The following is a 43,512-nucleotide window of genomic DNA, read 5'->3' as shown; positions in this document are numbered from 1 at the left end:
CTTCAGGCAGAGGAAGCCCAGCACCGACAGCGGCCGGGCGGCCTGCTGGTTGAGGGTGCGGCACATCAGGGCGGCCATCCGCTCGCGCCGGGCCTGCTCGACCACCAGGGCGAAGGCGGCCATCAGCCAGCCGGGCCGGGCGAGATAGTCGCAGACGACGCCCACCGGCTCCCCCTTCCAGGGATCGACCCGCAGGACGACATAGGCCAGCAGCGTCTCGCCCCGCATCACATAGAAGCGGCGATGGCGGCCGGCCTGCGGGCTGGAGTCGAAGCGCCAGCGCAGGAAGGCGAGATCGCGCCGGGCGATCACCCCGTGCTGGGCGGCCGAGTCCTGCCACAGGGCGTCGACCCGGTGGTCGAAGCGCTCCACCTCGACCAGCCGCGCGCCGAACAGCCGGGCGGTGGCGTGGGTGGCCAGCGATGCCGCGGTCATCGCCGGCTTGCCCACCGACGCGACGAGGCGGGCGAGCCCGCCGTCATAGGGGCTGACGCGCAGGCAGCGCGGCGGATCGAGCACGCGCAGGTAGGTCGGCACGCTGCCGAGATCGAGCCACCCCGCCCGCTTGTAGGATTTGTAGGCGGCGTCGGTCATCGACAGCGAGACGGTGACGTCGGCCGCACCGGCCTGCGTCTCCGAGAGGGCGGGGCCGACGCCGCGCAGGCGCCATTCCGGGGCGACCATCAGGTCGATCGCCCAGGAGCCGCGACAGGTCCGCTCCCCCACCTTCAGCGAGAAGGGAATGCCCCCCTGCTGGCCGACGACGGCGCCGTTGCGCTTGCACAGCCAGAGCTGCGGTCCGTCCACGTCCCGGCCCGGCGGTTCCTCGAACAGCCAGCGGAAGTGGTCCGGGCAGAGCTGGAGGGCGTCCGACCCGAAGCTCTCGCGCTGGAAGGCCTCCAGCGCGGGGCGGTCGCCCGGCTCGAACCGGGCGACGCCGCGTTGCTTCCAGTCGATCACGCTCATCCGTTGCACCCTTCGACCTCGACCGGCTGCACGAGATGGGCGTTGCGCAGGATGCGGGCAGAGGTCCGGCGCTTCGCCACGATGTCCTTGTAGACCCGCCGCACCTGGTCGGGCGTCAGGTCCAGCGCCCGCGCTGCATCGTCCTCCGTCACGCCCCGGCCGAAGGCGAACAGCGCCAGGTCCAGCTTGTCGTAGGGCAGCGCGTAGTAGAACTCCTCCTGCGACTGCGGCAGGGTGTAGGTGTCGGTGCTGGGCGACTGGTTCCGGATGTCGTCCGGCAGGCCGAGCCAGTCGGCCATCTGGTAGACCTGCGACTTGTAGAGATGGGCGATCGGCTTCAGGTCGGCCAGCCCGTCGCCGCCGCGCACGAAGAAGCCCAGCTCGTACTCCAGCCGGTTCGGGGTGCCGAGCACCGCGTAGTTCAGCCGGTCGGCATGGGTGTATTCGACGGTCTTGCGCACCCGCTGCTTCAGGTTGGTGGCGGCGACCACGTCGAGATAGACGTCGACCGGCATGCGGCTGGTCTGCCGCTCCCCTTCCGGCGATTCCACGGTCAGGGTGAAGTAGTTGACGCGGTCGGCGTCGAGCAGTCCGCCGGCGAGGCCGATCTTCTGCTTCCATCCCGGCCCGTATTCGGGGAACAGCCGGCGGATCGCCGCGTCGCGCCGGTCGTAGCAGCCGAGTGCTGTCAGCGGAGCGGTGATGGTCTCCAGGATCGGCTCGATCCCCAGATGCTCGCACAGCAGCCGGCCGCGCCGGGTGCTGTCGGGGGAGTTCTCCTTCTCCGGCATCAGGATGGCCAGCACCCGCTCCGGCCCGAGGGCGCGGACGGCCAGCGCCGCGCAGACGGAGCTGTCGATTCCGCCGGACACGCCGAGCACGATGCCCTGGCGCCGCAGGTCATGGGCGACGATGCGTTGGATGGACTGCTCGATCTCGCGCGCCGCGGCCGCGCAGTCCAGCTCGAGAGCCGTGGAATCGAACGGGTGGAGGGCGTTCATCATATGGTCGGGTACCCTGGTTCGCGGTTGAAGCATCGTCTGGCAGGCAAAAGGCCCGGTCCGTCACGCCGCGACGGAGCCGGCGGCCGGATCGGGCTGTTCGAGGACATGGATGTCCGCCCGGTCGAGGGCGGTGCGCAGGGCGGCGGCGCGCCGCGGCAACTCGTCGATCATCGCGCGGGCCAGCATCTGCAGGGTCAGCACGCCGACCAGCGCCATCTCCTCGCGCTCGCCGGCCATGCGGCCGTCCCGGGCGTGGGCCCTGGCGGCCAGCGCGGCCATGCCGGCGCCGTCGACGAGGCCGTACCGCTCCAGCGCCTCGGGCGACAGCAGGTCGCGCACATAGCCGGGGGCGCCGGCGCCGAACAGGGCGGTGGTCATCGGGGCGCGGTAGGGGCGCTTCGGCCGCCGGCCGATCTCGGCCGGCAGCAGGCGGGCGGCCAGCCGGCGCAGCACCAGCTTGTCGCGCAGCCCCAGCATCTTCAGCCGGTCGGGAAGGGCGGCGCAGAAGCGGTCGACCTCCGGATCGAGGAAGGGGTAGCGGACCTCGATGCTGTTGGCCATGGCGACGCGGTCGCCCTGGCTCGCCAGCAGATAGGGGCCGAGGAAGGTGGCGATCTCCACCCACTGCGCGCGGGCGAGCGGCGACCAGTTGGACCAGCCGTCCGGCAGATGGGCGGCGACCTGCGCCTCGAAGGCGGCGGCATCGGCGGCGGCGCGCAGGTCGGGCGCCAGCAGGCGCTGCGTCCAGGCGGTGTTCTGCCAGCGGATGCGGTGGGCGTAGAAGGGCTCCGCCGTCTCCATCATCCCGCGCTTGAAGAAGGCCTGCCACAGCGGGCTGTCCTTCTGGCCGTTCACCGCGGCGAAGGGGTGGATGCGGCCGAGCAGCCGGGGCCGTATCCGGGATTCCGGCCGGCGCGCCCAGAAGCGGCGGACCCGGTCCTCCTTGAAGATGTCGTAGCCCGACAGCCATTCGTCGGCCCCCTCGCCCGAGAGCACGACGCGGATGCCGCTGTCGCGCACCAGGCGGGAGAGCAGGAAGAGCGGCGCCGGAGCGGTGCGGATCTGCGGGGATTCCGCGTGCCAGACCACGTCGGGCAAGGCCGCCTGGATGTCCTGCGGCCCGCAGAGGATGTCGTGATGCTCCGTGCCGACATGGGCGGCGACCAGCCGCTGCTGCGGCGTCTCGTCGAAGCCGGCGTCGGTGAAGCGGACGCCGAAGCTGTGCATGCGGGTGGTGTCGAGCTTGCGGGCAAGCGCCGCGATCACCGAGCTGTCGAGCCCGCCGCTGATGTAGACGCCGACCGGTACGTCGGCGCGCAGCCGCAGCCGGATGGCGTCGAGCAGCTTGTCCTCCAGCCGGTCGGCCGCCTCGTCCAGCGACAGGGCGGCCAGATCCTCGGCCGGCGCCATGTCCGGCTGCCAATAGCGGTCGGCGTGCGGAACCAGGGCGGCGTCGAAGCGGATGGCGGTCGCCGCCGGCACGCTCTCCACCCTGGCGAAGACGCTGCCATGCGGCGCGGTGCTCCAGTGGGTGAAGACCTGCGACAGGCGGGCCGGGTCGAAGGCCGGGCGGATGCGTCCGCCGCCGAACAGGGCCTTGGCTTCGGAGGCGAAGGCGAGATGGTCGCCGCTGCGGGCATAGACCAGCGGCAGGATGCCCAGCCGGTCGCGGACCAGCCACAGGTCGCGCCTGCGGCCGTCCCACAGCGCGATGGCGAACTGGCCGTTCAGCCGCTCCCAGGTGGCCGGGCCGAACTCCTCGAAGGCATGGACGATCACCTCGGTGTCGGTCCGCGTGTAGAAGCGGTGGCCGAGCGCCTCCAGCTCCCGCCGCAGCTCGACGTGGTTGAAGATCTCGCCGTTGAAGCTGATCCACAGCGTCCGGTCCTCGTTGTGGATCGGCTGGAAGCCGCCTTCGAGGCCGACGATGCTGAGGCGGGCATGGGCCAGCCCGACGCGGCCGTCGCGGTAGAAGCCATAGCCGTCCGGGCCGCGGTGACCCAGCATGGCGATCATCCGCTTCAGCTCTTCGAGCCCGGGGGGCTCGGCGCGGGGTCCGGCGAACAGGCCGGCGATACCACACATGCGATCGCTCTCCTTGGCAACCGGGCCTTGGCACCGGGGTCGGGAAATCGGGGTCGGGAAATCGGCTTGGGGAGCCTGGGGCGTGACGGGGTCAGACGGGCTCGGCGAGCGCCGCGCGGCGGATCTTTCCGGAGTCCGTCTTGGGCAGCGCGTCGCAGAACTCGATGAATTTCGGCACGAGATGGCTTTCCAGCCGGCCGCGGCAGTGCTGGCGTACCATCGTCTCGCTCAGCGCACGGTCGTCGCGGGCGACGATGAAGGCCTTCACCGCCAGCCCGTCGGCCGGATCGGGCACCCCGACCACGCAGGCCTCGGCGACCGCGTCCAGCTCATAGAGGACGGTCTCGATCTCCTTGGGGCTGACCTTCTCGCCGCGGCACTTGAAGACGTCGTCCTTGCGGGAGACGAAATGCAGGTCGCCGTCGGCATCCATGGTGAAGAGGTCGCCGGTGAACAGCAGGGTCTCCCCCTGCGGCCCGCGGCGCAGGCGCTTCGCCGTCTCCTCCGGCCGGTTCCAGTAGCCGCGCATGACGTTGGCGCCGCGCACCACCAGCTCGCCGACCGTCCCGGGGGGCAGGGGCGAGCCGTCCTCGCCGGCGACATAGGCGGCGCAGTTGGGGATGGCGCGGCCGACCGAGCCGGTCTTCTCCCCCAGCCGCGCCGGGTCGAGCGTGGCGATGCGGGTGCAGCATTCGGTCATGCCGTACATGGAGTGGAAGGCGGCGTCCGGGAACAGCGCGCGCAGCCGGTCGATGTGGGCGATGGGCAGGGGCGCCGCCGCATTGGTCAGGTAGCGCAGCGAGGACAGGTCGGCCGTCTTCAGCGCCTCCAGCCCCAGCAGGGTGGAGAAGACGGTGGGCACGCCGGGCAGGCCGGTGATGCGGTGCTTCACCATGCGGGCCAGCGTCTCCTTCGGGAAGGCGAAGGACCGTTCCAGCACCACGGTGAAGCCGACCAGCGCGCCGGTCAGCACCTGCGACAGCCCATAGCCGAAGGTCAGCGGCAGCAGGCACATCACCACGTCGTCCGGCCGGTTGCCCAGGTAGCCGGCGATCGACCGGGTGGTGGCGACGTAGCTGGCGTGGGTCAGCATGACGCCTTTCGGCCGGCCGGTGGTGCCGGAGGTGTACATGATCGCCGCCAGATCCTGGTCGATCAGGCCGGGATCGGCCGGCGCGCGATGCGGTGCGGCCAGCAGATCGGCGTAGAAGAGACCATCTGTGGCAGGGCCGGCGGCGCCCTCGGGCAGCGGCGCGCCGACCCACAGGGGCGTGGCGGACGTCTCCTCCAGGGCCGGCAGCACCTGGCGGGCGAGCGCGGTCGGGGCGACCAGCAGCGTCGCCCCGCTGTCGGACAGCAGCCAGGCCAGCTTGTCGGCCTTGGTCGAGGGATTGACGGGAACGAAGACCCCGCCCGCCTTCAGGACGGCGAACAGGCTCGCGACATACTCGATGGAGTTTTCCAGCATGACCGCGACGCGGTCGCCGCGGCGGACGCCGGCCTGCTGCAGGGCGCAGGCTACGGCGTCGCTCTCGCGGTCCAGCCCGGCGAAGCTGCGGCGGGCCTCCCCGGCGATCAGGGCCGTGCGGTCCGGCATGCGGGACGCGGTTTCGCCAAGGAACTGATGCACCAGATACAGCATGGTCGTCCCCGTCATTCGACCCTGTCCGCCCGTCTGCGGGCCGCCGGCTGCCGGACCGCCGGTCAGGCGGCGGTCTTCAGGGTGACCTTGCGGTCGACGAAGCTGGCGATCCGGCTGACGGACTCCAGGTTGTCGGCGATCATGTCGTCGTCCTCGACCGAGATGCCGAAGCGCTCCTCCAGGAAGGCGACGACATGCATGATGCCGGTGGAGTCGATCACCCCGGATTCCAGCAGGGATTCGCCGTTGTCGAAGCCGGAGTCCTTCCCGAGCAGGAAATTCTCCACGATGAAGGCGCGGATCTCCGCCAGGGCAGGGGAGGTGAGGCTGAGGTCGGTGGTGGGGGCGGTCAGCATGGCGCCGGAAAACTCCAGTGGTTTCGGTCCGTCAGGTCCTCGTCCGGCTCCGGTCCCTGGCTCTTGCGCCTTCGCTACCGGTCCGGTTCGTCGATGGCCGGGGGGCGGACACCCGTCGTCCCGGCGCTCTTTTTCGCATCTGCGTACTATGGTCTTTTTATTGTTACACTTCCTCGCATTTTCGAGAGAGCAAAGGATGCTTCCAGGTCGAATGCAGTGGTTAGCCACTCCGGTACCTGAATTCTTCTTGACGTTTCAGCCCCCTATCCTTTGGTCCGACCGCCTCGGCCGGCCGGCCTATTCCTGCTTCCGCCTTCGGCCCATCACACCCTGACCCGGCCAGCCTTCGGTACGGCCCCGTCCCAGGCAGTGGTCCCGCCGTCGCGCCCGCCGCGGGACAGCAGCCCCTTCATCCTGCGCAGCAGCGCCGGGACGCCGGTGAGCTGCACGGCCAGCCATGCGACATCCACGTCGTCGGACACCGGAAAGGCCTTCAGCCGCAGCGGGTCGGTGCCGGCATGGTTCCATCCGGGATCGATGGTCCGCGCGGTGCGGTATCCGGCCCGGCGGATCTCCTCCACCTCGCGCCCGCCGTAATCGCCGTTGGGAAAGGCGAAATGCCGGCAGGGCGTGCCGGTCTGCTCCTCCAGCTCGCTGCGGCAGAGCGCGATCTCCTCGGCGCAGCTCCGGTCGTCGCACTGCAGCAGGATCGGATGGGTGCGGGTATGGGCGCCGTAGTCGGCGACGTCGGCCATCCGGCGCACCTCGTCCCAGCTCATCGCCTGCCGCTGGTCGGGAGCGGCGTCGCGGTCGGGATCGTCGCCGGCCTCCGCCAGCAGGCGCCGCCGCTCCGGGTCGGACACCCGCTTCAGCGGCTCCGGCCCGATGCGGTCCGCCGCCGCGGTCTTCCACCAGTAGGGGCGGGCGGTCCCGACGATGCGGCTGCACAGATAGATGGTCGGCCGGACGTCGAACTCGCGGAACAGGGGCGCCAGCCGGGTGTTGTCGCGGTGCCCGTCGTCCAGCGTCACCACCAGCGGATAGGGCGGCAGGTCGTCCCACCGGCCGCTCTCCATCGCCGCGGCCACGGCATCCAGCGTGGTGAAGCGGTAGTGCCGGGCGTACCAGGCGAGATGCCGGCGCAGCACCGCGGGATCGGGATCATGATAGACCACGATCGTGACGCCACGGCGCGCGCAGGCGAAGCGCAGCAGGGCGCCGAACCCGGTCCAGCGCACCAGACCGGCTATGGCTCTCTTCATGACGTCCCCCTTTCTTCTCGACGCGGCCGCGCGGCGGTCAGCCTGTCCGCTCGGCCGGACCGCCCGAACGGATCGCCGGCGCGCCGGCGCCCGCCAGCCACATCCGCGCATTGCGGCGGTAGATTTCAATGATGCGTTCCCGGTAGACGGCGATGTCGAACTGGCGTTCCCAGCGCGACCGCGCCCCGCCGCCCAGCGCCTGCCGCAGGTCCGGATCGTCGATGACCCGCGCCAGCGCCCCGGCCAGCGCCTGCACGTCGCCCGGCGGCACCAGCAGGCCGGACACGCCGTCGCTGATGGCGTCCGGCACGCTGCCGACCGGCGTCGCGACGATCGCCAGCCCCTCGGCCATCGCCTCCAGCACCGACATCGGCAGCCCCTCGAACATCGAGGGCTGGACCAGCACGTCGGCGCCCGCCAGCTCGCGCCGGCAGCCGTCCTGGTCGAGCCAGCCGGTGAAGCGGACGCGGTCGGCGATGCCCAGCGACACCGCCTGGGCACGGTAGGTCTCCAGGTCGCCGTCGCCGGCGATGGTCACCACCCACGGCTTGTCACGGCAGGCGGGGGAGGCCAGCGCGCTCAGCAGGACGTCGATGCCCTTCAGCTTGATCAGCCGCCCGAGGAACAGCAGCCGGACCGGCGCCGAGGCGTCGCGCTTCACCGGCCGGGCGGGGCCGGGCACCGCGTTGTGCAGCAGCGTGATGCGGCGCACGGCGCCGCCGAAGCTGTCGGCGACCCAGTGGCGCCAGAACTCGCCCAGCACCACCACCTCGCTGCTGGCGGCCATCACCTGGCGGATCGCCCAGCGCATGAGCGGGCCGGATTCCTCGTACTGCTTGGGCAGCCGGCCGCCATGCAGATGCAGGACGACCGGGACGCGGAACAGCCGGGCGAGCGCCACCAGCAGGCCCTTGCGCAGGACGCTGCCATATTCGGCCATGTGGATGTGGACGAGCTGCGCCTTGCCCGATGCGAAGCCACCGGCCAGGCGGACGGCGGCGCGGGCGAAGTAGAAGGGCATCAGGCGGAAGCTGCCGGGGCCGTAGCTGTCGACCACTTCGAAGGGAACCTCCGGGCAATGCTGCCGAAGGTCGCTGGTGAAGTTGTCGACCACCCGCCCCATCCCGCCTTTCTCGCGGGTGCCGCCGGGGGAGACGATGTAGATCATGTCCGCTCCTGGTCTTCTTGCCTGATCCACCGTCCTGAAGCTCTTCCCGCAAACTTCGTAATGAGGAAGCTGCCGGATCGCCCTGTACCTGCCGGTTCTATCGCGGGTTTCACCCTGGCCGCATTCCCCTAACTGCTTTGAAAAAATACAACTCACAATTTGAGGGAAGCAATTCCACGGTTGTACTATGCGGTATTGGGCGAGGCGTAGGGACGTGACCTTTGGAACGACTGTGGCATGAAATTCTATTCATGAGGGCTAAGCAGTTTGATCAATGACCACCCATTCGGGGTAGGCGTGCTTCCGATGCCGCGGGGGCGGATCCGGCCAGCGGCGCCAGCGGCGCGCGCTGCGGCGCTCCCTGCGGCGTTCCGGGGCGGTCCATCTCCTCGTAGAGCGACTGCAGCGCGCGGCCGTAGGCCCCGATGTCGAACAGCCGCAGGAACAGCTCCCGCCCGGCCTCCGCCAGCCGGGCATGGAGCGCCGGGTCGCCGGCCAGCCCGGCGATCGCCCGGGCCAGCGCCTCGGGATCGTTCACCGGGATGATCCGGGCCGTCTCGCCGTCGGTCAGCACCTCGGGGATCGAGCCGACCGGCGTGGTGATGACCGGCAGCCGGGCGGACAGCGCCTCCAGGATGACCATGGGCAGCCCCTCGTGGGTCGAGGGCAGCAGCAGCATGTCGTGGCTGCGGATGTAGCGGTGCGCGTCCTCCCGCGACACCCAGCCGAGGAAGCGGCAGCGGTCGCCCACCCCCAGCTCCTCCGCCATCCGGCGGTAGCCGTCGATGTCGCCGCCGCCGCCGATCAGGACCTGGAAGCGCACGCCGCGCTCCTTCAGCAGGCGGCTGGCGCGCAGGATGGTGCCGATGCCCTTGCGCTCGGACAGGTTGGCCAGCACCAGCAGCGACAGCTCGGCCCCCGGTCCGGGCGCGGCGCGCACCGGCAGGTCGGCGCCGATGTCGGGCACCGCGTTGTAGAGCACCCGGATCTTCTGCTGGTCGATGCCGACCTCGCCGACCAGGAAGTCGCGCCAGCTCTCGCCCAGCACCACCACGCGCGTGCTGTGCCTGAACAGCCAGCGGCTGATGGCACGGGCGAAGGGGCCGCCCTGGAAGAACTCGACGAAGGAGGCGCCGTGCAGGTGCACCACCGTCGGCCGGCCGAACAGGTCGGCGACGAGCTGCACCGCGGCCTTGCGCAGGAAGCTGCCCTTCTCCGACACGTTGATGTGGACGATCGACACGCGCCGCCGGGCCAGCAGGACGGCCAGCCGCACCAGCGTGCCGCCCAGGTAGAAGGGCGACAGCAGGACGCTGCCGTTCCCCCGGGTGTCGAGCACCACCGTCTGCGGTGCGCCGGGGGAACAGGCGAACTGGTCGACGATGTAGCCGGTCATCCGGCCGATGCCGCCGCCGTCGATCGCACCCGGCGTCGCGAAGGCGATGGAACGGGCATTGCTATGCCGCGGAATAGGCTGCGTCATGGTCTGCCGTCGTTTCGTTCGGGGGAGGGGGAGGCGCCCTTGCATTGCCGGCGGCCGGTCATGCGGCGTCCGAAGCCGAGAAGATCGCCTGCCGCAATCGTCGCCGCAGCCCCACCGGCATCAGCGAATGCATGGTGAAGGTGGCGAGCGCCATCGGCGTCGGCGCCCCGTCGCGCAGCGCCGTGTTGAGCAGCCGCCAGCGGACCCCCGCCGTGCGCGCCGCCTGCTCGCCGCCGGTCGCCTGCAGCAGCAGGCAGGCATAGGCGCGCGGCGACAGGTGCCGGCGCATCGCCGCCGCCCAGTTGATCGCCAGGTCGATGTTGCGGCAGGTCGACAGGGTGACGCGGTTGTTCTCGGTGTAGTGCACGGCCAGCACCTCCGGCACGGTGATCAGCGCGCAGCCCTCCACCCCGCCGCAGAGGATCAGCCACTCCCAGTCGTCGAAGGCGGACACCGGGATCGGCACCCGCTCCAGCAGGGCGCGCGGCGCCAGCAGCGTCGTGGTCGGGGCGAAGGTCTCGCCCTTGAACAGGCCGTGGCGCACGAACAGGTAGTCGCCCACCTCGTCCTGCGGCGTCGCCAGCCGGCGCGGCCAGGCGAAGGTCCCGCGGGCGGTGATCACCTGGCAGCGGCAGCTCATGATCGGGTAGCGGACGCCGGCCGGGCGGGCGGCCATCTGGACCTCGATCTTCTCGGGCATCCAGTGGTCGTCGTCGTCGAGGAAGGCGATCCAGGCGCCGCGGCCGTGCCGCACCCCGATGTTGCGCGCCTCCGCGGCGCCATGGTTCTGCTCGAGCTCCAGCACGGTCAGGCGCGGGTCGGACAGGGCGTGGAGCTGCGAGGCCGTTTCCGGGTCGGGGCCATCGATCACCACGACCACCTCCAGCGCGGGATAGCTCTGCGCCAGCGCGCTTCGCACCGCCCGCGTGACCAGGTCGGGCCGGTTGCGGGTGGGAATGACGACGGTCACCAGCTCGTTCGAAGACGTCATGTTCGTGCCTTCAGTCGCGAAGGAGGGTCACAGGGATCGGCCGTTGCCGGGATACGGCGTCCGATCGGTGGCGAAGGGGGCGGCGGGAGCCGCGCTGCGGGCAAGGGCCGGCCCGCGCGGCACGACGGGGTGGTAGCCGAGCCCGCCCTGCGGCACGCCGGGGTCGCCGGGCCGGGCCCGGGTCGGGTGGCCGTGGAAGGAGCCGTGGCGGGACCCGCGGCCGGCGGCGCGGGCGCGGTCCCAGCGCTGGCGCTGGATCAGCCGCACCACGCCGATGGTCAGCACGATCCAGTTGAGCGAATGACGCTCCAGGAACAGGCTTTCCGAGATGGAGATGGCGAGCATCGCGCAGCCGACGGCGAACATCCAGGCGGGCTCCGCCCGGTTGTCGCCGTAGCGGGCCTGGAAGAAGCCCTGGAACAGCAGCCGGCCGAGCAGCGTCACGACGATCAGCAGGCCCGGCAACCCGAGGTCCAGCATCGCCTCCAGCCAGCCGCTGTGGGCGGAGTTGATGCCCCAGCCCTCGACGAAGGCGGCGCCGGGGCCGTAGGCGCCGTACCAGTAGGCGGCGTAGCCGTAGCCGAGCAGCGGCCGTTCCTCGACCGAACGCAGGATATGGTCCCACAGCACGGTGCGGCCGGTCAGCGTCGGATCGCGCCCCATGGCGTAGAGGGCGTCGTGCCAGAAGAAGGCGCCGGCGGTCGCCGCGATGACCAGCAGGGCGATCAGCAGCGCCATGGTGGGCATGAAGCTGCGGATGCTGCCGCGCACCAGCGTGGTGGAGAGCAGCGCGCCCGTCACCAGGAAGGAGGTCAGCAGGCCGGTGCCCGAGCGCGACATGATGATCAGCAGCATGGCCAGCGCCAGCAGGCTGCGGGTCACCCAGCGCCTGGCCTCGCCCTGCCAGTCGAGCCAGACCAGGCACAGCACCAGCCAGACCATCATGCGGCCGGTCACGTTCTTCTGGAAGAACACGCCCTTCCACGCGCCGGGGTGCATCTCGTGGTCCAGCCCCACCGCCGGCATGGCGACGACGAAGATGAAGGACAGGACCATCAGCAGCGACAGGCCGGTCGCCAGCAGGCGCATGATCTCCGGGAAACGGTAGCGCAGCCCCAGATAGATGCCGAACACGGTCGTGAACAGGAAGGCCACCGACCGGCGCAGCGTGATGTCCGGGTAGAGCGACCACAGCGAGGACAGGAAGGCCAGCAGCAGCGCCGCCGACAGGGCCGGGCTCGCGAACGGCACGCGGAAGGCGAGGGCCGGCCGGCTGGCGATGAGGCCGAGGATCAGCACATAGGTGCCGGCGAAGAAGACCGCGGCGCCGGCCGACTCCTGGTCGGCCGCCACCGGGCCGCCGCCGGTCAGCAGCACCGGCAGCACCGTGCCGCTGAAGGCCATGATGCAGAAGACGGTGATGCTCTTTTCCAGGACCTCGGAAACTCTCATGGGCCGCCGTTCCGCTTGCTTGCCTGTCGTCCGCCGGGCCGCCGCTCCGGCCGCCGCACTGTGAAGATGATCAGCGGTGCCCCGGCCGCGTAGGCGGGCGGACGCGTTAGACCGAAGGAGGCCGGTGCCGGCCGGGTTACCCGGATCGGCGACGGCACCCCGGAATCGTAAAAACGGCAAACCCCCCTCCGCGCGCGGAAGGGGGCCTGTCCGCCCGGCTGCGGGCCGGTTACGAGCCATCTCCCTTCAGGACCATCACCGCCGTCTTGCACAGGATGTAGAAGTCGAACAGCAGGCCGCAGTTGCGCACGTAGAAGACGTCCATCGCCACCCGTTCCTGGAAGGTGGTGCGGTGGCGGCCGGACACCTGCCAATAGCCGGTCAGGCCGGGGCGGACCGTGCCGATCACCTCCGCCGACGCCCCGACCTCCGGCAGTTCCTTCGGCATGTAGGCGCGCGGTCCGATCAGGCTCATGTCGCCCATCAGGATGTTCCAGAGCTGCGGCAGCTCGTCCAGCGAGGTGCGGCGCAGGAAGCGGCCGAAGGGGGTGATGCGCGGGTCGACCGTCAGCTTGTGGTAGGTCATGTACTCTTCGCGCAGCTTCGGATCGCTCTCCAGCAGCCGCTGCAGGTGCTCCTCCGCGTTGATGTGCATGGAGCGGAACTTCAGCAGGTCGAAGGTCGCCGCGCCGCCGGCCCAGCGCTGCTGGCGGAACAGCACGGGACCCGGGCTGTCCAGCTTGATCAGCACGGCGATCAGCAGCATCAGCGGCGCCACCATCACCAGCAGAAGCAGCGACAGCAGCACGTCCAGCGCCCGGCGGATGCGCAGGTAGCCGGTGGGCGGCCGGACGCTGACCCGCAGAGCCAGCGAGCCGTGCAGATTGTGGAAGGTCGCGTCGACGGCGCTGACATTGCCCTCGCCGAGCACGCAGTAGACCTGCTTGAAGGGCAGCGCGCGCACCAGCTAGGTCAGTTCGACGCCCTGGCGGCCCGCCTGACGGCCGATGTCGGCGACGATGGCGGCCTGCGCCTGCTGGGCGAAGGCGGGCGACTTGGCGAGCAGCTCGACCGGGCCGAAGACGGGCAGGCCTTCGATCCTCGTCTGCCAGAGGTCCGCGTCGTCGTCGAAGAAGCCGACCGGACGCATGCCGAGCCAGGGCAGGCGCTGCAGCTTGGCGGCGATGGCGGCGCCCTGGGGCCCCGCCCCGACGATGACCACCGGCGTGCGCCACTGCAGCGCGCTGGCCATCAGCCCGTGCACCAGGATCAGGTCGGCGGCATAGGTGGCGGCGAAGCCGATCAGCGCCACCGACAGGGCTTCCATGAAGAAGGGCCGGAACCCGTCCAGCACGATGAAGGGGACCGCCAGCACGGCGCAGCACAGCATCGCCGCCTGGAACGTCCGCCGGGTCCTTTCCAAATAGTCGAAGCGGCCGAGTGAATAAATTCCAAAAACAGACTTAACGAGTGGTACCAGCATCAGGCCGGTCACCAGTGACCGTTGGCCCAGTTCGGCTTCGATGTCAGCCGGGTCCTGGACCAGGATGTGGCTGAGCACCCATCCGACCAGGGCAAGCACGAAACCGTCGGACAGCGCCAGCAGCAACCCCGGCGCCAGCGGCGGAATAGCCGCTTTCTTGGCCGGGGTCATATCGATGACCACCTCTGGGTCGAGTTTGCTCATCGCAGGTCCCATGCGTTCGAAGGGAATGCCAGCCATCCCATGATCATCACGAGGATGGTCGCTCATCAGCTATGCCTGTCGGGCCTGAACACTTCTGACCGCCTTTGTTCGCTGTAACAGCCTTCTATTATCGGCAGGGAAGCAAAGCCGCATGTTGTTGAAGTCGAATTAGGATTGCAGCAGCCGAACGGCAACAGATCTTAAGGGACCGGGAGGGACAGCAGCGATACCCCTGCGAAATCGAATGGTGCAGCACCTCGAATATTCCAGAGAAACCGGAAGGGGCGGGATCCCCGGAAGGGATCGCCGTTCGGGGATGGAAAGCGGCCCGACATCAGCCGTTGGCGGCAGGAATGCCTCGCGATTTCGGGCCGAAGGGGTAACGGACACTCCCCGTCCGGCCTCCCCGCCCGTGCTGCCCCGGCGGAGGTCCGCCGGGCCCGGTCCGACCTTAGGCGATCCGCGGATCCCCGAACGGAACCGGGGAGGAATTCCGTACGACCGCATGGCGCGAACGCGCCCTTGCGCCTTGCAGCCGGCGCGCGCAGGGTCACGACCTGCCGGAGTGCGTAGACGGAAGGGTGCAGAGCCTCGTCCGAAGAAGAGATGACCTTTAGGTCGAGTATTACGGAAGAGAATACCCTTCGCTGCAAGGTCGAATTGACAGGCTCCGCCCCGCTTCCAATCATCGGACCGGGCCGGCGTCCTGCGCTCCGGCGCCGCGCCCGCCGGGGCCGGTGGCCCGCGACCCGCGACCCGCGCCGCCGGCCGATCCATCCCGCGGGCGGCGCTGTTCCCTTTCCAGACTCCCAACGGGTGCCGGATGGCTTCGGAAGCTGAGCAAATCATCAAGCACGGGTGGCTCTTCATGGTCGCCAACGTGGTCAACCGGGCTGCCGGGCTCTTGCTGCTGCCGCTCTACACCAAGGTCCTGTCGCCGGCGCAGTTCGGCGTCTATTCGCTGATCAGCGTGGTCGGCGACATCCTGGCGGTGATGCTGATGATCGGAATGATCAACGCCTTCACCGTCGTCTATTTCGAACATCCGGACGAGGCCGGCCGCCGCCGCGTGGTCGGCACCACCATGATCGGGCTGTGGAGCGCGACGCTCGGGCTGCTGGCGCTGGCCTGGCCGGTCGGGCTGGGCATCAGCGAGGCGCTGTTCGGCAACGGCGGCGAAGCGGCGGTGGTGGCCGTCGCCTTCGCCAGCATCGCCTTCAGCACGGTGTTCGAGCTGGCGCTCGCCTATTACCGGGTCCACAGGCGGTCCGGCACCTGCCTGATGATCTCCATCGGCAAGGCCGGCGGGCTGCTGGTGCTGAACCTGCTGTTCGTCTGGTGGCTGGACTGGGGGGTGGCCGGCATCTTCCTGGCGAACGGCATCACCTTCGTGGCGCTGGGCGTTCTGCTGACCGTCGCGATCCTCGCCGCCAACGGGGTGTCCTTCTCCTTCGGCATCCTGAAGCGGGTGGGGATGCTGGGTCTGCCCTTCATGCCGCAGACGCTGCTGGACATCGGCAACCAGTTCGTCCTGCGCTATCTGCTGAACATCCTGATGGGCATCGCGGCGGTCGGCGTGCTGTCCTTCGGCATGCGGCTGGCGACGCTGCTCTACATGTTCCTCACCGCCTCCTTCCTGCAGATCTGGTCGGTCGCGCGGATCGAGGCGCAGCACCGCGCCGCCGACCGCGACCAGGCGGAATTCGTCTTCTACTTCTTCATCGTCCTGCTGACGGCGGCGGCGCTGGGCATGGCGCTGATCTCGCCGGAGATCCTGTGGCTGATCGCCTCGCCGGACTATGCGCCGGTGCTCGCCTGCATGCCGCTGCTGGTGCTGACCTACACGCTCCACGGCGTGCGGATGCATCCGGAGGTGGCGCTGGTCAAGACCAAGCGGGTCGGCGTGCTGCCGCTGATCTCGCTGGGCGGCATCGCCGTCGGCACCGCGCTGGCCGCCCTGCTGATCGGCCCGCTCGGCGTGCTGGGGGCGGCCATCGGCGTCGTCGGGCGGGAGCTGTTCATGCTGGTGGCGACGGAGCTGGTCTGCCGCCGCCTCTGCCCGCAGGAGCTGCCGCTGCATCCGGGGCAGGTCCTGGGCGTGCTGGTCCCGGCGGCGATCGCCTATGCCGTCAGCCTGGAGCTGTTCGGCCACGCCGTCGACCCCGCCTATGTCGCCGCCAAGGTCGGCCTGACCATGCTGGCCGCCATCGCCGCCGTCTTCGGGCCGGGCTTCAGCCGGACCGACCGGGCGATCCTGTTCCGCATGGTGGGGCGGGTGCTGCGCCGGCCGCAGCCGGCCGCCTGACGCCCGCTCCCGCTCCACCGCGCTTCGCCTGATCCATCCCGGAGGACCGGCCCATGCAGGACCATTCGACCCTCTCCTTCACCCGCAAGGTCGGCGCCGACTGCGTCCGTTATTGCGGGCGTTCCGGCCTCGGCCCGGTGGTGAGGCTGCTGGCCGGCAACCGGCTGTTCCGGCCGGTCTTCACGCTGCGGCTCTGCCAGGCGGCGGCGGCTCTGCCGGCGGTCCTGCGCGGTCCCGCCCTCATGGCCAGCCGCCTGCTTCACCGCTGGACGCAGCAGGCGGCGGGCATGGACCTGCCGTGGGAGACCTCCGTCGGGCCGGGGCTCCGCATCCTGCACGGATGGGGGCTGGTGGTGAACGGCAGCGCCCGCATCGGCGCCAACGTCACGCTGTTCCACGGGGTCACCATCGGCCAGAAGGACGACATCACCCCGGCCGGCCGGGTCACGCATTATCCGGTGCTCGGCGACGGGGTCTGGGTGGGGCCGAACGCGGTGATCATCGGCGCCGCGGAGATCGGCGACGAGAGCATCGTCGGTGCCCTGTCCGTCGTCACCCGGCCGGTGCCGCGGCGGTCGCTGGTCACCGGCAACCCCGGCAAGGTGGTGGGGGAGGTGGCGATCCCCGACATCCCGAACCCGGCGCCACTCGCCGGCAGCGGCCTGTCCGCCGTCCGGGGCGAGGAGCCCGGCCCGCCGGTTGCCGGCCTGTCCGCCGGGCCGGGCTGAGCCGTCGGCACTTTCGCCGTTTCCGGACAGAAGAAAAGGGCCGGCAGCGATGGCTGCCGGCCCAGTCTTCATGCCGAGGATGAAGGTCCTGCTGCCTGCCGGATCAGGCGGCGTGCAGCAGCGACGGGTCGTGGTAGACGTGGTCGGCGGTGGCCGCCGCATCGTTGGCGTGGGCATAGGCGCCCGCGTCCTGGGCGGCGCTGCCCGCCGAGGCCAGTTCCGCCGCCGTGGCGGTGGTGGCGGTGGTGGCGGCGTGCTGCTGGCTGGTGACGGCGTTCGTCCACTCGTTCAGCTCGGCGGTGTGGGCCAGCTCGGCGGTCGAGGCGCTCGACCCCTGCTGGATCGTGCCGGTGCCGCTGGCGTCCGAGATGCTGGCCGAGGTGGCGTTGGCCAGCTTCAGGCTGAAGGTCTCGGTGCCCTCGCTGATGCTGTCGCTCAGCACCTTCACGGCGACCGTCTTGACCGTCTCGCCGGCGGCGAAGGTCAGCTTGCCGCTGGTGGCGACATAGTCGGACCCGGCCTTGGCCGTGCCGTCGACGGTGTTGTACTCGACCGTCACCGGCTTGTCCGAGGCGCCCGACAGCTTCACGGTGAACACCGCGTTGGTGGTGGCCGTGCCGCCGCTGCCGGTGCCGTGGGTGACGCCGGCCATGCCGGTCTTGATCAGGTCGACCTTGGCCTGGTTGACGGTCTTGAAATCGCTGTTCAGCAGGCCGCCGACATCGTGCGATTCCGGCGTCCAGGCCCAGTAGGTCCAGCTCATCCCCTTGTCGCCGGCGGCGATGTCGGCCTTGCCGTCCAGGTTCCAGTCGCCGTTGGTGTACTTCATCAGCGCGTTGACCCAGGTGCGTTCGGCCGCGGTCTCGAACTTGCCGCCGAACTCGCCGATCAGGACCGGAGCGATGTTGTTCTTGTAGATGTAGCCCCACATCCCGTCATACTGCGCCGGCAGGTTCTTCGGATAGCTGGGATCCTGCAGCCACGGGAAGTTGTAGACGCTCTGGCCGTAGACGTGCGGGGAGTAGACCAGCTTGTTCGGGACGTTGAACTCGACCGGGTTGTTCTTCACGCCGGCCAGCGTGCTGCTCCACTCCGTGCCCTCGACGAACATCAGCCAGTCCTTGTTGACCGTCTGGATGGCGTTGCCGATGCGCTCGGCCGCCGCCGCCCAGTCGGTGGCGGGGTTGCCGCCCCAGGTGGCGGAGACGCTGGGCTCGTTGTGCAGGTCGGCGCCGATGACCGTGGTGTTGCCGGCATAGTGCTTCGCCAGCATCTTCCAGTTCTCGATCATCTTCGATTCCGGGTACTTCTGCGAGTACCACAGGCCGTGCTCGTTGGTGCCGGCGCCGCCGTCGTTGCGGTGGTGATCAAGGATCACCTTCATCCCGACCTTGCCGGCATAGTCGATGATCTTGTCATAGACCTGCAGGCGGGTCAGGCCCTGCAGATCGGGGTTCTTGGAATAATCGATGCCGTTGGTGACGGCGCTGCTCTCGAACATCTCATCGGCGTAGGTCAGGCGGATGACGTTGAAGCCGATGTCCTTCATCTTGTTGATGTGGCCCTGGTAGCTGTCGGCCCACAGACCGGTCGGCACGTAGTTGTAGCCCTCGCCGCCGAACCAGTTGACGCCGTTCAGGCGGACGTTGTTGCCGGCCGCGTCGACGATCTGGTTGCCCTCGGTGTGGAGGAAGCCGACGATGCCCGAGGCGCCGCCGCCGCCGGCCTTGGGCTCGGTGACCGTCACGTCGTTGACCGAGATCTTCGGGGTGGTGGCCGGCGGGTTGGTCGGCGTCGGGCTGGTGTCGTGCGAGAAGAAGGACTTGTCGGCGTTGACGACCAGCGTGCCGTTCCAGTTCATCGTGGCCTTGCCGGCGACGACGTCGCGGCCGTCCAGCGCGCCCTTGTCGTAGCTGACGATGCCGTCGGTCGGCAGCACCGAATGGCCGCCGATGGTGATCTTGTTGACCGTCAGGTTGCGGTCCTGGCCGTTGATCGTCGCGTCGTTGTCGAACTGGATCTGGACCTTGTGGGCCTGATCCTGGGCGACGTTGGCGTGGAAGGTGAAGTCCTTCGAGCTGGTGGCGGCCGTGGCCTCGCCGATCACCTTGCCGTCGACCAGAACCTTGAAGTGCGCGTTGCTGCCGCCGGCGACGGTGCCGCTGGCGTTCACCACGATGGCGGTGGACCCGGCGGGCGGGGTGGTCGGGACGGGGGTCGAGCCGGAGCCCGACGGAGCCGGGAAGTAGCTCTTCGTCAGGGCGAAGTCCAGGGACCCGCCCCAGGAGAGCTGCTCGCGGCCGGACAGGACGCCCTGGCCGTCCGCGTCGTAGCTGACGACGGAGCTGTTGGAAGCGATGGTCTTGCCGTTGACCTCGATCGACTTGACCAGCAGGTCGCGGTACATGCCCGCCTTGTCGGTCGACAGCCAGTCGTTGTCGTAAACGATTTGGATCTTATGAGCGGCGTCGGGGGCGACCTTCGTCTTGAAGGTGTAGCGACCGGCGTTGGTGGAATTGACCGTGGCCTGACCGACGACCGTGCCGTCGACAAGCAGTTTGAAATGCGGCCAGACTCCTCCGGCAGCCAGACCCGAGGCATTAACGACGAAAGTCGTGTCGACGGGGTTCGTTGCCATTGGAAGTAACCTCTTGTCCGTGGTTCGTTGGACCCGAGGTTGGCCGACAAAGGTTAACGAGATGTTTCGTATTTTAGCGAATTGAGGCTGAAAAGCCACGCTATGCTGTGAAAAGAATGGGACGGAAAAATCCGCTTTCATGGTGCCGGCCGGCAACATCGGCGGATCTGTCCATCCCTAATACGCTGAAACTACGTTGTTTTATTTCCGATGACCTGGCGTCAGCCTGGCTTGTGCGCGATCATGAACAGCTCGGGGCGGAACAGGTAAAGCTGGCCGAGCTTGGAAAGCTTGCGACGCATGGTTAACGGAAGCGATCCCAAAAATGTCTCCACCGCGGTTACGTAGGCGAGGTAGCCGCGGCCGGAGAAGCGGATCGGCAGATAGCGCCGCAGGGCCATCGGGGCGACGTAGGCCGCCTCCAGACCGGTGAAGCCGGCCGCCTTCAGCATGGCGGAGATCTCGCGGTAGTCGTACTCGCGCAGGTGCATGCACACCGGCTCCTCCAGCCCGAAGACCTCCGACAGGTCGGCCGGCCCGGCGAGCTTGTGCGGCATGGCGAAGACGTAGCGGCCGCCCGGCTTCAGGATGGCGTAAACGTTCTCCAGGTGGGTCGGCACGTCGTCGGGATGGAAATGCTCGATGACGTGGGTGGAGACCACCGCGCCGTAATGGTCGCGCGGCTCGAACCGGGCGAGGTTGACGCCGTCGCAGCAGCGCCAGGTGATGTTGGTGCGCTCGTCGGTCCAGCGCTCGCCGCGCTCCCGCGTCACCTCGGTGGCGACGCATTTGTAGCCGTGGCGGGCGAGGTAGGTCAGCAGCCGCGCCTTGCCCGAGCCGACCTCGTAGACCTCCTTCGGTCCGCCCAGCAGGTCGAGGAAGTGGCGGAAATCCAGGTCCTCGTTGCGCTCGGACGCGTCCTGCTCGGCCTCGTTCAGCCAGGGGCAGGCGCTGTAGAGGGCGGTGTAGCAGCGCTCGAACACGTCCCAGCGCTCCTCCTTGCGGGAGTCGAGAAGCTCGCGCGCCAGCCGGCGCTCCAACTCCCAGTGCTGCTGCACCATGCTCTCGTTCAGCGGGTAGCCGGGCGCCAGATGGAACTTCCGGCGGTAGCGTGCGACCAGTTCGTCGGCGGTAAGGCTTTTCACGATCGACCTCTCCAATCAGCATGGCCCAATCAGCGCGGCCTCGATCAGCATGGCGGCACGCTTCCAGACTCTAGGCATTCCCCGCGTCGCCGCACCGGTGCGGAAGGCTGGCCGGCCAGGGCGATCGGACGTGGTAGCGTCGTGGACGGGGTTACCCCGCCCGCGTCTTCGCCCGCAGGGCCTGCACCGCCGCCTCGTACATCGGCGTCGGGCGCGACCGCGCGTCGTAGGGCGACGGCTGCGGCTTCATCTGCGGGTGCATCTTCGAAATGAAGTTCAGGTCGGAGCGCAGGTGCCACCAGCAGATCTCGGCGACCCGGGCATGGCCCAGCAGGTCCTTCAGGTACTCGCCGACCATCAGCGCCAGCCGCCGGTCCTTCTCCTCCCGCGACCAGGAACGCGGCAGGCGCGTCTCGTCGGCGTCGAGCTCGGTGACGTGGATCGGCAGGCCCAGCCGGTCGACCGCCCGCAGGAAGCTGCGCATGCCGGCGCTGTCGTAAGGCCGGCCGCCGATCAGGTGGCTCTGCAGCCCCAGCCCGTCGATCGGCACGCCGCGCTGCACCGCCCCGGTCAGCCAGTCCAGCAGATAGGCGCGCTTGCGCTGCTCCCACCCCTCGTCCAGCTCGACGCCGAACTCGTTCAGCACCAGCCTGGCGCTGGGGAAGACCTTGCGGACATGGTGGAAGAAGGGGTCGAGCCATTCCGGCCCCTTGTCCCCGCCGGCCGCGACCCACCACATGCCCTTGCGGAAGCCGAAGCGGTCCTGCTCCTCGGGATGGCTCTCCACCGTTTCCCAGAAGAACATCTCGTTGGCGACGTCGATGCGGTAGAAGATGTCGCCGTAGCGCTCCTTCACCCGCGCCACCGCGTCGGTGAAGCGCTGCCAGTAGTTCTCCGGCCCGAGCGTGCCGTCCGGCGAGAAATAGGCGTCCTCGCCGATGCCCAGCTCCGCCTGCCGGGCCTTGGGCAGCTTCATGTAGTCGGGCGTGCCCATGTGCTGCCACAGGATGGTGTGCCAGTTGGGCTTCGCACCGATGTCGCGCGCCAGATTGACTGCCGCGTCGAACCGGCTCCAGTCGAACCGGCCCTCGCGGTTCTGGAAGAGGACCCATTTGCCGCCGTTCTCCGGGGTGACGACGTCGCATTCGCGCGCCATCAGCCGGTCCAGCATCGGATCCTCGGGATCGACGTAATGGTCGCGGGCGGCGCCGTGGAGGATGCCGGCCTTGCGGCACATCTCGCGCAGGGTCACCGCCGGCTCGGCCGGGCGGCTCGCGGCTTCGGCGGGGGCCGGTCCGCTCGCCGCCCGGCAGGTGCCGAGGACGGCGGCGCCCGCCGCCCCCAGCAGTGCCGCCCGCCTGGACAGGGGCACGCCCGTCACGAGGTCGCCCGCAGCGTACGGTTGCCGCCGTAGTATTTCCGGGTGGCGACATAGCTGCTGTAGGGCCCCTGGTAGCCGCGCGAGGCCGCCTTCTTCAGGTTCACGTCGGTCATCACGCACACGAACTTCTCGTGGTCGATCGGGCCGAGGTCGGCGACCGCCTGCAGGTCGCTCGCCGTGGTGTGGCCCCAGCGGGTGACGAACAGCACCCTGGAGGCGGCGGCGCAGACGATGCGGGCGTCCGACACGGCCAGCGCCGGGGCGGTGTCGAACACCACCAGGTCGTAGCGCGGCGACAGGCCGGCCATCAGATGGACGAGGCAGTCGACGTTGAAGCGGTCCAGCGTCTCCGACATCAGCCGGCCGGCCGGCACCACGTCGAACGGCACGTCGTCGGCGCTGTGGACGATCTCGTCCAGGGCCGCCTCGCCGGCGATCCAGTCCGACAGGCCGCGCTTGGCCGACAGGTTGAACAGCCCGTCGATCCGCGACCGGCGGAAGTCGGTGTCGACCACCACCACCCGGCGGCCCGCCTGGCTCGCCACCTGGGCGACGGCGAGGCTCAGCGAGGTCTTGCCGTCCTGCGGCCGGGCCGAGGTCACCGCGATCGAGCCGACCGGGCCGAGATCGGCCAGATGGTTGCGGAACAGGGCGCGCAGGGACTCGCTGAACAGCGAGAAGGGATGGCGCTGGAACAGCTCGTAGAGCCGGCCGTGGACGCCGCGGGTCGAATGGTGCGGCAGGATGTGCACGCCGGCGACGCCCAGGATGCGGCGCACGGCGTCCGGGGTGCGGATGCGGCGCTGCAGCAGCTCGACGCCGAACACCGTGAAGATCGCCACCGCGAAGGACGCCACGAAGCCGGCGAGCAGCAGCAGCGCGCGGAACGGGCCCGACGGGCTGCGCGGCACCTGCGGGGCGGAGACCAGCTTGACCGCCGTCGGGAAGGCGCGGTTGTCCTGCTGGGCCTGCACCTCCTCCAGACGGCCGAGCAGGCTGTCGAGGAGCTGGCGCTTGGCCTGGGCCTCGGCCTCCAGCGTGCGCAGCGGCACCGCCTCCTCGGTCATGGTCTGGTAGCTGCTCTCCAGCCGGGCGATCATCGCCTTCAGCGCGTTCTCCTGGGCGATGGCGACGTTGGCCGCCTCGCGCACGCCGTCGATCTCGCGCCGCGTCTCGCTGGCGAGTGCGGAGTTGGCCTCGTTCAGCCGGGCCTGCAGCTCGATGATGCGCGGGTGCTTGGGGCCGTACTGGCGGGAAAGCTGCGCCATCTCGGTGGAGATCGCCGCGACGGTGGCGCGGAGCTGGGCCACCACCGGCGAGGCGATGCTGCTGCCGCTGGACCGGGCGCCGCGCTCCAGCGCCTCGGCCTGGGCGACGGCGCGGGCGCGGTTGGCCGACGCCTCGGCCAGCCGCAGGCGGGCCTGCTCCAGCTCGCCGGTCGCCATCAGCCCGTTGTTGCCGCCCTTGACCAGCCCGGCGCGGAAGCGGGTCTCGTCGACCTTGCGGTCGGCCTCGGCGACCTCCCTGCGCAGGGCGTCGATGCGGTCCTTCAGCCATTCCACCGCGCTGGTCGACAGGTCGCGGTCCATCTGCTGGCGGGTTTCCATGTAGCGGCGGACGATGGTGTCGACCATGTCGCGCGCCATCTCCGGATCCTTGTCGGTGAAGCGCACCTGGATCACCCGCGACCGGCCGACGATGGCGACGTCCAGTTTGCGCCGGATGCGGTCGAGGATGCCGTCGATGCCGGTGGAGGCGTAGGCCTCGCGCTGGACGGCGTCGCGCGCCATGCCGTCGCCGTGGTCGAGCAGGGCGGCGACCGGGCCGGGCAGGTCCTCGCCCCAGATCTGCCGGGCATGGTCCCGCAGATAGGCGGTGGCGCGCGCCGCGAAGGGCTGGTTCGCCTCGGCCGGCGCCGGCTGGGCCGGCGGGTTGAAGTCGGGATTGCCGGTCAGCTTCAGGTCCTCCACCGCGCGGGACAGCACGGCGGTGGACTTCAGGATCTCGATCTCGCTGAGGATGGAGGAATCCTCGGCGGGGATGGAGCCCAGCATCTGGTCTTCCGGCCGCACCACCCGGACCTGCCGGTTGTCCACCAGCAGGAGCGCTTCGGAGCTGTACTGGTCCTTCAGCAGCGACACGCCGAACGCCGCCGTCGCCGTCAGCGCCACGACGATGACGGCGATCAGGAGCTTGTGCGCGGCGAGCACGCGCAGGATGAAACGGAAGTCAGGGCCCATCGCCGGGGCCTGCCCCTCGTAATCGGCGCGCGGCGTGGGACCGGGAACGGCCGGCCAGCCCGGAACCTGGGTCTGGGCGTGGGCCGGTGGACCGCCACGGTTGATCTGGGGAAGGTTTTCCACGTCTCAAAGCTCCTTATGCATGGGCGCTGGTGCGGCGGTACCGGAGGATCGGCGCACGGCGGAGCGGGCGGCCGGGCGGAGGGGGGCCGGCCGGGGCCGCCGGGCGGGCAGGGCAGGGGCCGCCAGGCGGAGGCGGCAGGCGGTGGCGGCGAAGCCGAAGCCGCCGACGACATAGCGGCCGAACAGCCGCTTGGGCTCCTGCAGCAGGCGGAACGCCCATTCGAAGCCGGCCCGCTGCAGGTTCTCCGGCGCGCGCCTGAAGCGGCCGGCCAGGAAATCGACGATCGCCCCGCCGTTGACGATCAGCACGGGGTGGTCGAGCGCCGCCCGCAGCTCCGCCGCCACCGCCTCCTGGCGCGGCATCCCCATCGCCAGCAGGATCAGGTCGGGCCGGCTGCGCCGCGCCTGTCGGACGTAATGCTCCACCGGGTGGAAGCCGTGCTGCAGGTCGGCGTAGACGTGCGGCGTCACGGTCTCCAGATGCGCGCGGGCGCGCTCCAGCCACGGCGTGGCGGTGCCGTAGACGGCGACCCGGCGCTTGGGCAGGCTTTTCAGCAGAAGCGGAATGAAATCGGTGCCGTTCATATTGAAGCCGGCCGGAAGACCCAGCCAGGGCATGATGATGCGAAGCCCGACGCCGTCGCGCAGCAGCAGATCCGACCGGTCGAACGCGCCGAGGGCCTCCTGCGACCTCATGCACAGGTTGACCGCATGCGCGTTGAGGAAGGACAGCACGGTCGGCCGCTCGACGGCGCCGAGCTCCGCGACCAGCGCGCGGCGTTCGGCCTCGCTTGAAATGCACCGCATCCGCTCGATCAGTGCGAAGACCTCACGAGGAGTCGGCATGCGCATCTCCCAAATGACTTCCCTGATGAATCCGGGTCGCGACACGGTCCGCGGCACCGTCCGCCGCATGGACCCGCTTGCGGGTCCGGCTAACCCGTCCGGGCAGCGGCCGGTCCCGCACGTGGTTCTATGTGGCCGGCGGAACCCCTTTTTCGCAGCGGTGAGTTCGGCGAAGCCGAGGCGGAGTCGGGTTAGCCCGGCCTCGCCTCGGCCCGCTGAATCGGCTTGCCGGGGCATGCGGTTCAGCCCATATAGGGGACCTTGCCGGCGCAGGACCGGATATGCCCGCCGCTGTGCTCTGTTGAGCGGGATATGACCCGGCCTCTGGTGGCCGCCTTCTTTCGGATCCGCCTGCCGGACGGCGGCCGGATCCCGTAAAACGACAAGAACAACACGGCACGACCGATGAGCGACGACCTCCCCAACACCCGCCAGCCCGGCACCGCGGACGAAACCGACCGGCGCGCCGCCCTGCGCCTCGTCGCCGCGGCGGTCAGGGGCGACGGGATCGAGATCGACGCCGACAGCACTCCCGCCCGCTATTCGGTCGCCGTCGCCCACACGGTCGCCATCCCCGGCACCGACCGCAACCTGAAGCTTCGCTTCCGCGTCGCCATCGGCCCGCTTCCCGACGTCGAGGCCGAGCTGTGGGGGCTGATGACCGCCGAGGAGGGCTTCGGCCGTCCGCAGGCCAAGCTGCTGGGCAAGCAGGTCAAGGCCGCCTGCCTGGGATCGCCGGCCATCGACAAGGCGAAGGCGCGGGTCGACGGCTGGGTCGCCTCGATGGCGCAGCGCGCCGCCAGCTTCGGCGATGCCTGGCGGCCGAAGGGCTTCGCCGACGAGCTGGGGCGCGTCGCCGGCTTCGGCGGGCGCATCCCGCGCCTGCAGACCCTGCTCGACGCGCTGGAGGAGGCCTTCTCCACCGCCGCGGCGCGTGCCGGCCTGAAGGTCCGGCGGGAACGGCTGGAGGACGCCTCCGGCCTCGGCGTCTATCTCGACAGCTTCGCCACCGCGCGCGCCATGCTGCGCCGGCTGCGGCTGTTCGTCGGCCCGACCAACTCGGGCAAGACCCACGCCGCCATGGACCGGCTGGCCGAGGCGGAGAGCGGCTGCTACCTCGCCCCGCTGCGCCTGCTGGCTCTGGAGGGGCAGGAGGCGCTGGAGACGCGCGGCCGTCCCTGCAGCCTCGTCACCGGCGAGGAGCGCGACGTGCGGCCGGGCGCCGCCTTCACCTCCTCCACCATCGAAATGGTCAACACCTCCCGCATCTGGGGCGCCTGCGTCATCGACGAGATCCAGATGATCGGCGACCCCGACCGCGGCTGGGCCTGGACCCAGGCGGTGGCCGGCGTGGCGGCGCCCGAGATCATCATGACCGGCTCGGCCGACGCCATCCCCTACGTCAAGCGTCTCGCCGACGCGATGGGCGAGGAGCTGGAGGTCGTCGAGTTCACCCGCAAGTCGCCGCTGCGCGTGCAGGAGGAGCGGGTGCCCCTGGCGGAGGTCCGGCGCGGCGACGCGGTGGTCGCCTTCTCGCGCAAGGACGTCATGGCGCTGCGCCGCGACCTGCTGGCGCGCGGCCACACCGTCGCGGTGATCTACGGCGCCCTGTCGCCGGAGGTCCGCCGCGCCGAGGCGCGCCGCTTCCGCGAGGGAACCGCCGACGTTCTGGTCGCCACCGACGCCATCGGCATGGGGCTGAACCTGCCGGTCGCCCGCGTCGTGCTGTCCACCACCCGCAAGTTCGACGGCCGGGAGGAGCGCGAGCTGACCCCGTCCGAGATCCGCCAGATCGGCGGGCGCGCCGGCCGCTTCGGCATGCATGAGGAAGGCCGCGTCGCGGTGCTGGAGGGCGAGAGCATCAACCCGGTGCGCCGGGCGCTGACCTCGCCGCCGGTGCCGCCGGAGGACCCGCGCTCCTGGATCAGCCCCAACCTGACCCATGTCGAGGCCATCGCCCGCGAGCTGGACACCGACAGCCTCGCCAAGGTGCTGCGGACGGCGGGGCAGGAGCTGCTGCGCGCCAACCAGACCTTCCGCATGACCGACCTGGAGCAGCGCATCCAGGCCGCCGCCGCGGTGGACAAGGCGAAGCTGCCGCTGGCCGAGCGCGACATGCTGGCGCGCTGCCCGATCGACGTGCGCGACCAGAACAACCTGCGCCTGCTGGCCCGCTGGGCGATCAACCAGGGCAAGGGCATTCCCAACGCCGCCCCCGACGAGGCGGAGCGCTTCCGCCACCATGTCGGCACCGACGTGGAGCTGGAGCGGGCGGAACGGGCGGTGAAGGAGCTGACGGCCTATGCCTGGCTGGCCTACCGCTTCCCCGACGCCTATCCCGACATGGATCTGTGCCAGGAACGCCGCGCCCTGCTGAACGCCTTCATCGAGCGGACCCTGGCGGAACGCTCGCTGGCGCGCGCCTGCCCGGTCTGCGGCACGCGGCTGAAGGCCAATCACCGCTTCCGCGTCTGCGATTCCTGCTACAGCGGCCGGATCGAGCAGCGCCGCGGCGGGCGGCGGGACGGTGCCCGCCGCGACGGCGAGGCTGCCGTCACGTCGGGGGCCATCACGTCGGGGGCCGCCAAGCCGGGGGCCGGGAAGCAGGCGCCCGCCCCGGCGGAGGGGCACCCGCACTACCATCATCCGCTGCCGGGCAAGAAGCGCGGCAAGGGCGGCGCCGGCCATCGCGGACGCCGCACGACGGCCGGCACGGCCTGAGTCCGGGTCTCCCTTTTCCGGCGCGGCCCGGGACCTGCGGCGTCGCGGTCGCCGGGGGTATCTGCCCGTAACGGTTATGGGTACCACCCTGCGCCGGTCCGCCCGGTTGAAATAATCCCGGAATTTGACTCGCTAAGGTAAATTTGCCTGACCATCATGCCAGCATCCGTCGTGGACGGCGGAGGTGGCGTGTCGTCTGGCCGATGTCGCTTTCTCTCGACCATTGATCCGCCTTCCCCACGCCATCCGGTCGGCCCGATGCCTTGCGGCTTTCGAACGGAGGCAGGTCATGCCGAACAGGGACAGTGTGCGGTGGTTCAGGGAGCAGTTTTCCGAAGTCATCGCGCCGGAAATCCAGGGAACGCCATTCGATGTCGATATGCTCACCGCCGTCGCGTACCAGGAAACCGGCTATATATGGTCGGCGCTCTGTCTGAAGGGACTTCCCACCGGCAGGATACTCGAGCTGTGCGTCGGCGACACGCTCGACGAGGACCGCGGGCGCCGGGCGTTCCCGCGGACCTATGAGGAACTGATCGCTTCGCCGGACGGTCCCCAGCTTTTTGCCGTCGCCCGCAGGGCGCTTGAGGAGGTGGCCGAGCATGTTCCGGACTACCTGCCCGCCTCAAAGAAGCCGCACAAGTTCGTTCACGGCTTCGGCATCTTCCAATACGATCTTCAGTTTTGCCGGACCGACAAGAACTTCTTCCTGTCGCGGCTCTACATGGACTTCGGGGAGTGCCTGAAGCGGGTTCTGAAAGAACTGCGGCTGGCCATGGAGAGGATCGGCTGGGGCGGCAGGACCGCGCTGGGCGACTACGACTTCGCCTGCGTCGCAATAGCCTACAACACCGGAAGCTACAAGCCGGAGCGTGGGCTGAAGCAGGGCAGCTCGTCGGGGGGGCGCTACTATGGCGAAGCGATCTACGATTATCTTCGCCTGATCCGCTCCTTCGACCAGCCGATCGTGGCAGCCCGGCCGCCGGGGCGGGCGCTGGTCCGCGAACCGACGCCGGTGACGGCGGCAGGGCCGCGGTTCCGGGTGGACACGACCTCGGGGACGCTCCGGCTGCGCAGCGGTCCGCAGAGGGATCCGGCCGACCTGACGGCGAACGTCATCGGCGACCTGCCCGACGGCCACGAGGTGCGTGCGGTCACCGGGGTGCCGGTCGACGGCTTCCTGGAGGTTGAGACCAGCCTGCGCGGGGCGTTCCTGCGCGGTTTCGCCGCCATGGCCTTCCTCGAACCCGTGCAGGATGGACAGCCGCTGCCCGCTCCGGCGCCGGTCATCGACCTCCCGCGGGCCGACCTCCCGCGCAAGCCGGGGCAGGTGACGCGCCGGGCGGACAAGGCGGGCGCGCTGTCGCTCAACGAGCCCGACCAGCCGGGGCGCACCGGCGACACGCCGGCAGATCTGTGCCGCTCCCTCATCCGCATCGTGGCCTGGCTGGCGGTGGACGATTCGAAGCACCTCCGCTACCAGCCGGCCGACGGCAGCACCTACTGCAACATCTACGCGCACGACTATTGCCACCTCGCCGGCGTCTACCTGCCGCGGGTCTGGTGGACGCAGAAGGCGCTTATGGCGCTGGCGCAGGGCATGGCGGTCTCCCCGCGCTATGCCGACACCGTCGACGAGCAGCGGGCCAACGACCTGTTCCGCTGGCTCCGCGATTTCGGCCCGCAGTTCGGATGGCGTCAGACCGGTACCCTGACCAAGCTGCAGACGGAGGTGAACCAGGGGGCGGTGGGGCTGATCGTCGCCCGGCGCAAGGAGGACGGGAAGTCGGGACACATCGTCGCGGTCGTTCCGGAGACGGAGTCGCATCAGGCGATCCGGAACGCCGGTGGCGAGGTGACCTCCGCGCTGCAGAGCCAGGCCGGCGACAGAAACTTCCGCCTGGGCACGGGGACGCCCGACTGGTTCAAGGGCGAACGCTTCGCCGAGTCCGCCTTCTGGATCCACTCCTGACGGGAAGCCCCGCCCCGACGGAAAGCCCTGACGGGAGAGCCGGGGCCGGGGCGTCCGCTCAGGCGGCGGTGCTGGCCTTGCGCCGCGGCCAGACGATCTCCTCCTGCGTTCCGTTCTCCCCCAGGAAATAGCGGCGCAGCGGGAGGAGGTCGGCGCCGAGTTCATAGACCAGCGGGCGGCTGGTCGGGATCTCGAACAGCGGGATGTCCTGGTCGGGCACGCCGTCCAGGTGCTTGACCAGACCGCGCAGGCTGTTGCCGTGGGCTGCGACCAGGACGCGGGCGCCGAGGCGCAGCGCCGGGCCGATCTCGCCCTGCCAGAAGGGGATGACGCGCTCCGTCGTGTCCTTCAGGCTCTCGCCGCGGGAAGCTGCGCCTTGGCGATCCCGGCATAGCGCCGGTCGCCGACCGCCGAGGCGGGGTTGTCCGGCTCGATCGGCGGCGGCGGGATGTCCCAGCTCCGCCGCCACTGGAAGACCTGGTCGGCGCCGTGGCGGGCCGCCGTCTCCGTCTTGTTCAGCCCCTGCAGGGCGCCGTAATGGCGCTCGTTGAGGCGCCAGTGCTTGTGCACCGGCAGCCACAGCCGGTCCATGTCCTCCAGCACGATGTGCAGCGTCTTGATCGCGCGGGTCAGGACCGAGGTGAAGGCGATGTCGAAGTCGAACCCGGCGGCCGTCAGCAGGGCCGCGGCCTGCCGGGTCTCCGCGATGCCGCGCTCGGTCAGGCCGACGTCGGTCCAGCCGGTAAACCGGTCCTCCTGGTTCCAGACGCTCTGGCCGTGCCGCAGCAGGACGAGTCGGTGCATGGCTTGGACCTCCTCCTCAACGCGCGGCAACCGCAGGTCCCTGGCTGCGGGCTGGCCGCGACATCTTGTTCCGGCTCATCAAACGCCCTCCCGGCGGGGGGAGTTCCGATATTACACGGTGCATGCTGCAATATGTCAGGCGCGAAATCGTGGAGACACACTCGGACAACATTGGGTGGATAACCTTATCCCGACCGAAAATGCTGGCATTTTAGGGATCCAGGCCGGGAGAGGCGGACGGTACGCGCATTGCGCGATGAACCCGACCCTGCTCCGGCCGCCGGACCCGGCCGGTATCGACGGTCGCACCGGTGGCGTCCGCCGGCGGTGTTCCACCCCTTTTGTCGTACAAACCTTGCGCTTCGAGGCCGCCATGCAGCATCATGACCTCCTCTCCAGGGCCGTGTCGACCGACCGCGAGATCACTCTGGAGGCCCTTCGCGTGTTCACCTACCTGAGCCGGCGGCTCCATTTCGATCGATCCGTTCCGGTGCTTCAGTCCGAACTGGCTGATGCGCTGGGCATGCAGCGGCCCAACGTGAACCGGGCCATCAAGCTGCTGGAGAACAAGCAGATCCTTCTGCGGGACTCCAAACTGGGTCGTGCGATCACGTTCCGGTTGAATCCGGGGCTGGAGGGCGGCCGGGCCTGAATTGGCCTGTGAATGATCATCGAGACCAGAGAGCTGTTCTTCACCAACTCGGCTCTCAAGAAAGCCCTCGCCTGGTACCAGAAGGTGCCGAACCAGTCCGACCTGCCGCTCGGCGTCGTCACGACGGTGACACCCAAGCCGGGCGGCGGTCTGGTGGTGCAGATCCAGCAGAGCGGCGCGACGAAATCGCGCGACATCGCCTTTACCGCCAGCAAAACGCTGGCGCTGCTCCTGCTGTTCTGCCGCCGGCAGAAGATCCCCATTCCCCGGGACGCGTCGAAGGACCTGGCCTCCGCCGACGACGGCGTCGTGCTGACGATCCGCGGCGAGACGCCGACCAGCGCTCCCCCGCACTGATCGGGCGGCCCGTCCGGCCGTGCCTGCGCCGGCCGGACGGGCCGCGCCCGCCTCTCTCGCGTCACTCGGCCGGCGACTCGGCATCGCTCTGCGCCGGCATGTCCTCCTGCGTCCCCACGGGGTCCGCCGGCCCGGCCCCCACCGGCTCGACCTCCGCCGGTTCGCCGAGCGCGTCGGCGGGGACGGCGGGTTCCGGCCTGGCCAGGGCCTCGGCCGGCACCGCCTGGGCGGTGTCGCGAATCGCCCGGGCGGCGGCGCGCAGGGCGGTGTCGGCCCGGCGGTCGGGCATCAGCTCGAACAGCATCAGGGTCCGGCCGTTGACCGGGACGTCGTCGCCGCTGCGGGCGGTGGAGACCTCCAGCCGTTCCGGCTCGCCGGTGTCGAGCAGGCAGATCCACTGGCTGCCGCCCGCCACCTCCGGCAGCTTGAACGGCACCACGTCGTGGTGGGCGTTGATGATCAGCAGCAGCGTGGCGTCGCCGGCCACCCGCTTGATCCCGGTCGCCTGCGCCCGCCCGTCCATCAGCATGCCGAGGCAGCGCGCCATCGGATCCTGCCACTGCTCGGTGGTCTTCTCCGTACCGGCCGGGGTGACCCAGGTGACGTCCTTCACGTCGAGGTCGGGATTGTACACCCCCGTCAGGAAGCGGCCGCGGCGCAGCAGGGCATGGCTCTGGCGCAGCGCGATGACGCGGCGGACGAACTCGGTCAGCGCATGGCCGTCCTCGCCGATGTCCTCCCAGTCGATCCAGCTGATCTCGTTGTCCTGGCAATAGGCGTTGTTGTTGCCGTGCTGGGTGCGGGCGAACTCGTCGCCGGCCAGGATCATCGGCGTGCCCTGCGACAGCAGCAGCGTGCCCAGCAGGTTGCGCATCTGGCGCAGGCGCAGCGCCCGGATCTCCGCGTCGTCGGTCGGCCCCTCGGCGCCGTGGTTCCACGAGATGTTGTGGGAATGGCCGTCGCGGTTGTCCTCGCCGTTCGCCTCGTTGTGCTTGTCGTTGTAGGAGACGAGGTCGTTCAGCGTGAAGCCGTCATGGGCTGTGACGAAGTTGACGCTGGCCCAGGGCTTGCGCCCGCGCTTGTTGAACAGGTCGCCCGAGGCGGTCAGGCGGGCCGCCATTTCGGGCAGCTTGCCCTCGTCGCCCTTCCAATAGGCGCGGACGGTGTCGCGGAACTTGTCGTTCCACTCCGCCCAGCCCGGCGGGAAGCCGCCGACCTGATAGCCGCCGGGGCCGCAGTCCCACGGCTCGGCGATCAGCTTGACGCGGGACAGCACCGGATCCTGCCGGCAACTGTCGAGGAAGCCGCCGCCCTGGTCGAAGCCGTGCGGCTCGCGTCCGAGGATGGTGGCGAGGTCGAAGCGGAAGCCGTCGACATGCATCTCGGTCACCCAGTAGCGCAGGCTGTCGTTGACCATCTGCAGCACGCGCGGGTGGCTGAGGTTCAGCGTGTTCCCGGTTCCGGTGTCGTTGATGTAGTAGCGCGGGTCCGGCGCCAGCCGGTAGTAGGAGGCGTTGTCGATCCCCTTGAAGCTGAGGGTCGGCCCCATCTCGTTGCCTTCGGCGGTGTGGTTGTAGACCACGTCCAGGATCACCTCGATCCCCGCCTCGTGGAAGCGGGCGACCATCTCCTTGAACTCGGAGATCCGGCTGGTGCCGAGATAGCGCGGGTCCGGCGCGAAGAAGGAAATGGAGTTGTAGCCCCAGTAGTTGCGCAGCCCCTTCTCCAGAAGATAGCGGTCGTCGATGAAGGCATGGACCGGCAGCAGTTCCACCGCCGTGACGCCCAGCGAACGGATGTAGTCCACCACCTCCTGCTGAGCCAGCCCGGCGAAGGAGCCGCGATGCTGCGGCGGCACCGCCGGGTGGCGCATGGTGTAGCCGCGGACATGCGTCTCGTAGATGATCGTCCGTTCCCACGGGATCGCCGGGTGGCGGTCGCTGCCCCAGGTGAAGGCGGGGTCGACCACCACGCATTTCGGCATGCCGGGCGCGCTGTCGCGCCGGTCGAAGGACAGGTCGCCGCGCGGCGAGCCGACGCGATAGCCGAAATGGGCGTCCGACCAGCGCAGCGGGCCGATCAGGTGCTTGGCGTAGGGGTCGAGCAGCAGCTTGTTCGGGTTGAAGCGGTGGCCGGCCCGCGGTTCGTAGGGGCCATGGACGCGGTAGCCGTAGACGGTGCCCGGCCGGGCGTCGGGCAGATAGCCGTGCCACACCTCGTCGGTGTATTCCGGAAGCTCGATCCGCTCCAGCTCGCGGCGGCCTTCCTGGTCGAACAGGCACAGCTCCACCTTGGTGGCATTGGCCGAGAACAGCGCGAAATTGACGCCCAACCCGTCCCAGGTGGCGCCGAGCGGGTAGGGCAGGCCTTCCCGGATCCGGGACCGGCGGGAAACCTGCGGGGCGGCGGGAAACTTCTTCAATCTGGGCCTCGCACGATGGGGAGACTGCGCAGGGGGCTGCGCCGGTGATGGAAGAACAAGCCGGCCGCCTCATTGATCCCCGACGCCGGAGTCCGCAGCCGCATCGCCGTCCGCGCGATAACCCGTCCTGAAGGATCCATCCCAAAGATCCGGCGCCGTATGAGCATTGATATAGCCTCGATGGCGGGTCGCTGCGGAATGCCTGCCATGGTATGGTCCGAAAGCGTAAATAGAGCAAAGTAACGATTACCGCTTCGGCAGACTGATGATTACCGTTTCGTGGCAAGAAGCCGGCCCGTTCCATCCTCTGTGGCAAGCTGCTGCTCGTCTGCCGCGGGATCGGCAACCAATGGTTCAGCCATCTCTGTCTCTGTCGTCGAGTCTTCCGCCGTCCGCCGATCCGGCCTGATCTGAACCGCTCCACCCCCCGTCCCCACCACCCGGCGTCCGCCGCCGGTGGTCACCCAGACCAACCGCGCTGCCGATGTCCCGGTTTCCTGCCCATGCCCTGGTGCCGACCCTGAAGACCGTCTTTGCCGCGGGCACCATCCTGCTCGGCCTGCTGGGCGTCGGCGCCTGGGGGGTGATGAGCCTGCTCGACCGGTTCGACACCCTGCACCGCGCCGAACAGCGCGTCGGCGAGGCCGCCCGCCTGCTCGGCGGCCATGTGGAGACGGTGCTGGAGGGCGCCTCGACCACCCTGCTGCGCCTCGCCATCCTGACGGAGCAGGAGCGCGGCATCGGGATTCTGGAGCGTCCCTCGGTCAAGGCGATCCTGGCGGCGGGGGAGTTCGGCGTGCTGTCCGCGGTCGATCCGCAGGGCCGGCCCCTGGCGGGCGCGCCGCCGCCGCTGCCGCCGGCGGACATGCAGGCGCTCTTCGACCCGGCGGGCAGCGCTCCGGCGGGCGGAGCGGGCACCCTCATCACCACCGCCCCGGTCGACGGGCGCACCGCCGTCATCCTCGCCCGCCCGCTGCACGGTCCGTCCGGAGCGACGGAGGGGGCGGTGCTGCTCGCCCTGCCGCCCGATGCGCTGTCGTCGGTCGCCGGCAACCTCAGCATGGGGCCGGACGTGACGGCCGGCCTGTTCCGGCAGGACGGCCGCCGGCTGGCGGGGGCCGGCGCGGCGACTCTCGGCGCGCTGCCGGCGCTGGTTGCGGGAGAGGAGACGGTGCTGCGCGACCGTGTTCTGGAGGGCCGCACGGTGCTGGTCGGCCTGAAGCAGATGCGCACCGTGCCGGTCACCGTGGCGGTTGCCGTCCCCCATGCGACGATCCTGCTGTCCTGGCACACCCGGCTGCAGCGCGGGCTTGGGCTGGTCCTCCTCGGCCTCGTCGCGCTGGGCGCCATCGCCTGGATCGGCTTCGGCAGCCTGCGGCGGGAGGAGCAGGCCCGCCGCGCGCTGACCAACGCCAATGCCCAGCTCGAACAGCGGGTGGCGGACCGCACCGCCGACCTGCGCTCGCTCAACCACAAGCTGGTGCGGGCGCTGGCCGAGAAGGAACGGGCGAACCAGGCCAAGGCACGCTTCCTCTCCGCTGCCAACCACGACCTGCGCCAGCCCTTCCAGGCCTTGCGGCTGTTCCACCATCTGCTGATGGAGCGGCTGGCCGACCCGCGCGACCGTTCCATCGGCGAGAAGATGGGGCAGGCGCTGGACAGCGGCGAGAACCTGCTGCACGCCCTGCTGGAGGTCGCCACGCTCGACGCCGGGGTGGTCCGGCCGGAGGTCGCCGACGTGCCGATCGGCCCGGTGCTGGAGACGGTGGGCGCCGAGTTCCGCGCGGCGGCGGCGGAGAAGGGGCTGGAGTTCCGCGTCCTGCCCTGCGACGCGACGGTGCGCACCGACCGCGCGCTGTTCACCCGGATGCTGCGCGACCTGCTGCGCAACGCCGTGACCTACACCCGCGAGGGCCGCATCGTGCTTGGCTGCCGCCGCCGTGGCCAGTGGCTGCGGGTGGAGGTGTGGGACACCGGCTCCGGCATTCCGACCGAACATCTCGACGCGATCTTCGAGGACTTCGTCCAGCTCGGCAATCCGGAGCGCGACAGCCGCCACGGCCTCGGCCTCGGCCTCTCCAAGGTGCGGCGCAAGGCGGCCCTGCTCGGCCATGTGGTGGAGGTGCGCTCGCGCTACGGCCAGGGCTCGGTCTTCTCCATCACCGTGCCCGTCTCGGGCGCGGAACGGCGGGGCGAGGAGTCGGCCGGCACGGCGGGGGACGCCGCCGGTCCGGCCGCGCCGCGCCTGATCCTGGTGGTGGAGGACGATCCGGTTCAGCGCAGCGGCGTCACGATGCTGCTGGAGAGCTGGGGGCATCAGGTGATGGCGGCGGCCGACGGCGGAGCGGCGCTGGACCTGCTGCGCGCCTCCGGCAAGCGGCCGGACGTGGTGGTGACCGATTTCCGCCTGCCGGGCTCCCTGACGGGCGTCCAGGTGATCCGCCGCGTGGCGGAGATGACCGGCGGCCCGGTCCCCGCCATCGTCATGACCGGCGACACCGCCGCCGAACGCATCCGCGAGGCGGCGGCGGCGGGATGCCGGCTGCTGCACAAGCCCTATCCGCCGGACCAGCTCCGGGAGGCGCTGGCCGCCCTGTCCGTCGGGCCGCCCGGCCGCCCCGTGCATCGCCAGACGGCGGCGTGACCGACCGCGTGACATTTTAACCAAATCTGAAGCGGCGGCGCGCGACAGTTGCGCAACGACCAGGTTCGGCGCGCCATGACCCAGCAACGACCCATGATCCGTCTCGACCAGATGCAGCTCGACCAGGCGGTGCGCCGGCACGAGATGTTCCGCAACGCCCGCATCGGCGGGGCGCGGGCGATCCTGTCCTTCCACGACCTGTCGCACCTCGACCTGTCGCACCGCGACCTCGCCCATGCCGATTTCACCGGGGCGGTGCTGCGCGGCGCCAACCTGTCGGGGGCGAAGCTCGACTGCGCCGCCCTGTTCGCCGCCGATCTGCGCCAGGCGAACCTGGAGGGCGCCAGCCTGATCAAGACCGACCTGCGCGGCGCCTGCCTGCGCGGCGCCGTCCTCGTCGGCGCCAACCTGTTCGAGGCCGACCTGCGCGACGGCTCGCTGGCCGAGAAGGACCGCGACGGCAACCTCCGCCTGCTGCAGATCGAGTCCCGCCCGTCGGAGGCGTCGGGCGCCGACCTTTCCGGCGCCAACCTGACCAACGCGCGGCTGTCCGGCGCCATGGCGATCCACACCGACTTCACCGACGCGGTGATGAAGGGATGCAAGCTGGTGCGCGCCACCATGCGCGGCGCCAACTTCAGCGGGTCGAACCTGGAGGGGGCGGACCTGTCGGGCGCCGACCTGCGGGGCGCCTGCCTGCGCGGGGCGGTGCTGACCGGCACCTCGATGGTCATGACCGACCTCACCGACGCCGACACCAGCGAGGCGTTGACCGACAAGCCGGTCGGCCGGGTGATCGCCGAACTCGGCCGGTCGCTGGAGGATCTGCTGCACGACCACATGGCCTGGGTGGGGTCGGGCGGGGCGCAGGGCACGGCGCTCGATCTCTCGGGTTTCGACCTGCGCCATGCGCCGTCGCTGGCCCATGCCTGCCTCACCATGCTGCGGGCGTCGGGCGGGACCTTCTACGGGCTCGACCTGTCGGGGGTGCAGTTGCAGGCGGCGACCCTGGACAACGCCGATTTCCGCGGGGCGACGCTGGCCGGCGGCGACCTGCGCGGCGTGAACCTGAAGCGGGCGAAGCTGAACAACGCCGACCTGCGCAACGTCAACCTCCGCTCGCTGGTGTTCGACGAGCAGCGGTCGCGCTGCGCGGACCTGTCCGGCGCGCGGCTGCGCTATGCCGACCTGTCGGGGGCCTGCCTGCGCACCGCGAACCTGTCGGGGGCCGACCTCTCCTTCGCCACCCTGATCGGCTGCGACCTCGGCAAGGCGGACCTCAGCGGCGCCAAGCTGTTCGGCGCCAAGGTGGAGCGCCGCGCCCTGCTGGACGGCGTCAATCTGGATGGTGTTGCGGGGCTGAAGCTCTGAGGGACCCGGCGCCGCGCAGATGGTCGGCGATGGGCGAAAGCTGGGCCAGCACCGCGGCGTCGGTCAGCCGGTCGCGGCGCAGCAGCGCCTGGGCGATCGGGTCCTGAAGCAGTTCGGCAACGCGGCAGCGCCACGTCTGCCGGTGGGGCAGGTCGTTCATCGGTCGTCTCGCTGTCGGTTGTCGGGGTTGCTGTCGAACGCCCGCGCGGGCCGCCTCAGCAGCTAGTGCCCGACGGCTCCCGGTTCAAGGGGGGCATCGGGGCAAATCCTGCGCTGTCGCTGCCGGTCGTGTCTGTCGGGCGTGCGGACACGGTACCGGCCGTGGCCGCCGGCCGCAAGACCGGCAAAAGTCACATCGCCGCAAGCCCAGGCCCCGTCCCCCGCTCTGCCGGAAGGCCGGCATGCGGCGCCTTCCCGGCATAGGACCGAAGCCCATCGCCGCCGGCACCGGGACCGGCCTTGGGAGGGGGCCTATCCGCCGGAGGTCAGATCGGCCTGCATCCGCGGCTTGCGCCAGCCGGCGATCACGCGGACCGCCTTCAGCGCCTCGGCATTGTCGCTGATCTTGAAGTGCTGGCGCAGTTCGACCACGGCCGCCCACTCGCCCTTTTCGCAGAAGGCGTTCTGGATCGCGGCAGCCGTCTCTTCATCGACCATGAACATGGGGGTTCGGGGAGCTTCGGGGCAGCGGGACGGGACCGCGCCGGCGATGCGGCGCGATCCCGACTATAGCATGTTCCCGTCCGCGGGAAGGGGGGAAGTCGGCCATTGCGGCGTTCCACCCCTTTGCCCCGCCGGCCCGTCCTCCCGGCCGCCGGGCCGGGCTTCGCCGGGATCAGGCGGCCAGCGCGTCGGCGCCGTGCAGCAGGTGCTGCCCGTGGCCGGCCGGGCCGTCGTGCCAGTCGTGGCCGGCGGCCTCATGCGCCGTCGCATACTCGGCCGTCGCATAACCGGCGTGGTCGGCGCCGGCCGAGCGGGCCGCGTCGCTCGCCGCATGGGCGGCGGTGGCGGCATAGGTCCAGTCGGCCAGCGCCGCGTCGTGGCCGGCGTCCCCGGCGTCCTGGCGGTCGTCCGCCTCGGCGACCTTGGCGGTGGTGCCCGGGAAGTAGCCCTTGCCGGCATTCACCACCAGCGTGCCCTTCCAGGCCATGGTCGACTGGCCGGCGGCGACGTCGCGGCCGTCCAGCGCACCCTTGTCGTAGCGCACCATGGAATCGGTCGGGGCGATGGCGTGGCCGTTGATCGTGATCTTGTCGATGTGCAGGTTGCGGTCCTGGCCGTTCGCCACGCCGTCGTTGTCGTACTGGATCTGGATCTTGTGGGCCTGATCGGCGGCCAGCTTGGTCTTGAAGGTGAAGTCCTTCGTCGCCCCGGCCCAGCCTTCGCCGATCTTCCTGCCGTCCACCAGCAGGTTGAAGTGCGGGTTGACGCCGCCCGCCGCCGAGCCGTGCGCCTTGATCACGATGGAGGTCAGGTCGGTCGACGGTTGCGACGGGGCCGGCACCTGGGGACCCTGCGGCGCGCCCTTGGCGAGCTTGGCCAGCATGGCGTCGGTGTTCAGCTCGATGAAGCCGTCGCTGCTGCTCAGCACCTTGCCGGTCGAGCGGGCGAGGTCGACGAACTCGCGCACCGTCAGGCTCTTGCCGTACAGCTTCTCCGACGCCTGCTGCACCAGCGCCGCGGCCGCCGCGACCTGCGGGGCGGAGAAGGAGGAGCCGCCGTAGCTCAGCGTCTGGCCGGCCAGGTTCTTGATCGGCACCATCACGCCGTCGGCGCAGAGGTCGGTGACCTTGGAGTTGCGCTGCGACCAGCTCGGGAACCCGCCGTCGCCGTCGGAGGCGGAGACGCACACCACGTTCGGATCGGCCGCATAGACCGACACGCTGCGGGCGGCGTTGTAGCCGGCGTTGCCGGCCGCCACGGCGGTGACGACGTTCTTGGCGGCCAGCGCCGCGAACTCGTCCGACAGGGCGGAGCTGGTGTGGCTCGACGCCGCGCCGGACACCATCGACAGGTTCACCGAGGCGATGTCATAGGCGTCGACGTTCTTCACCACCCACTGCAGCGCCCTTTCGATGGTGGCGGTGTCGGCCGACCCGTTGGCGTCCGTCACCTTCAGCTCGATGACGTTGACGTCGGGCGCGCTCTTCAGGACCGTGGCGGTCACCCGTGCGCCGTGGGCATTGGGGTTCGAGCTGCGCGCGTCGCCGTCGCGCTCGCCGAAGTCGTACTGGTAGACCATCTTCCCCTTGTCCCACGCCGAGCCCCAGCCGCTGTCGATCACGACCACCGTCTTGCCGGTCCCGGTAAAGGTGCTTCCCGCCATTTTTCTGCCTGTCCTCTTTGCAAGTATTCCGGACACCCCGCTTACCGATAATCGGTGGTAGGGCGATGGCTCGACGGGATTATTATTAAAATGCGTGTGGTCTGCGGATGACAAGGAGGCGGGACTTTTTGGGGCAGCGCCGCCGCTCCGCCGCCGCCGTCAGTCGCCCAGCGCGCGGCCGATCAGATAGCGGCCGTAGGCCAGCAGCAGCTTGTTGTACTCGTTCATCAACAGGTTGGCGGTGCCCGGCCACATCCACCAGTCCGCCAGATGCACGGTCGGCGCCACCACCGGGTGGGGAATCACCTCCATGTCCGGCATCGCCATGTGGAACTCCAGCAGGCTTCGCCGCATGTGGTAGTTGGCGGTGACCAGCCGCAGCGAGCGGAACCCCTGCTCGCGCATCCAGTCCGCCGTCTCGTAGGCGTTGCCGATCGTGCTGTCGGCCGTGTAGCCCAGCGTGATGCAGCATTCCATGTCGTGCGGGCGGCGGCGCGACAGCTTCAGCAGTTCCTGCACCTCGACGCCGTCATAGACGCCGGAGACGAACAGCTTCTTCGCCTGGCCGGCCGCCAGCAGCTCCAGCCCGGTGCCGAGCCGCCCGCTTCCCCCGGTCAGCACCACCACCGCGTCGGTCTGCCGTTGCGCCTCGGCGCCCGCCGGATCGGGGGCGTTGCGCGGCACGTCGGCGGCGAACCACGCCAGCCCGCCCGCCCACAGCCCGCCCAGCAGCAGGGCGGCCACCGCCAGCCGGACGGCGACGCGCGCCAGCCTGTCGCGGCGGCGGCCCGGCGGCGCGGCGCGACCGGTCACGGCAGCGACTCCAGGGTGCGCAGCACGGTCCAGCGCGCGGTCGCGGTCGCCAGCAGGGCGGCCGCCAGCGGCACCAGCACCAGCACGCCCCATTGCCAGGGCTGCAGCCCGACGTCGGGCAGCAGCCCGGCCTGCAGCCGGTCCGCGGCATGCATCACGCCGCCCAGCGTCGCCAGCGCCAGGACCAGCCCGACCGTGCCGCCGCGCAGCGCCAGACCCGTCACATGCGCCTCGAACTGGCGCGAGACATAGCGGTCGGTGGCGCCCATCAGGTGCAGCAGCTCCACCAGGTTGCGGTGGATCGCCAGCCCGGCGCGGACGGCGAAGACCACCGACATGACGCCGGCGCTGCCGATCAGCAGCACGACGGCCAGCGCCGCCCCCTCCAGCGCGCGGGCGAAGCTGCGCAGGTCGGCCAGCCAGACCGCATGGTCGTCCAGCGTCGCGCCGGGGGCCGCCGACTTCAGCCGCTCGGCCAGCGAGGCGGTGTCCACCGGCCCGTCGGTGACCACGTCGATCAGCCGCGGCATGGGCAGCAGCGGGTCGGCGGCCCCCGGCCCCAGCCAGGGCTCCAGCAGCCGTCCGGTCTCGTCCGGCGACAGGGCGCCGGCGCTGCGGATGCCGGGGGTGGAGCGCAGCACGGTCAGCGCCGCCTCGACCCGCTCGTTCAGCGGAGCGGCGCCGTTGCCGGCGAGCGGCGCGATCTGCACCGTCAGCCCGCCGGCCAGCCCGCTGTCCCAGCGCCGGGCGAGGTCGGAGACGACCATCGCGCCGCACAGCGACAGCGTCGCCAGATACACCATCAGCGCGGTGATCCAGACGAGGAAGCGCGAGGAGGGATCCTTGGCCAGGGGGAGGTCGAAGCGCCTGCGCAGGCCCAGCATCGTCAGCATGGCCGGCTCCTTATGCCCACCGCGCGCGTTCCGGCGGCACGACATGCAGCCGGCCGTTCTCCAGATGCAGGCGCGGGTGGTCGAAGCGGCGGATCAGCGCCTCGTTGTGGGTGGCGATGACCACCGTGGTGCCGAGCTTGTACAGCTCCTCGAACAGGTAGAGCAGGCGCATGCCGATGCCGTCGTCGACGTTGCCGGTCGGCTCGTCGGCCAGCAGCAGCCGGGGCCGGTTGATGACCGAGCGGGCGATCGCCACCCGCTGCTTCTGCCCGCCCGACAGGGTGGAGGGCAGGGCGTGCAGATGGTTGCCGAGCCCGACCCAGCGCAGGATCTCGGTGCAATGCTCCAGCACCTCCACCTCCGGGGAGCCGGACATGCGCAGCGGCAGCGCCACGTTGTCGAGGGTGGAGAGATGATCCAGCAGGGCGAAGTCCTGGAACACCACGCCGATCTGCCGGCGCAGTTCCGGCAGGTCGGCGCGGGTGGCGCGGGCCATGTCGCGGCCGAACAGCGTGATCAGCCCGCGCGAGGGCCGGTGCGCCAGGTACATCAGCTTCAGCAGGGAGGATTTGCCGGCCCCGCTCGCCCCCGTCAGGAAGTGGAAGGAGCCCGGTTCCAGCGTGAAGCTGATGTCGCGCAGCACCTCCGGTTCGGTGCCGTAGCGCAGGCCGACATTCTCGAAGCGAATCACGATGCCACCAAAGCCCTCTCACCCCGCAAGACGCGGACCCGCCGGACGCGAGGACCCCGCATCACGCGCACCCGGACAATGCACCCGTGCGGCACCCCCCGTCCACAGCGACGCGCCGGGCGCGGGGCTGCCGGTACGGGCGGTTCCTTGCGCTGCCGCCTACTCCTATCTATAACGCGCATGTCCCCTTTTTCGCGACCGGAACGATGATCGTCTCCTGCCCGACCTGCAGCACGCGGTACACGCTCGACGATGCGTCGGTCGGGCCGAACGGGCGCCGCGTGCGCTGCTCGCAATGCGGCCACATCTGGTGGCAGGCGCCCCCGGTGCAAGAGGCCGGCCTC

At 70.1% G+C, this 43,512-nt stretch carries 33 protein-coding genes and 1 pseudogene (2 of these 34 only partly in view); 9 read left to right on the top strand and 25 right to left on the bottom strand.

Going from position 1 to position 43,512, the window contains the following annotated elements; all coding sequences use genetic code 11:
- From DEW08_RS22645 to DEW08_RS32780, 12 genes are all read right to left on the bottom strand, one after another.
- Positions 1–966, bottom strand: the 5' portion of a protein-coding gene (locus tag DEW08_RS22645; RefSeq protein ID WP_109331577.1) for a GNAT family protein. The gene continues 141 nt to the left of window position 1, outside the view; the window shows 966 of its 1,107 coding nt (coding positions 1–966); the start codon lies at positions 964–966; its stop codon lies off the left edge, out of view.
- Positions 963–1,970: an NAD(+) synthase gene (nadE, locus tag DEW08_RS22640; RefSeq protein ID WP_109331569.1), complete on the bottom strand. Its 1,008-nt coding sequence runs from the start codon at positions 1,968–1,970 to the stop codon at positions 963–965. The genes DEW08_RS22645 and nadE overlap by 4 nt, the downstream gene beginning before the upstream one ends.
- Before the next feature lie 60 nt (positions 1,971–2,030).
- A complete protein-coding gene (gene asnB / locus DEW08_RS22635) occupies positions 2,031–4,055 on the bottom strand; it encodes an asparagine synthase (glutamine-hydrolyzing) (protein ID WP_109331563.1) in 2,025 nt (674 codons plus the stop codon).
- Positions 4,056–4,146: 91 nt separating this feature from the next.
- On the bottom strand, positions 4,147–5,712 hold the full coding sequence (locus tag DEW08_RS22630; RefSeq protein WP_245986906.1) for a class I adenylate-forming enzyme family protein: 1,566 nt from the start codon (positions 5,710–5,712) through the stop codon (positions 4,147–4,149).
- Between the two features lie 47 nt (positions 5,713–5,759).
- Entirely contained in the window at positions 5,760–6,053 is a 294-nt protein-coding gene (locus DEW08_RS22625) for an acyl carrier protein (RefSeq protein ID WP_109331562.1), read from the bottom strand.
- A 323-nt stretch (positions 6,054–6,376) separates the two neighbouring features.
- Positions 6,377–7,315, bottom strand: a complete 939-nt coding sequence (locus tag DEW08_RS22620) for a polysaccharide deacetylase family protein (protein ID WP_109331561.1) — start codon at positions 7,313–7,315, stop codon at positions 6,377–6,379.
- 37 nt (positions 7,316–7,352) lie between these two features.
- The gene (locus DEW08_RS22615) at positions 7,353–8,483 is read right to left on the bottom strand and encodes a glycosyltransferase family 4 protein (RefSeq protein ID WP_211107309.1); all 1,131 of its coding nucleotides are present in this window, start codon (positions 8,481–8,483) and stop codon (positions 7,353–7,355) included.
- A gap of 271 nt (positions 8,484–8,754) precedes the next feature.
- Complete coding sequence (locus DEW08_RS22610) at positions 8,755–9,966, bottom strand: glycosyltransferase family 4 protein (RefSeq protein ID WP_109331556.1); 1,212 nt, start codon at positions 9,964–9,966, stop codon at positions 8,755–8,757.
- Between the two features lie 58 nt (positions 9,967–10,024).
- On the bottom strand, positions 10,025–10,957 hold the full coding sequence (locus DEW08_RS22605; protein WP_109331555.1) for a glycosyltransferase family 2 protein: 933 nt from the start codon (positions 10,955–10,957) through the stop codon (positions 10,025–10,027).
- A gap of 27 nt (positions 10,958–10,984) precedes the next feature.
- The gene (locus tag DEW08_RS22600) at positions 10,985–12,409 is read right to left on the bottom strand and encodes an O-antigen ligase family protein (RefSeq protein WP_109331554.1); all 1,425 of its coding nucleotides are present in this window, start codon (positions 12,407–12,409) and stop codon (positions 10,985–10,987) included.
- Between the two features lie 229 nt (positions 12,410–12,638).
- Complete coding sequence (locus tag DEW08_RS32785) at positions 12,639–13,373, bottom strand: sugar transferase (RefSeq protein ID WP_245986905.1); 735 nt, start codon at positions 13,371–13,373, stop codon at positions 12,639–12,641.
- 3 nt (positions 13,374–13,376) lie between these two features.
- Complete coding sequence (locus DEW08_RS32780) at positions 13,377–14,162, bottom strand: nucleoside-diphosphate sugar epimerase/dehydratase (RefSeq protein WP_245986904.1); 786 nt, start codon at positions 14,160–14,162, stop codon at positions 13,377–13,379.
- An 802-nt stretch (positions 14,163–14,964) separates the two neighbouring features.
- On the opposite strand from DEW08_RS32780, the gene DEW08_RS22590 reads away from it, so the two are divergent.
- The gene (locus DEW08_RS22590; protein ID WP_245986903.1) at positions 14,965–16,401 is read left to right on the top strand and encodes a lipopolysaccharide biosynthesis protein; all 1,437 of its coding nucleotides are present in this window, start codon (positions 14,965–14,967) and stop codon (positions 16,399–16,401) included.
- A 53-nt stretch (positions 16,402–16,454) separates the two neighbouring features.
- Positions 16,455–17,129, top strand: a complete 675-nt coding sequence (locus tag DEW08_RS22585; RefSeq protein ID WP_109331552.1) for a serine acetyltransferase — start codon at positions 16,455–16,457, stop codon at positions 17,127–17,129.
- Between the two features lie 103 nt (positions 17,130–17,232).
- On the opposite strand, the gene DEW08_RS22580 is transcribed toward DEW08_RS22585, so the two are convergent.
- The 5 genes from DEW08_RS22580 to DEW08_RS22560 form a co-directional block, all read right to left on the bottom strand.
- On the bottom strand, positions 17,233–19,767 hold the full coding sequence (locus tag DEW08_RS22580; protein WP_109331544.1) for a cellulase family glycosylhydrolase: 2,535 nt from the start codon (positions 19,765–19,767) through the stop codon (positions 17,233–17,235).
- Between the two features lie 221 nt (positions 19,768–19,988).
- On the bottom strand, positions 19,989–20,912 hold the full coding sequence (locus DEW08_RS22575) for a class I SAM-dependent methyltransferase (protein ID WP_245986901.1): 924 nt from the start codon (positions 20,910–20,912) through the stop codon (positions 19,989–19,991).
- 151 nt (positions 20,913–21,063) lie between these two features.
- Positions 21,064–22,293, bottom strand: coding sequence for an endo-1,4-beta-xylanase (locus tag DEW08_RS22570; RefSeq protein WP_109331543.1), 1,230 nt, complete (start codon positions 22,291–22,293; stop codon positions 21,064–21,066).
- Positions 22,290–24,656: a GumC family protein gene (locus DEW08_RS22565; RefSeq protein WP_245986899.1), complete on the bottom strand. Its 2,367-nt coding sequence runs from the start codon at positions 24,654–24,656 to the stop codon at positions 22,290–22,292. Before DEW08_RS22565 ends, DEW08_RS22570 begins: the two co-directional genes overlap by 4 nt.
- A 3-nt stretch (positions 24,657–24,659) precedes the next feature.
- The gene (locus DEW08_RS22560) at positions 24,660–25,502 is read right to left on the bottom strand and encodes a WecB/TagA/CpsF family glycosyltransferase (RefSeq protein WP_245986897.1); all 843 of its coding nucleotides are present in this window, start codon (positions 25,500–25,502) and stop codon (positions 24,660–24,662) included.
- 405 nt (positions 25,503–25,907) lie between these two features.
- Here DEW08_RS22560 and DEW08_RS22555 point away from each other — a divergent pair, with 405 nt between their 5' ends.
- Positions 25,908–28,223: a helicase-related protein gene (locus DEW08_RS22555; RefSeq protein ID WP_109331541.1), complete on the top strand. Its 2,316-nt coding sequence runs from the start codon at positions 25,908–25,910 to the stop codon at positions 28,221–28,223.
- Positions 28,224–28,602: 379 nt separating this feature from the next.
- Positions 28,603–30,195: a hypothetical protein gene (locus DEW08_RS22550; RefSeq protein WP_245986895.1), complete on the top strand. Its 1,593-nt coding sequence runs from the start codon at positions 28,603–28,605 to the stop codon at positions 30,193–30,195.
- Between the two features lie 58 nt (positions 30,196–30,253).
- Here the strand turns inward: DEW08_RS22550 and gpmA are convergent.
- Positions 30,254–30,999 (bottom strand): annotated as a pseudogene (gene gpmA, locus DEW08_RS22545) (2,3-diphosphoglycerate-dependent phosphoglycerate mutase).
- A 256-nt stretch (positions 31,000–31,255) separates the two neighbouring features.
- Here gpmA and DEW08_RS22540 point away from each other — a divergent pair.
- Both DEW08_RS22540 and DEW08_RS22535 read left to right on the top strand, forming a co-directional pair.
- On the top strand, positions 31,256–31,651 hold the full coding sequence (locus tag DEW08_RS22540) for a cyclic nucleotide-binding domain-containing protein (RefSeq protein ID WP_245986893.1): 396 nt from the start codon (positions 31,256–31,258) through the stop codon (positions 31,649–31,651).
- Positions 31,652–31,663: 12 nt separating this feature from the next.
- Positions 31,664–32,008, top strand: a complete 345-nt coding sequence (locus DEW08_RS22535) for a hypothetical protein (RefSeq protein WP_109331538.1) — start codon at positions 31,664–31,666, stop codon at positions 32,006–32,008.
- A 61-nt stretch (positions 32,009–32,069) separates the two neighbouring features.
- Here the strand turns inward: DEW08_RS22535 and glgX are convergent, their stop codons facing one another.
- Positions 32,070–34,430, bottom strand: a complete 2,361-nt coding sequence (gene glgX / locus DEW08_RS22530; RefSeq protein ID WP_109331537.1) for a glycogen debranching protein GlgX — start codon at positions 34,428–34,430, stop codon at positions 32,070–32,072.
- Positions 34,431–34,914: 484 nt separating this feature from the next.
- Here glgX and DEW08_RS22525 point away from each other — a divergent pair, with 484 nt between their 5' ends.
- Both DEW08_RS22525 and DEW08_RS22520 read left to right on the top strand, forming a co-directional pair.
- The gene (locus DEW08_RS22525; protein ID WP_109331536.1) at positions 34,915–37,074 is read left to right on the top strand and encodes a hybrid sensor histidine kinase/response regulator; all 2,160 of its coding nucleotides are present in this window, start codon (positions 34,915–34,917) and stop codon (positions 37,072–37,074) included.
- A gap of 75 nt (positions 37,075–37,149) precedes the next feature.
- Positions 37,150–38,445, top strand: coding sequence for a pentapeptide repeat-containing protein (locus DEW08_RS22520; protein WP_109331535.1), 1,296 nt, complete (start codon positions 37,150–37,152; stop codon positions 38,443–38,445).
- Here DEW08_RS22520 and DEW08_RS22515 read toward each other — a convergent pair.
- The 6 genes from DEW08_RS22515 to ftsE form a co-directional block, all read right to left on the bottom strand.
- A complete protein-coding gene (locus DEW08_RS22515; RefSeq protein WP_109331532.1) occupies positions 38,411–38,605 on the bottom strand; it encodes a hypothetical protein in 195 nt (64 codons plus the stop codon). The two genes, DEW08_RS22520 and DEW08_RS22515, sit on opposite strands and share 35 nt — an antisense overlap.
- A gap of 311 nt (positions 38,606–38,916) precedes the next feature.
- Positions 38,917–39,108 carry a hypothetical protein gene (locus DEW08_RS22510; RefSeq protein WP_109331531.1) on the bottom strand — a complete coding sequence of 64 codons (192 nt, stop codon included), beginning with the start codon at positions 39,106–39,108 and terminating at the stop codon, positions 38,917–38,919.
- Positions 39,109–39,280: 172 nt separating this feature from the next.
- Positions 39,281–40,771, bottom strand: coding sequence for a carbohydrate-binding domain-containing protein (locus DEW08_RS33570; RefSeq protein WP_109331530.1), 1,491 nt, complete (start codon positions 40,769–40,771; stop codon positions 39,281–39,283).
- Positions 40,772–40,930: 159 nt separating this feature from the next.
- On the bottom strand, positions 40,931–41,584 hold the full coding sequence (locus DEW08_RS22500) for a YdcF family protein (RefSeq protein ID WP_245986891.1): 654 nt from the start codon (positions 41,582–41,584) through the stop codon (positions 40,931–40,933).
- Entirely contained in the window at positions 41,581–42,477 is an 897-nt protein-coding gene (locus DEW08_RS22495; RefSeq protein ID WP_245986890.1) for a cell division protein FtsX, read from the bottom strand. The genes DEW08_RS22500 and DEW08_RS22495 overlap by 4 nt, the downstream gene beginning before the upstream one ends.
- Before the next feature lie 10 nt (positions 42,478–42,487).
- Positions 42,488–43,168: a cell division ATP-binding protein FtsE gene (ftsE, locus tag DEW08_RS22490; RefSeq protein WP_109331529.1), complete on the bottom strand. Its 681-nt coding sequence runs from the start codon at positions 43,166–43,168 to the stop codon at positions 42,488–42,490.
- A 206-nt stretch (positions 43,169–43,374) separates the two neighbouring features.
- Here ftsE and DEW08_RS22485 point away from each other — a divergent pair, with 206 nt between their 5' ends.
- A protein-coding gene (locus tag DEW08_RS22485) for a zinc-ribbon domain-containing protein (RefSeq protein WP_109331528.1) crosses the window boundary here: on the top strand, positions 43,375–43,512 show its 5' portion. It continues 540 nt past the right edge of the window; 138 of the gene's 678 nt are visible here — the first part of the coding sequence; its start codon is at positions 43,375–43,377; its stop codon lies beyond the right edge, outside the window.

It is taken from the genome of Azospirillum thermophilum, from assembly GCF_003130795.1.
GTDB classification, from domain to species: Bacteria; Pseudomonadota; Alphaproteobacteria; order Azospirillales; family Azospirillaceae; genus Azospirillum; species Azospirillum thermophilum.
Note: the sequence above shows the minus strand (reverse complement) of the source record. Positions and strands in the feature narration are given on the sequence as shown.

Coding starts and splice junctions, on each gene's coding strand:
- DEW08_RS22585 (WP_109331552.1), top strand. CDS start 16,455: ATGCAGGACCATTCGACCCTCTCCTTCACCCGCAAGGTCGGCGCCGAC.
- DEW08_RS22580 (WP_109331544.1), bottom strand. CDS start 19,767: ATGGCAACGAACCCCGTCGACACGACTTTCGTCGTTAATGCCTCGGGT.
- DEW08_RS22630 (WP_245986906.1), bottom strand. CDS start 5,712: ATGACGGGGACGACCATGCTGTATCTGGTGCATCAGTTCCTTGGCGAA.
- DEW08_RS22550 (WP_245986895.1), top strand. CDS start 28,603: ATGCTCACCGCCGTCGCGTACCAGGAAACCGGCTATATATGGTCGGCG.
- DEW08_RS22535 (WP_109331538.1), top strand. CDS start 31,664: ATGATCATCGAGACCAGAGAGCTGTTCTTCACCAACTCGGCTCTCAAG.
- DEW08_RS22625 (WP_109331562.1), bottom strand. CDS start 6,053: ATGCTGACCGCCCCCACCACCGACCTCAGCCTCACCTCCCCTGCCCTG.
- DEW08_RS22495 (WP_245986890.1), bottom strand. CDS start 42,477: ATGCTGACGATGCTGGGCCTGCGCAGGCGCTTCGACCTCCCCCTGGCC.
- DEW08_RS22590 (WP_245986903.1), top strand. CDS start 14,965: ATGGTCGCCAACGTGGTCAACCGGGCTGCCGGGCTCTTGCTGCTGCCG.
- DEW08_RS22525 (WP_109331536.1), top strand. CDS start 34,915: ATGTCCCGGTTTCCTGCCCATGCCCTGGTGCCGACCCTGAAGACCGTC.
- DEW08_RS22560 (WP_245986897.1), bottom strand. CDS start 25,502: ATGCCGACTCCTCGTGAGGTCTTCGCACTGATCGAGCGGATGCGGTGC.
- DEW08_RS22515 (WP_109331532.1), bottom strand. CDS start 38,605: ATGAACGACCTGCCCCACCGGCAGACGTGGCGCTGCCGCGTTGCCGAA.
- DEW08_RS22510 (WP_109331531.1), bottom strand. CDS start 39,108: ATGTTCATGGTCGATGAAGAGACGGCTGCCGCGATCCAGAACGCCTTC.
- DEW08_RS32780 (WP_245986904.1), bottom strand. CDS start 14,162: ATGAGCGACCATCCTCGTGATGATCATGGGATGGCTGGCATTCCCTTC.
- DEW08_RS22610 (WP_109331556.1), bottom strand. CDS start 9,966: ATGACGCAGCCTATTCCGCGGCATAGCAATGCCCGTTCCATCGCCTTC.
- DEW08_RS22620 (WP_109331561.1), bottom strand. CDS start 7,315: ATGAAGAGAGCCATAGCCGGTCTGGTGCGCTGGACCGGGTTCGGCGCC.
- DEW08_RS33570 (WP_109331530.1), bottom strand. CDS start 40,771: ATGGCGGGAAGCACCTTTACCGGGACCGGCAAGACGGTGGTCGTGATC.
- DEW08_RS22520 (WP_109331535.1), top strand. CDS start 37,150: ATGACCCAGCAACGACCCATGATCCGTCTCGACCAGATGCAGCTCGAC.
- DEW08_RS22605 (WP_109331555.1), bottom strand. CDS start 10,957: ATGACGTCTTCGAACGAGCTGGTGACCGTCGTCATTCCCACCCGCAAC.
- nadE (WP_109331569.1), bottom strand. CDS start 1,970: ATGATGAACGCCCTCCACCCGTTCGATTCCACGGCTCTCGAGCTGGAC.
- asnB (WP_109331563.1), bottom strand. CDS start 4,055: ATGTGTGGTATCGCCGGCCTGTTCGCCGGACCCCGCGCCGAGCCCCCC.
- DEW08_RS22555 (WP_109331541.1), top strand. CDS start 25,908: ATGAGCGACGACCTCCCCAACACCCGCCAGCCCGGCACCGCGGACGAA.
- DEW08_RS22615 (WP_211107309.1), bottom strand. CDS start 8,483: ATGATCTACATCGTCTCCCCCGGCGGCACCCGCGAGAAAGGCGGGATG.
- DEW08_RS22600 (WP_109331554.1), bottom strand. CDS start 12,409: ATGAGAGTTTCCGAGGTCCTGGAAAAGAGCATCACCGTCTTCTGCATC.
- DEW08_RS22540 (WP_245986893.1), top strand. CDS start 31,256: ATGAACCCGACCCTGCTCCGGCCGCCGGACCCGGCCGGTATCGACGGT.